Annotated in this window: 50 protein-coding genes and 1 tRNA gene (1 of these 51 only partly in view); 31 read left to right on the forward strand and 20 right to left on the reverse strand. The window is 70.1% G+C overall.

Annotated elements, in window-relative coordinates; all coding sequences use genetic code 11:
• Positions 1 to 13: 13 nt before the first annotated feature.
• The gene (locus tag WYO_RS04770) at positions 14 to 964 is read right to left on the reverse strand and encodes a CBASS oligonucleotide cyclase (RefSeq protein ID WP_007559727.1); all 951 of its coding nucleotides are present in this window, start codon (positions 962 to 964) and stop codon (positions 14 to 16) included.
• Between the two features lie 493 nt (positions 965 to 1457).
• Positions 1458 to 5189 (reverse strand): vitamin B12-dependent ribonucleotide reductase, encoded by a 3732-nt coding sequence (locus WYO_RS04775; protein WP_007559728.1) that lies wholly within the window; start codon positions 5187 to 5189, stop codon positions 1458 to 1460.
• A gap of 514 nt (positions 5190 to 5703) precedes the next feature.
• Between WYO_RS04775 and WYO_RS04780 the strand changes: the two genes are divergently transcribed.
• Together WYO_RS04780 and WYO_RS04785 are read left to right on the forward strand one after the other, a co-directional pair.
• Positions 5704 to 6120, forward strand: coding sequence for an NADH:ubiquinone oxidoreductase subunit NDUFA12 (locus tag WYO_RS04780; protein WP_007559729.1), 417 nt, complete (start codon positions 5704 to 5706; stop codon positions 6118 to 6120).
• 249 nt (positions 6121 to 6369) lie between these two features.
• Positions 6370 to 6996: a DUF2155 domain-containing protein gene (locus tag WYO_RS04785; RefSeq protein WP_193375337.1), complete on the forward strand. Its 627-nt coding sequence runs from the start codon at positions 6370 to 6372 to the stop codon at positions 6994 to 6996.
• On the opposite strand, the gene aat is transcribed toward WYO_RS04785, so the two are convergent.
• The 4 genes from aat to WYO_RS04805 form a co-directional block, all read right to left on the reverse strand.
• Complete coding sequence (gene aat / locus WYO_RS04790; protein ID WP_007559731.1) at positions 6993 to 7673, reverse strand: leucyl/phenylalanyl-tRNA--protein transferase; 681 nt, start codon at positions 7671 to 7673, stop codon at positions 6993 to 6995. The two genes, WYO_RS04785 and aat, sit on opposite strands and share 4 nt — an antisense overlap.
• A 249-nt stretch (positions 7674 to 7922) precedes the next feature.
• Complete coding sequence (gene accC, locus WYO_RS04795) at positions 7923 to 9275, reverse strand: acetyl-CoA carboxylase biotin carboxylase subunit (protein ID WP_007559733.1); 1353 nt, start codon at positions 9273 to 9275, stop codon at positions 7923 to 7925.
• A gap of 252 nt (positions 9276 to 9527) precedes the next feature.
• Positions 9528 to 9998, reverse strand: coding sequence for an acetyl-CoA carboxylase biotin carboxyl carrier protein (gene accB / locus WYO_RS04800; RefSeq protein WP_007559745.1), 471 nt, complete (start codon positions 9996 to 9998; stop codon positions 9528 to 9530).
• A gap of 260 nt (positions 9999 to 10258) precedes the next feature.
• Entirely contained in the window at positions 10259 to 11056 is a 798-nt protein-coding gene (locus WYO_RS04805) for a DsbA family protein (protein ID WP_007559748.1), read from the reverse strand.
• 135 nt (positions 11057 to 11191) lie between these two features.
• Here WYO_RS04805 and WYO_RS04810 point away from each other — a divergent pair, with 135 nt between their 5' ends.
• Both WYO_RS04810 and WYO_RS04815 read left to right on the forward strand, forming a co-directional pair.
• Positions 11192 to 11851: a DUF1345 domain-containing protein gene (locus WYO_RS04810; RefSeq protein ID WP_007559750.1), complete on the forward strand. Its 660-nt coding sequence runs from the start codon at positions 11192 to 11194 to the stop codon at positions 11849 to 11851.
• Positions 11852 to 11927: 76 nt separating this feature from the next.
• A complete protein-coding gene (locus tag WYO_RS04815; RefSeq protein ID WP_007559759.1) occupies positions 11928 to 13082 on the forward strand; it encodes an aminotransferase class I/II-fold pyridoxal phosphate-dependent enzyme in 1155 nt (384 codons plus the stop codon).
• Positions 13083 to 13086: 4 nt separating this feature from the next.
• Here WYO_RS04815 and gph read toward each other — a convergent pair whose 3' ends face one another.
• Positions 13087 to 13785: a phosphoglycolate phosphatase gene (gene gph, locus WYO_RS04820; protein WP_007559768.1), complete on the reverse strand. Its 699-nt coding sequence runs from the start codon at positions 13783 to 13785 to the stop codon at positions 13087 to 13089.
• Positions 13786 to 13913: 128 nt separating this feature from the next.
• Here gph and WYO_RS04825 point away from each other — a divergent pair, with 128 nt between their 5' ends.
• The 7 genes from WYO_RS04825 (at position 13914) to WYO_RS04855 (ending at position 20653) form a co-directional block, all read left to right on the forward strand.
• Positions 13914 to 14378, forward strand: coding sequence for a hypothetical protein (locus WYO_RS04825; RefSeq protein ID WP_007559769.1), 465 nt, complete (start codon positions 13914 to 13916; stop codon positions 14376 to 14378).
• Positions 14379 to 14508: 130 nt separating this feature from the next.
• A complete protein-coding gene (gene rpiA, locus WYO_RS04830) occupies positions 14509 to 15222 on the forward strand; it encodes a ribose-5-phosphate isomerase RpiA (protein ID WP_007559775.1) in 714 nt (237 codons plus the stop codon).
• A 30-nt stretch (positions 15223 to 15252) separates the two neighbouring features.
• A complete protein-coding gene (locus WYO_RS04835) occupies positions 15253 to 15816 on the forward strand; it encodes a DUF2059 domain-containing protein (protein ID WP_007559776.1) in 564 nt (187 codons plus the stop codon).
• Positions 15817 to 16150: 334 nt separating this feature from the next.
• Positions 16151 to 17308 (forward strand): O-antigen ligase family protein, encoded by a 1158-nt coding sequence (locus tag WYO_RS04840; protein WP_039902336.1) that lies wholly within the window; start codon positions 16151 to 16153, stop codon positions 17306 to 17308.
• On the forward strand, positions 17305 to 18687 hold the full coding sequence (gene gor / locus WYO_RS04845; protein ID WP_007559778.1) for a glutathione-disulfide reductase: 1383 nt from the start codon (positions 17305 to 17307) through the stop codon (positions 18685 to 18687). The genes WYO_RS04840 and gor overlap by 4 nt, the downstream gene beginning before the upstream one ends.
• A gap of 54 nt (positions 18688 to 18741) precedes the next feature.
• The gene (locus WYO_RS04850; protein WP_007559779.1) at positions 18742 to 19062 is read left to right on the forward strand and encodes an RNA polymerase sigma factor region1.1 domain-containing protein; all 321 of its coding nucleotides are present in this window, start codon (positions 18742 to 18744) and stop codon (positions 19060 to 19062) included.
• A 208-nt stretch (positions 19063 to 19270) separates the two neighbouring features.
• Positions 19271 to 20653 (forward strand): 3-deoxy-7-phosphoheptulonate synthase class II, encoded by a 1383-nt coding sequence (locus WYO_RS04855; RefSeq protein ID WP_007559780.1) that lies wholly within the window; start codon positions 19271 to 19273, stop codon positions 20651 to 20653.
• Positions 20654 to 20695: 42 nt separating this feature from the next.
• Here the strand turns inward: WYO_RS04855 and WYO_RS04860 are convergent, their stop codons facing one another.
• The gene (locus WYO_RS04860; protein ID WP_047170749.1) at positions 20696 to 23515 is read right to left on the reverse strand and encodes an EAL domain-containing protein; all 2820 of its coding nucleotides are present in this window, start codon (positions 23513 to 23515) and stop codon (positions 20696 to 20698) included.
• 343 nt (positions 23516 to 23858) lie between these two features.
• On the opposite strand from WYO_RS04860, the gene WYO_RS04865 reads away from it, so the two are divergent.
• Positions 23859 to 24155 (forward strand): plastocyanin/azurin family copper-binding protein, encoded by a 297-nt coding sequence (locus WYO_RS04865; RefSeq protein WP_244424064.1) that lies wholly within the window; start codon positions 23859 to 23861, stop codon positions 24153 to 24155.
• 319 nt (positions 24156 to 24474) lie between these two features.
• On the opposite strand, the gene WYO_RS04870 is transcribed toward WYO_RS04865, so the two are convergent.
• Complete coding sequence (locus tag WYO_RS04870; RefSeq protein ID WP_007559786.1) at positions 24475 to 25761, reverse strand: efflux RND transporter periplasmic adaptor subunit; 1287 nt, start codon at positions 25759 to 25761, stop codon at positions 24475 to 24477.
• Between the two features lie 93 nt (positions 25762 to 25854).
• Positions 25855 to 26559 (reverse strand): sulfate transporter family protein, encoded by a 705-nt coding sequence (locus tag WYO_RS04875; protein ID WP_007559788.1) that lies wholly within the window; start codon positions 26557 to 26559, stop codon positions 25855 to 25857.
• A gap of 178 nt (positions 26560 to 26737) precedes the next feature.
• Between WYO_RS04875 and WYO_RS04880 the strand changes: the two genes are divergently transcribed.
• Together WYO_RS04880 and WYO_RS04885 are read left to right on the forward strand one after the other, a co-directional pair.
• Positions 26738 to 28087, forward strand: a complete 1350-nt coding sequence (locus WYO_RS04880) for an NAD(P)/FAD-dependent oxidoreductase (RefSeq protein ID WP_007559790.1) — start codon at positions 26738 to 26740, stop codon at positions 28085 to 28087.
• A 91-nt stretch (positions 28088 to 28178) separates the two neighbouring features.
• Positions 28179 to 28805 (forward strand): cyclic nucleotide-binding domain-containing protein, encoded by a 627-nt coding sequence (locus tag WYO_RS04885; RefSeq protein WP_039902337.1) that lies wholly within the window; start codon positions 28179 to 28181, stop codon positions 28803 to 28805.
• Between the two features lie 15 nt (positions 28806 to 28820).
• Here WYO_RS04885 and WYO_RS04890 read toward each other — a convergent pair whose 3' ends face one another.
• The gene (locus tag WYO_RS04890; protein ID WP_007559794.1) at positions 28821 to 29819 is read right to left on the reverse strand and encodes a D-glycerate dehydrogenase; all 999 of its coding nucleotides are present in this window, start codon (positions 29817 to 29819) and stop codon (positions 28821 to 28823) included.
• 332 nt (positions 29820 to 30151) lie between these two features.
• Here WYO_RS04890 and WYO_RS04895 point away from each other — a divergent pair, with 332 nt between their 5' ends.
• On the forward strand, positions 30152 to 30715 hold the full coding sequence (locus WYO_RS04895; RefSeq protein WP_007559803.1) for an SH3 domain-containing protein: 564 nt from the start codon (positions 30152 to 30154) through the stop codon (positions 30713 to 30715).
• A 534-nt stretch (positions 30716 to 31249) separates the two neighbouring features.
• On the opposite strand, the gene irr is transcribed toward WYO_RS04895, so the two are convergent.
• Positions 31250 to 31765, reverse strand: coding sequence for a Fur family transcriptional regulator Irr (gene irr, locus WYO_RS04900; RefSeq protein WP_007559805.1), 516 nt, complete (start codon positions 31763 to 31765; stop codon positions 31250 to 31252).
• Positions 31766 to 31989: 224 nt separating this feature from the next.
• Here irr and fabA point away from each other — a divergent pair, with 224 nt between their 5' ends.
• The 6 genes from fabA to WYO_RS04930 all read left to right on the forward strand — a co-directional run bounded on the left by fabA (position 31990) and on the right by WYO_RS04930 (position 37257).
• A complete protein-coding gene (fabA, locus tag WYO_RS04905; RefSeq protein WP_007559807.1) occupies positions 31990 to 32526 on the forward strand; it encodes a 3-hydroxyacyl-[acyl-carrier-protein] dehydratase FabA in 537 nt (178 codons plus the stop codon).
• A gap of 140 nt (positions 32527 to 32666) precedes the next feature.
• Entirely contained in the window at positions 32667 to 33893 is a 1227-nt protein-coding gene (fabB, locus tag WYO_RS04910) for a beta-ketoacyl-ACP synthase I (RefSeq protein WP_007559809.1), read from the forward strand.
• Between the two features lie 59 nt (positions 33894 to 33952).
• Positions 33953 to 34075: a hypothetical protein gene (locus WYO_RS32350; protein ID WP_279596884.1), complete on the forward strand. Its 123-nt coding sequence runs from the start codon at positions 33953 to 33955 to the stop codon at positions 34073 to 34075.
• A 193-nt stretch (positions 34076 to 34268) separates the two neighbouring features.
• Positions 34269 to 35099, forward strand: a complete 831-nt coding sequence (gene fabI / locus WYO_RS04915; RefSeq protein WP_007559813.1) for an enoyl-ACP reductase FabI — start codon at positions 34269 to 34271, stop codon at positions 35097 to 35099.
• 375 nt (positions 35100 to 35474) lie between these two features.
• Positions 35475 to 35714 carry a DUF2188 domain-containing protein gene (locus WYO_RS04925; protein WP_007559814.1) on the forward strand — a complete coding sequence of 80 codons (240 nt, stop codon included), beginning with the start codon at positions 35475 to 35477 and terminating at the stop codon, positions 35712 to 35714.
• Between the two features lie 76 nt (positions 35715 to 35790).
• Entirely contained in the window at positions 35791 to 37257 is a 1467-nt protein-coding gene (locus tag WYO_RS04930; RefSeq protein ID WP_085985772.1) for a DUF6880 family protein, read from the forward strand.
• 120 nt (positions 37258 to 37377) lie between these two features.
• On the opposite strand, the gene WYO_RS04935 is transcribed toward WYO_RS04930, so the two are convergent.
• Both WYO_RS04935 and WYO_RS04940 read right to left on the reverse strand, forming a co-directional pair.
• Positions 37378 to 37746 carry a DUF427 domain-containing protein gene (locus tag WYO_RS04935; protein ID WP_007559818.1) on the reverse strand — a complete coding sequence of 123 codons (369 nt, stop codon included), beginning with the start codon at positions 37744 to 37746 and terminating at the stop codon, positions 37378 to 37380.
• A complete protein-coding gene (locus tag WYO_RS04940; RefSeq protein WP_007559820.1) occupies positions 37743 to 38633 on the reverse strand; it encodes a methyltransferase domain-containing protein in 891 nt (296 codons plus the stop codon). Before WYO_RS04940 ends, WYO_RS04935 begins: the two co-directional genes overlap by 4 nt.
• Positions 38634 to 38815: 182 nt before the next feature.
• Between WYO_RS04940 and WYO_RS04945 the strand changes: the two genes are divergently transcribed.
• Together WYO_RS04945 and WYO_RS04950 are read left to right on the forward strand one after the other, a co-directional pair.
• On the forward strand, positions 38816 to 39061 hold the full coding sequence (locus WYO_RS04945) for a hypothetical protein (protein WP_007559822.1): 246 nt from the start codon (positions 38816 to 38818) through the stop codon (positions 39059 to 39061).
• Between the two features lie 18 nt (positions 39062 to 39079).
• Positions 39080 to 39841, forward strand: coding sequence for a ComF family protein (locus WYO_RS04950; RefSeq protein WP_007559824.1), 762 nt, complete (start codon positions 39080 to 39082; stop codon positions 39839 to 39841).
• Positions 39842 to 39850: 9 nt separating this feature from the next.
• Here the strand turns inward: WYO_RS04950 and WYO_RS04955 are convergent, their stop codons facing one another.
• Positions 39851 to 40444, reverse strand: coding sequence for a GNAT family N-acetyltransferase (locus WYO_RS04955; protein WP_007559826.1), 594 nt, complete (start codon positions 40442 to 40444; stop codon positions 39851 to 39853).
• 296 nt (positions 40445 to 40740) lie between these two features.
• Between WYO_RS04955 and zapE the strand changes: the two genes are divergently transcribed.
• A complete protein-coding gene (zapE, locus tag WYO_RS04960) occupies positions 40741 to 41973 on the forward strand; it encodes a cell division protein ZapE (protein ID WP_039902338.1) in 1233 nt (410 codons plus the stop codon).
• On the forward strand, positions 41970 to 44927 hold the full coding sequence (locus WYO_RS04965; RefSeq protein ID WP_007559835.1) for a response regulator: 2958 nt from the start codon (positions 41970 to 41972) through the stop codon (positions 44925 to 44927). Before zapE ends, WYO_RS04965 begins: the two co-directional genes overlap by 4 nt.
• 28 nt (positions 44928 to 44955) lie before the next feature.
• On the opposite strand, the gene ubiB is transcribed toward WYO_RS04965, so the two are convergent.
• The 3 genes from ubiB to leuB form a co-directional block, all read right to left on the reverse strand.
• Positions 44956 to 46518, reverse strand: a complete 1563-nt coding sequence (gene ubiB / locus WYO_RS04970) for a 2-polyprenylphenol 6-hydroxylase (RefSeq protein ID WP_007559837.1) — start codon at positions 46516 to 46518, stop codon at positions 44956 to 44958.
• A 64-nt stretch (positions 46519 to 46582) separates the two neighbouring features.
• Complete coding sequence (gene ubiE, locus WYO_RS04975) at positions 46583 to 47365, reverse strand: bifunctional demethylmenaquinone methyltransferase/2-methoxy-6-polyprenyl-1,4-benzoquinol methylase UbiE (protein WP_007559838.1); 783 nt, start codon at positions 47363 to 47365, stop codon at positions 46583 to 46585.
• 188 nt (positions 47366 to 47553) lie between these two features.
• A complete protein-coding gene (gene leuB / locus WYO_RS04980; RefSeq protein ID WP_007559840.1) occupies positions 47554 to 48663 on the reverse strand; it encodes a 3-isopropylmalate dehydrogenase in 1110 nt (369 codons plus the stop codon).
• A 411-nt stretch (positions 48664 to 49074) separates the two neighbouring features.
• Here leuB and WYO_RS04985 point away from each other — a divergent pair, with 411 nt between their 5' ends.
• From WYO_RS04985 to WYO_RS05010, 6 genes are all read left to right on the forward strand, one after another.
• Positions 49075 to 50634, forward strand: coding sequence for a 2-isopropylmalate synthase (locus WYO_RS04985; protein WP_007559842.1), 1560 nt, complete (start codon positions 49075 to 49077; stop codon positions 50632 to 50634).
• A 103-nt stretch (positions 50635 to 50737) separates the two neighbouring features.
• Positions 50738 to 50813 (forward strand) — tRNA-Lys (locus WYO_RS04990).
• A gap of 273 nt (positions 50814 to 51086) precedes the next feature.
• A complete protein-coding gene (locus WYO_RS04995; RefSeq protein WP_007559844.1) occupies positions 51087 to 51749 on the forward strand; it encodes a hypothetical protein in 663 nt (220 codons plus the stop codon).
• Positions 51750 to 52091: 342 nt separating this feature from the next.
• The gene (locus tag WYO_RS05000; protein ID WP_039902303.1) at positions 52092 to 53060 is read left to right on the forward strand and encodes a helix-turn-helix domain-containing protein; all 969 of its coding nucleotides are present in this window, start codon (positions 52092 to 52094) and stop codon (positions 53058 to 53060) included.
• Between the two features lie 185 nt (positions 53061 to 53245).
• Positions 53246 to 54934, forward strand: a complete 1689-nt coding sequence (locus WYO_RS05005; RefSeq protein ID WP_007559848.1) for an MCP four helix bundle domain-containing protein — start codon at positions 53246 to 53248, stop codon at positions 54932 to 54934.
• Between the two features lie 359 nt (positions 54935 to 55293).
• Complete coding sequence (locus WYO_RS05010; protein ID WP_007559852.1) at positions 55294 to 55479, forward strand: hypothetical protein; 186 nt, start codon at positions 55294 to 55296, stop codon at positions 55477 to 55479.
• Between the two features lie 53 nt (positions 55480 to 55532).
• On the opposite strand, the gene WYO_RS05015 is transcribed toward WYO_RS05010, so the two are convergent.
• Positions 55533 to 55733 carry a hypothetical protein gene (locus tag WYO_RS05015; protein ID WP_007559854.1) on the reverse strand — a complete coding sequence of 67 codons (201 nt, stop codon included), beginning with the start codon at positions 55731 to 55733 and terminating at the stop codon, positions 55533 to 55535.
• A gap of 76 nt (positions 55734 to 55809) precedes the next feature.
• Positions 55810 to 56703, reverse strand: partial view of a sorbosone dehydrogenase family protein gene (locus WYO_RS05020; RefSeq protein ID WP_007559856.1) — the 3' portion only. The gene runs 447 nt beyond the window's last position; 894 of the gene's 1341 nt are visible here — the last part of the coding sequence; its start codon lies beyond the right edge, outside the window; its stop codon occupies positions 55810 to 55812.

Genomic DNA, 56703 nt, shown 5'->3' on the forward strand with positions numbered 1-56703 from the left:
TCCAAAATACCGGTCAGGTCAAGACCTTTTGCCAGTAGGCGACGGTCAGCTGCTTCGTGGGGGCGCCGAGCGCGGCATCGATCGCGTCGCCGGCGTCCAGCGCCGCCTCCACGATCATGTCGGCGTTGGCATCGGTGTAGAGGCGGGCGACATTGTTCCTGGCATTGACCGGGTCGAAGATCCGGACGACGTCGACGCACGCGCCGACGGATGAGGCGGGGTAGTAGTCGCCGAAGACGATCTGCTGCCGGAGATCGCTTCGGGCGATGTACGTAAAGACGTGCTGCAGCGCCTCGGGATAGTCGGAGAGATCGAGGCCGTCGTCACAGAGCTTGGCCAGGACCATCTCGATCATAAAGGACTTGAAGCGGAACCCGTCGCGCTCCTGCTTCATCCGCCGCGACCAGAACTTCACAAGACGCACGACCTGCGCGAAGTGTTTCTCCTGGCGGCGCTTGCGCGTCTTCGCGAATTCGAGATGCCTCGGGATGCTGGTCCTCAAGAACGATCCGTCGTCCTGGCCCACCAAGTTCCCGTACCAGTCAGGATCGCCGTCGTAGAGGATCGGCACGACGTCGACGTCCAGGCCGCTTCCCCGGAACGAGACGGTGACGGAGTAGGTCTGCGGCGTCACCTGCTCAGGACTGAAGTTGGGGAAGGCCTTGCGCAGGCGGGCCGCGAGGAACTCCAGCAGGGCCTGCACGTCGTGCGGCGCGTCGGCGCCGCTGATGTAGCAAGCGACGTCGATGTCGTTCAGCGACCGGAGGGCCGTGCCCTTCGCCAGGCTGCCGGACAGCATCATCTTCCTCAGCGTGAAGTCCGGATGCTCCGAGAGGTAACCTTCCAGGCGTTCGCGTAACCGGCGCGCTTGGGCCCGGTACTCGTTCGCCTTTTCCCTTGGCAGGTTCACCCTGTCCTCGGCGAAGGCTGCGATCTCGCCGTGGCCTACGTGCTGTCGCGTCATCGCCCTCACCTTTCAAGGAAACGCCCAAGACCTAAGCTTGACCATAAGTTCATGGTTTGTTCGGCGTTGGGATTGGGCGGCCCGACGGGGCCGCCCTTCATTACGTGTCATTCCCCCCGCCGCGACAGGACATGCTTCTGGTCAAACTTCAGCACGACGTAAGTGTATGATTTCACAGACATGATCGGAACGTCGGGTCCGGGATCAGAGGACCGTCGCCGTGCCCGAACCGATCCCCAACGCACACCACCTACCGCGTTAACGGCCGCAGGTAATGCGTCTTAATCGGCGGTCCCCGAAAAGGGGCCGCAACCAAACATCCCTATGGCGTGCTACCAAACATCCCCTTCGCACAACCAAACTCACCTGTTCGCCACAAGAGGAGCCAACCTCAGATCATCTTTAGCAAATTATGCCTCTCAATGACGACTAGCCTAGAAGCAAATCCGACCATCTTTTGCCTCACGCCACAACTGAGTTTGCGGCGCGACGATTACGAGCACCCCGTCGTGGATCCGCAGGTGTCGCATTTCAGGCAGGTGCCGTTGCGGACCAGCGTGAAGTTCGCGCATTCCGGGCAGGCCTCGCCGACATAGCCCTTCATCTTCGCCTCGGCGCGGCGGTCGGCGACAGTGCGCTCCGCCTTGGCGAAGGGGAGGGTGTCGGCGATGGTCTCCGCCTGAGCGGCGACCGCGGGTTCCGCCTTCAGCGCTGAGGTGCCGTGGATCGCGTGGACCGTCCCGCCGGCCGGGGCCGTCTGTCCGGTGCTCGGGGCTCCGACGCCGACCGCGCCGCCCGCCGGGCCGCCCTGGATCAGGGTGAGCCGGTCGGCCGAGCCGCGCAGCAGGCCGCGCGACACGATCGAGGAGGCCGGGGCGGGCTTGGGGCCCTCGCGGGTCGTGTCGGCCGTCTCGCCGCCGCCGATCACCGTGCCGCCAATCTCGGCGGGGCTGACATGGGCCAGGTCGGCGCGGCCGAGATACGACACCGCCAGTTCGCGGAACACGTAGTCGAGGAGCGAGGTCGCGTTCTTGATCGCGTCGTTGCCCTGCACGAAGCCGGCCGGCTCGAACCGGGTGAAGGTGAAGGCCTCGACATATTCCTCGAGCGGCACGCCGTACTGGAGGCCGAGCGAGATCGCGATGGCGAAGTTGTTCATCAGGCTCCGGAAGGTCGCGCCCTCCTTGTGCATGTCGATGAAGATCTCGCCGAGGCGGCCGTCGTCGTACTCGCCGGTGCGCAGGTAGACTTTGTGGCCGCCCACCACCGCCTTCTGGGTGTAGCCCTTGCGGCGGGCCGGCAGCTTCTCGCGGGAGCGGATATGCTCGACCCGCTCGATCACCCGCTCGACGATCTTCTCGGCCACCTGGGCGGCGCGGGCGGCGGCCGGCGCCTGCAGCACCGCCTCCAGGGCGTCCTCGGCCTCGTCGTCCTCATCGGCGATCAGGGCGGCGTTGAGCGGCTGCGACAGCTTCGAGCCGTCGCGGTAGAGGGCGTTGGCTTTCAGCGCCAGGGTCCAGGACAGGCGGTAGGCCGCCTTGCAATCCTCGACCGTGGCGTCGTTGGGCATGTTGATCGTCTTGGAGATCGCGCCTGAGATGAACGGCTGGGCCGCCGCCATCATGCGGATGTGGCTCTCCACCGAGAGGTAGCGCTTGCCGATCCGGCCGCACGGATTGGCGCAGTCGAAGACCGGGTAATGCTCGGGCTTGAGGCCCGGCGCGCCCTCCAGCGTCATCGCCCCGCAGATATGAGTATTGGCGACCTCGATGTCCTTCTTCGAGAAGCCGAGGAACGGCAGCAGCTCGAAGGTCGGGTCCGACAGCTTCTCCACCGGGACCTTGAGGGTCTGGGTCAGGAAGTCGTCGCCGAGCGTCCAGCGGTTGAAGACGAACTTGATGTCGAAGGCCGACTTCAGGCCCTTCTCCACCGCGGCGATCTTGTCGTCGGAAAACCCCTTGGCGCGCAGGGTGGTCGGATTGATCGCAGGCGCCTGGCCCATCGAGCCGTGGCCGACCGCGTAGGCCTCAATCTCGGCGATCTCGGATTCGCGGTAGCCCAGAGCCCGCAGCGCGTCCGGCGCGGCCTGGTTGATGATCTTGAAGTAGCCGCCGCCGGCGAGCTTCTTGAACTTCACCAGGGCGAAGTCGGGCTCGATGCCGGTCGTGTCGCAATCCATCACCAGGCCGATCGTGCCGGTGGGCGCGATGACGGTCGTCTGGGCGTTGCGGTAGCCGTGGGTCTCGCCGAGCTGGAGCGCCCGGTCCCAGGCCGCGCGGGCATGGGCGCCGAGATTGTCCTGCGGGATGTTGGCGTGGTCCAGCGGCACCGGGGCGATGCTCAGGAACTCGTAGCCTTCGGCCTCGCCATGGGCGGCGCGGCGGTGATTGCGGATCACCTTCAGCATCGCGTCGGCATTGTCGTCATAGGCCGGGAACGGCCCGAGCTCGGCCGCCATCTCGGCCGAGGTGGCATAGGCCACGCCGGTCATGATCGCGGTGAGGGCGCCGGCGAGGGCGCGGCCCTCATGCGAGTCATAGGGGAGGCCCATGGTCATCAGCAGGCCGCCGATATTGGCGTAGCCGAGGCCCAGCGTCCGGTAGCGGTAGGACAGCTCCGCGATCTCCTTCGACGGGAACTGCGCCATCATCACGGAGATCTCGAGCACCACCGTCCAGAGGCGGTTGAGGTGCTCGAACGCCTCGACGTCGAAGCGCTTGGTCTGCCGGTCGTACATCGTCAGCAGGTTGGCCGAGGCCAGGTTGCAGGCGGTGTCGTCCAGGAACATGTACTCGGAGCACGGGTTCGAGGCCCGGATCCGGCCGCCCGACGGGCAGGTGTGCCAGTCGTTCATCGTGGTGTTGAAGTGCAGGCCCGGATCGGCCGAGGCCCAGGCGGCCTCGCCGATCTTCTCCCACAGGTCCCGCGCCTTCAGGGTCTTGGCGGTCTTGCCGGTGGTGCGCTGGGTGAGGTGCCAGTCGGCGTCGGCGTCCACCGCACGCAGGAAGTCGTCGGTGAGCGAGACCGAGTTGTTCGAGTTCTGGCCGGCGACCGTGAGGTAGGCCTCGGAATCCCAGTCGGTGTCGTAGACGGGGAAGTCGATCTTGGTGAAGCCCTGGCGGGCGAACTGGACGACGCGCTTGATGTAGGCGTCCGGCACGGAGGCCTTGCGGGCGGCCTTGATCTCGCGCTTCAGCGCCGGGTTGCGCTCGGGATCGAAGCAGGCGTCGCCCTCGGCCTCGCACTGGGTGCAGGCCTTCATGACCAGGCCGAGATGCTTGGAGACGACCTTGGAGCCGGTCACCAGGGCGGCGACCTTCTGCTCCTCCTTGACCTTCCAGTCGATGAACGCCTCGATATCCGGGTGGTCGATATCGACGATCACCATCTTGGCCGCGCGGCGGGTGGTGCCGCCGGACTTGATCGCGCCGGCCGCCCGGTCGCCGATCTTCAGGAAGCTCATCAGGCCGGACGACTTGCCGCCGCCGCCAAGCTTCTCGTTCTCGCCGCGCAGCGCCGAGAAATTGGAACCGGTGCCGGAGCCGTACTTGAACAGGCGCGCCTCGCGGACCCACAGGTCCATGATGCCGCCCTCGTTGACGAGGTCGTCCTGGACGCCCTGGATGAAGCAGGCGTGGGGCTGCGGATGCTCATAGCTCGAGGCCGAGCGGGTCAGCTCACCGGTGCGGTAATCGCAGTAGAAATGGCCCTGGCTCGGGCCGTCGATCCCGTAGGCCCAGTGCAGGCCGGTGTTGAACCATTGCGGCGAGTTCGGCGCCACCATCTGCTTGGCAAGCATGTAGCGCAGCTCGTCGAAGAAGGCCGAGGCGTCCTCCTCGGAGGAGAAGTAGCGGCCCTTCCAGCCCCAGTAGGTCCAGCAGCCGGCGAGGCGGTCGAACACCTGCGTGGCCGAGGATTCCGAGCCGATCCGCTCCTCCTCGGGGAGTTCGGCCAGGGCGGCCTCGTCGGCGACCGAGCGCCAGAGGAAGGACGGGACGTCGTTCTCCTCGACCTTCTTCAGGCGGGCAGGCACGCCGGCCTTGCGGAAATACTTCTGGGCCAGCACGTCGCTGGCGACCTGGCTCCAGCTCTCGGGTACGTCGATGCCGTCGAGGCGGAACACCACCGAGCCGTCGGGATTGCGGATCTCGCTCAGGGCCTTGCGGAACGGAATGCCGGTGTAAGGCGACTGTCCGGCCGTGGTGTAGCGACGCTCGAACCGCATGAAACACACCTCTCCCGTCGGGACACGAGTGTCCCGGCCCCGCTGAACGCGGAGTCGATGCCCAATAAGGGGGTCGCGTTCACCCGCGCCCGGAAGCCGGGCGCGTGGCGAATCTGCGAAGATGATTCAGGGACGGTCGAACCTGCCGAAACGCACCACAGGGGCGGCGCGACCGATGCAGGGACATTACCGCCGCCATCGCTCTCACGTCAACAAGTGGTGTGCGGCCAGCCGGTTCCCCGCTAGATGTTGTGCTGGCAACCAAAAGTCTGTGGATATCCCGGCCACCCCGGATAAGTGCCCTTCCGGCATTCGGGATTCGGATCGGAAAAATTTTCAATCCACACCCTTAAGTAGAGGCACCTCCGGGCGGCCCGCGAATACGCCGCAGTTGGCCGAAGCGCGCGTTGCCGCGCAGCGACAGTTGGGCCGAAGCGCTGGACTCGCGGGCGCGCGCTCACCATAACGGCGCCACGAAGCGCCCGTGCGGCGCGGCTTGATACCGGGACCGGCGATGGCGCTGAAGGACACTTTGCTGCGCGTCTTCACGTGGTGGAACGGCCAGACCGTCTCGCTGGCGCTCCAGACCGCGCGCTCCGGCATCTACGTCGGCGAGGACGAGCTCGGGAACAAGTATTACAAGGCGGAAGGCGCGCTGATCGACCGCTCGGTCGGCTCGGAGCGCCGCTGGGTCATCTATAACGGCTACGCCGACGCCTCGAAGGTGCCGCCCGGCTGGCGCGCCTGGCTGTGCCACAACGTCGACCTCGCCCCGAGCGAGGAGGATTACACGCCGCGCCCCTGGCAGAAGCCGCATGTCGAGAACCAGACCGGGACGCCGAACGCGTACCGGCCGCAGGGTTCGCAGCTCTCCTGGGGCTCCCGCCCGGCCGCGACCGGCGATTACGTGTCCTGGACGCCGGGCGAGTAAGCCTCCTCGGCCGGCGGTGCCCGGACGCCCTTTTGCCGCCACCGTTCCGGTGTTCTGGTAGGCGATCCAATCCGACCGCCGCGCCCGTGACGGCGCGACCGGCCTCCCTCTAGCGTCGCGTTCCGGATCCGGGACGCGGTTCTGGGGTCCTTGTTTCGCATCGTCGTCCGAAGGCCGGCCGCCGCCGTTCGGGACGATGCTTTAGGGGTCCGAGCCTTGAGCCGCACCAAAGCCCTCGCACGCCCCGTCCTGACGGCCGCCGCCCTGGCGCTTGGCCTCTGTGCCGGCCCGGCCGCTGCCGACAAGATCAAGAACCCGACCGCGGTCTTCTCCGGCCTCGACAAGATCACCGGCCGCATCGTGTCCTTCGAGGTCGCGGTGGACGAGACCGTGCAGTTCGGCTCGCTGCAGATGACCCCGCGGGTCTGCTACACCCGGCCGCCGACCGAGAGCGCCAAGACCACGGCGTTCCTCGAGGTCGACGAGGTCACCCTCGACAATAAGTATCGCCGCATCTTCACCGGCTGGATGTTCGCGTCGAGCCCGGGCCTGCACGCGATCGAGCATCCGATCTACGATGTCTGGCTGGTCGACTGCAAAGGCGGCAGTGACGTGATCGCCGAGGCGAAGGAGCAGGAGGACGTGCCGGCGGTGGCCGCCAAGCCGGAGCGGACGAAGCGCGCCGGCCGGGATTCGACCAAGACCGCCCAGCAGCTCAATGCCGCCGGCCAGGTCGATGTCGAGGCGCCGCGCGGCGTGCCGGTGCAGCCGCGCCAAAAGCCCTCGCGCAAATTCTTCCCGTCGAACGAAGGCCCGGCTCCGGCCCCGCCGGCTCCGCCGCAGCCGCAGAACCTGTTCGACGCGATCTTCCGCTAGGTATCGACGGCGCCGAGAGCCGCCAGCACCTGCGCGCCCGGCACGGAGCCGTTGCAGGGCCAGACGTTCCAATCCGCGCCCTGATCGAGGGCCGCCGCCAGCCGCCGCTTGTAGATGTGCCGCGGCAGTTCCTCGGCGCCGAACTGCGTGAGATGGTCGGTGACGAACTGCGTGTCGGCGAGCCGGTAGCCGCCCGCGCGCAGGCGGCCCATCAGGTGGACGAGGGCGACCTTCGAGGCGTCGCGCACCTCGTGGAACATGCTCTCGCCGAAGAAGGCCGCGCCCAGCGAGACGCCGTAAAGGCCGCCGACCAGGCGCCGCTCCGTCCCCGCATAGACCTCCACCGTATGGACGTGGCCGAGGTCGAACAGCGCGCCGTAGAGCTCGCGGATGCGGCCGTTGATCCAGGTCTTCTCGCTGTCCCGGCGCGGGGCGGCGCAGCCGGTGATCACCCCGTGGAAATCGGTGTCGCAGCGGACCTCGAACTGGTCGGAGCGCACCGTCCGGGCGAGGCGCCGGGACACCCGGAACCCGTCGAGGGGGAGGACGCCGCGCGCCCGCGGCTCGACCCAGTACAGGGTCGGGTCGCTCGCATCCTCGGCCATCGGGAAGATGCCCGCCGCGTAGGCCTTGAGCAGGATCTCGGGGGTGATGTCCACGCGGGTCGGATCGTGCATGAGGCGAGTGTCGCGCGGGGCCGGTCCAAATGCCAGAGCCGGCACCGGCTGCGATCGCCGCAAGCCCAATTTCGAAGTTGGATTGAAGACACGATCGCGGTCGGAATGCGGATGTCCCGAACACACCCCGCATCCTGAGGTGCGCGCGCAGCGAGCCTCGAAGAAGGCCTCCGCTTCGCTTCGTCGCCGCAGGATGAGGGCCAGGGTCGGAAGGGCCGGTCGCGAACGGGTTCCCGTCTATCGCTGGCCTCAGACCTTCATCCCGCCATCGTCCAAAAAGTGCTCGAGCCAGTGGATGTCGTAGAGGCCGTTCTGGACGTCCGGGTTGCGGACGAGGGTCCGGAACAGCGGCAGGGTGGTGTCGATGCCGTCGATCACGAACTCGTCCAGCGCCCGGCGCAGGCGCATCAGGCACTCGTTGCGGGTGCGCCCGTGGACGATCAGCTTGCCGATCAGCGAGTCGTAATGCGGCGGGATGCGGTAGCCCTGGAAGGCCGCCGAATCGACCCGGACGCCGAGGCCGCCGGGCGTGTGGTAATGGGTGATCTGGCCGGGGGAGGGCCGGAAGGTCTCCGGGTGCTCGGCGTTGATCCGGCACTCAATGGCGTGACCCTCGACCTTGATGTCGGATTGCGAGACCGAGAGCGGGCCGCCCGAGGCGACTTGGATCTGCTCGATCACCAGATCGATCCCGGTGATCATCTCGGTCACCGGATGCTCGACCTGGATGCGGGTGTTCATCTCGATGAAGTAGAACCGCCCGTCCTCGTACAGGAACTCGACGGTGCCGGCGCCGAGATAGCCCAGCTCCTTCATGGCATTGGCGCAGATGCCGCCGATCTCGGCGCGCATCGACTCGTTGAGCGCCGGCGAGCCGCCTTCCTCCCAGACCTTCTGGTGGCGGCGCTGCAGGGAGCAGTCGCGCTCGGCCAGATGGACCGCGCCGCCGCGGCCGTCGCCGAGCACCTGCACCTCGATGTGCCGGGGCTTCTCGAGGTATTTCTCCAGATAGACCGCGTCGTCGCCGAAGGCGGCCTTGGCCTCGGAGCGGGCCATGCCGATCGCCTGCTCCAGCTCGGCCTCGCTGCGGGCGACCTTCATGCCGCGACCGCCGCCGCCCGCCGCCGCCTTGACCAGGACGGGGTAGCCGATCTCGGCGGCCACGCGCTTGGCCTCGTCGGCATCCTCGACGCCGCCCTCCGAGCCGGGCACGCAGGGGATGCCGAGCTTCACCGCGGTGCGCTTGGCCTCGATCTTGTCGCCCATGGTGCGGATATGCTGCGCTTTGGGGCCGATGAAGCCGATCTGGTGATGCGCCAGAACCTCGGCGAACCGGGCGTTCTCCGACAGGAAGCCGTAGCCCGGATGCACCGCATCCGCCCCGGTGATCTCGCAGGCCGCGATGATCGACGGGATGTTGAGGTAGCTGTCCCGGGCCGAGGGCGGCCCGATGCAGACGCTCTCGTCGGCGAGCCGGACATGCATGGCGTCCGCGTCGGCGGTGGAATGGACCGCCACGGTGGCGATCCCGAGTTCCTTCGCCGCCCGCAGGATGCGCAGGGCGATCTCGCCGCGGTTCGCGATCAGGATCTTGTCGAACATCGAACCCTTAGAGCGTCCAGGCGATCCGACGGGACCGCGCAGGATGATCTATCCTCTTGTTGCGCGGCGTTTTCCAGGCCCGAAGCGGCAGCCGGTCCGGCGGAAGACGCCCAAAACACCCTGCGCCGGGGCGATCACCGCCTCGGCGCGGGACGCGGACCGAAGCGCGCGGCGGATGCACCGCCCGGCACGTCGCGAAAAGCTCTGTCGCCGCATCCTCGTCGCCCGCGAGCCGGCCGCCGGGACGATGCGTCAGGAGATGACCAGCAGCGCCTCGCCGTACTCGACCGGCTGGCCGTCCTCGACGAAGATCGCCGTGACCGTGCCGGCGCGGGGCGCCACGATCTCGTTGAAGGTCTTCATCGCCTCGATGAGCAGCAGCTTGTCGCCGACCTCGACCTTCGAGCCGACCTCGATGAACGCCTTGGCCTCGGGGGAGGGGCGCAGATAGGCGGTCCCGACCATCGGCGACGGCACGGAGCCGGGATGCGCGCGGGCCGGCTCGGCCGGCGCCAGGGCGCCGGTGGGCGGCGCCACCGGGGGCGGCGCCAGGGCGGCGGCCGGGGCGGGGCCGGCGACCTGGACGTTCACGGGTTCGAGCCGCCGCACCACGCGGATGCGCAGGTCGCCCTTCTCGACCTCGATCTCGGACAAGCCGGTCTCGGTGACGAGGTTGGCGAGTTCGCGCACGAGCTCGGGGTCGATGGGATCGTTCTTGGGCATCCGGCCTTCTTCGTATCGCGCCGCGGCGGTCGGTTCATCCGGCATGCGCGCTGGCACTCGATCACAGCCTCATGGCTGGCGGCTCTTAGCGCATCGTTCCGGGGATCGGAACCGGCTCGATGCGCTAGAACTTTGGATTTGCATCGTCTTTTTCCGAAAGGCGGCACCCGCCTCTCGGGACGACGCTCTAGACGAAGGCGGCCCGGCGCGACAAGGCCGCGCCCTCCGCCATCCGCCGGTGCTTAGTCCGGCCCGGCGCCTCAGCAGGAGGCGTGGCCGCATTGGCGCACATCCGCGATGGTCTTGCGGATCGGGTCGACGCCGACGGCGCCGGGAATCACCTCGTCGCCGATGATGAAGGCCGGCGTGCCCGAGAGGCCGAGCCGGTCGCCGAGCCCGCGATTCTCGCTGAGCGCGGCCTTCACCTCGGGGGAGGCCATGTCCTTCTGCAGCTTGGTCGTGTCGGCGCCGAGATCCTTGGCGACCTGGATCGCCCGGGCGCCGTTCACCCGGCCCTTGGTCTCGAGCAGCTTCTGGTGGAATTCGAACAGCTTGTCGCCCTTGAGCTGCTGGCGCACCGCGATGGCGACCTGGCTGGCCTCGAGCGATTCCGGGCCGAGCACCGGGAAATCCTTGATCACCACCCGCAGCTTGGGGTCGGTCTTGATCAAGGTCTGCACGTCGACCAGCGCCTTGCGGCAATAGCCGCAATTGTAGTCGAAGAACTCGACCAGCGTGACGTCGCCCGTGGGGTTGCCGGCGACCACGTCGTGCGGGCCGTTGATCAGGGCCTCACGGGCCTCCTTGAGGGCCGCCGTCTGGGCGAGGCGCTGCGTCTCCGCCTGCTGCTTCTCGGCCTCGGCCAGCGCCTCCTGCAGCACCTCCGGGTGCTTGATCAGGTAGTCCTTGACGATCGCCTCGATGCCGGCGCGCTGCGCGTCCGTGAACGGGGCCGCAGCAGCCGGAGCGGCGGATTGTGTGGCGTCCTGCGCCGAAGCCGGGACGGCGGCGAGACCGAGCGCCAGGGCCAGCGCGGGCAGGGAGCGGTTGAAGAGCATGGATCCTCGCTTGCGCGGCAAGCCGGCCCGCGCGTGGCGCGAGCGGTAGACGGTGGGTTAGGCGTTTTCGCGGCGCCGGGTCAAATCACGAGACCGGCCCCTAGATCCCGCCCGCCGCGCGCAATCCGGTCCGCCATGCTCAAGCTGTTCCGCGCCTTCTGGCTGCGCCCGCACCTGCTCTGCGCGATCCTGGTGGCGATCGCCGCCGCCCTGCTGGTGCCGGGCCTCGATCCCGGGATGCGGCTGCTGACCGGCTGGTGCGCCGGCGTGATCGTCCATGCCGGGCTGGTCGTGCGCCGGGCGACCGGGCAGAGCCGGGACGCCATGCGCCGCGAGGCCGCACGGCTCGACGACAGCGCCGGGGTGATCACGGTCTTCGCCCTGCTGGCGGCGGCGGCAAGCCTCGGCTCGGTGGCGGTGCTGGTGGTCGGCGGCCGCATCGCCGGCCCCGGCGAGCGCTACGCCCTGGCGCTTGCCGGCGCGAGCCTGCTCTGCACCTGGGTGTTCGTGCAGATGATCTTCACCGTGCACTACGCCCACGTCTATTACGGCACCGAGGACGAGGCCGGCGCCGAGCGCGGTGGGTTGGACTTCCACGGCGAGACCGAGCCGGATTTCTGGGACTTCCTGTATTTCACCGTGACCATCGGGGCGGCGGCGGCCACCTCCGACACCAATCTCACCAGCAAGCGCATGCGCCGGATCGCCACCGCGCAGACGATCGGCGCCTACCTGTTCAACACCGGGATCCTGGCGCTGGTGGTCAACATGGCCGCGGGCCTCGCGCCGCACTGACGCCGGTTGAGGCCGGGGCCGCCAGGGGCTAACCCCGGCGCTCCGCTGACCCGCCCTCGCGCCCCGTCAGGACAACATGATTCCGATCTCCCGGCGGGCCGCCGCCGTCCAGCCGTTCCTCGCCATGGACGTCATGGCCGCGGCCGCCGCCAAGGCCCGGCGCGGCGACGACGTGGTGCGCATGGAGGTCGGCCAGCCCTCGGCCCCGGCCCCGCGGGCGGTGATCGCTGCGACGCAGGCGGCGCTCGCCACCGGCCGGGTGCCCTATACCGAGGCGCTGGGCCTGCCGGCCCTGCGCGAGCGCATCGCCCGGGATTATGCCGAGCGCCACGGCGTCGCGGTGAGCCCGGAGCGGGTGATCATCACCACCGGTTCCTCGGCGGGCTTCGTGCTCGCCTTCATGAGCCTGTTCGATGCCGGCGCCCGGGTGGCGGTGCCGCAGCCGGGCTATCCGGCCTATCGCAGCATCCTGGCGTCCCTCGACCTCGTGCCGGCCCCGATGGTGCTGCGCGACGAGGACCGCTTCGCCCCCACCGCCGCCCTGCTGCGCGAGACTCATGCCCGCGCCCCGATGGCCGGCGCCCTGGTGATGAGCCCGGCGAACCCTTCCGGCACGGTGATCACGGAAGCCGCGTTGCGCGACCTCTGCGCGGCCACCCGGGAGCTGGGCCTGCCGCTGATCTCGGACGAGATCTATCACAGCCTCAGCTACGGCCTGCCGACCGTCACCGCCCTGCGGTTCGATCCCGACGCCGTGGTGATCAACTCGTTCTCGAAATACCACTGCATGACCGGCTGGCGCGTCGGCTGGATGGTGGTGCCGGAGGTCCTGGTCCGCCCGATCGAGCGGCTGGCGCAGAACCTGTACATCTCGGCGCCCTACCTCTCGCAGGTCGGCGCGCTGGCGGCGCTCGACGCCACGGACGAACTCGACGCGGTGCGCGATGGCTATGCCCGCAACCGGGCGATCCTGCTCGACGCGCTGCCCGGCCTCGGGCTCGGGCGCGTGCACCCGGCCGACGGCGCCTTCTACCTCTACGCGGACGTGGCGAACCTCACCAACGACGCCACCGGCTTCTGCCGGCGCATGCTCGACGAGGCCAACGTCGCCGCGACCCCGGGGCTCGATTTCGACCCGGATCTCGGCCACCACCATGTCCGGTTCTCGTTCGCCGGCTCCGAGGCCGAGTGCCACGAGGCGGTGGCGCGGCTGCGGAACTGGCTACGCTGAATCTTCAAGCGGCTTCCACCGGCACCAGGGCGCGGACCGCCTCGGGCAGCTCCGAAAAATGCTCGATCACCCGGTCGGGCCCGAGCTCGGTCACCGGCTTGTCGGTATAGCCGAAGGTCACCGCCACCACCGGGATGCCGGCGGCCTTGGCGGTGTCGATGTCCGTGCGCGAATCGCCGACCATCACGGCCCGGGCCGGGTCGCCTCCGGCGCGCTCGATCGTGCCGGTGAGGTGGCTCGGGTCGGGCTTGTAGGCCGGGAAGGTGTCGCGCCCGCAGATCGCCGCGAAGCGGTGGCCGATCCCGAGCAGGCGCAGCAGTTCCACCGACTGGCCCTCGAACTTGTTGGTGCAGACCGCCAGCCGGAAGCCCGCCGCCTCCAGCGCATCCAGCGCCTCCACCACCCCGGGATAGAGGTGCGACGTGTCGGCGAGGTGCTTGCCGTAATGGGCGATGAAGGCCTCGAACAGCCGCTCGTGATCCTCCGGCGAGAGCGCGCGGCCCTCCGCCTCGAAGCCGCGGCGGATCAGCGCCTTGGCGCCCGCGCCGATCAGGCCGCGGGCCTGGGACAGGGGCAGCTCGGCCAGGCCCTCGCGCTTCATCAGCACGTTGAGGGTACCGATCAGGTCGCCCGCGGTCTCGGCCAGGGTTCCGTCCAGGTCGAACACGGCGATCGGCGGACGGGCGGTCGAGTCGGGCGGCATCTGGTCGGGCTCCTGCTGGGATACGGCCTCGCTAAAGCCGGCCGGACCCGGCGGCAAGGCGGCGCGGCGCCCCACACTCGCCCGAAAGCCCAGCGAAAGGCTGGGCGCGTCAGCTCCCGGATCCCGCGATGAAACCGTCCCTGCCCCTTCTTGCCCTATGCCTCGCGCTGGCGAGCGCGCCGGCCGCCGCGACCTCGTTCGAGTTCGTGCCCGCGCCGCAGACCGATCTCAACCGGATGTACCGGGTCGACAAGGTCACCGGCGAGGTGACCTCGTGCCAGTACGGGCTGCAGGAATCGGCCGGCGGCATCGGACAGACCGTGTGCTTCGGCCCCGGGGAGGGCGCCGGCCCGCAGGCACCGTCGGAATACGGGCTGGTCGCGAGCCGCCACACCCGCGAGGCCGGCGTGTTCCGGGTCAATTACCGCACCGGCGAGATGAGCATCTGCTTCGTGCTCGTGAAGAAGGAGCAGGTGGTCTGCACCCAGCAGGCCAAGCCCGGCGCCGAGGCGAGTTCCGACGCGCCGCTCACCGGGCCGGCCCCCGGCCGGGCCGGGGCCAGCGCCACGCCGGCACAGGGCGGACGCTTTTGAAGCCACCCGTCCTGCGGAGGCGTTCCGGTCCGCCCTGCGGCGTGCTAGGGGCCGCGCGACCGCCTCAGGAAGCCCGGCTGCCCCGCATGCGCGACATCTCGATCCACCCCGCCGACCGGGCAGCCCGGCCGTGAGCGGGCCGGACCTGCGCCGGGCGGCGGCGTCGCGCGCCCTCGACCTGGTCGAGCCCGGCATGCGGCTCGGCCTCGGCACCGGCTCGACCGCGGCTGCGTTCGTGGCCCTGCTCGGCGAGCGGGTCCGCGACGGGCTCGACATCGTCGGCGTGCCGACCTCGGAAGCGACGCGGCTCCAGGCCGAGGGCCTCGGCATCCGCCTCGCCACGCTCGACGAGCAGCCCGAGCTCGACCTGACCATCGACGGCGCCGACGAGGTCGACGACCAGCTGCGCCTGATCAAGGGCGGCGGCGCCGCGCTGCTGCGGGAGAAGATCGTCGCCTGCGCCAGCCGCCGCATGGTGGTGATCGCCGACGCGGCCAAGCACGTCGCCCGGCTCGGCGCCTTCCCGCTGCCGATCGAGGTGAACCTGTTCGGCCTGACCGCGACCCAGCGCGCCGTCGAGGCGGCCGTCGCCCGGGTCGGCTGCTCCGGCCCGGTTCGGCTGCGCCGCGACCCGGCCGGCAAGCCGCTGCTGACCGATGGCGGCCATCACATCCTCGACGCCCATCTCGGCGCCATCCCCGATCCGGACGCGCTCGGGGCCGCCCTCTGGGCGGTGCCGGGCGTGGTCGAGCACGGCCTGTTCCTCGGCATCGCCGACGCCGCGATCCTCGCGGCGAATCGGGACGGGCAGGCCGAGGTCACCGTTCTCGGCAGCTTGGTCTGAAGCGCCATACTCCTCGCAGGAACGTTCAGCATGTCCCGTCGCCTCACCGCCGCGCTCGGCCTGGCCCTCGCCGCGGTCACGATCCTCCCGCACCCGGCCTCGGCCCAGGCGAACAAGACGGCCCCCGCCAAGCCGGCGGCGCAGCCGAACACGCCGGCCGCCGCGACGCCGACCTACACGCCGAGCCATCTGGCTCTCGCGCGCGAGGTGATGCTCAGCTCCGGCATCGCCCGCTCGTTCGATTCGGTCCTGCCGGCCTTCGCCGACCAGATCCGCAAGCAGACCGTGACGCGGCCCGAGCTGACCAAGGATCTCGACGAGGTCCTGGCCTCCCTTCAGCCGGAGATGGAGCTGCAGAAGCAGCGCATGATCGACATCGCCGCCCGCACCTACGCGGCGAAGTTCCCGGAGCCCGAGCTGAAGGAGATCGCGACCTTCTTCCGCTCGCCGGCCGGCAAGCGCTATGTCGAGGCCCAGCCGCAGCTCCTCGACGAGATGGTGCAGGAGATGCAGGACTGGACGCAGGAAGTGTCCGAATACGTCATGGTCCGGGTCCGGGCCGAGATGGGCAAGCGCGGCCACCAGATGCAGTGAGGATTGCGCCGGCGGATCGACCGCCGCGCCGACGACCTCGGCCCGCGCAAACCGCGACGCGCCCCCTCTCCCGTGCGGGAGAGGGTTGGGGTGAGGGACCAGGTTTCTCCGGAACGGTCGCACCCCTCACCCTGTCCCTCTCCCGCACGGGAGAGGGGACCCGCGCCACGACCGAAGATGTGTGAACATCCTCGCTCGATGACGGGGGCGCCTTGGACATCCGATGCCGTTGAACTCCATGCCGGCGCGCGCGCGCGGTCAGACACGTTCCGCGCAGACGACCCACCGCCTCTACGCGGCCGGCGCGACCCTGCTCGCCGTCCTGCCGCTGGCGATGGTGCTCGCCAACCGGTCCAGCCCGGCCGTCATCGGCCTCGCCGCGCTCGCCTACCTCGCCGCACGCTGGGTCGAGGATCGGCGCAGCCTGGTCCCAAGCCTGCTGGCGCCGCTTCGGAGGCCGCTCGGCCTCGTGGCGCTCGCCTTCCTGGCCTGGTGCCTCGTCTCCTTCGCCTGGAGCCCGTTCCCGGCCGCGTCGCTGCGGGTGCTGGGCGAGTTCCTACCCACCCTGATCGCCGCCTATCTGCTGGCCTGCCTCGCCCCCGGCCGGATCCCGGATTTCGCGCCCCGTCTCGCAGCGGCGGCGATCGGGCTGGCGGGCCTGATCATCGCCATCGACCTCGCCTCGGACCTCGCCCTCGAACGCGCGCTCGGGCGCCGGGTCGCGGCCTTCGTCCACAATCGGCCGGCCCTGACCCTCGATCTCGTGGCTGGCCCCGTGGCCCTCGTGCTCTGGCGGACCCGGGCCCGAGGTCTCGCTGTCGCCACCCTGGTCTTCGGCGCCCTGGGCGTGCTGCGCTCGATCAGCGGCGCTGCGCAGCTCGGCCTGCTGGCCGGAGCCGGGCTGTTCGCCCTGGCCCGGCTGCTGCCCCGGCGGGCCGGCATCGGTCTGGCGGGCCTGGGCCTCGGCCTCGCCGTGGCCCTCGCGCCCGTGGAGGGCGACCTGCTCGCCAAGGTCATGCCCGAGGCGGCGCATGAGCGCCTGGTCCAGTCCTCCTCCCGGGCCCGGGTCGCCATCGCCCGCAGCTTCGGCGCGGCCGTCGCGGCCGATCCGTGGCGCGGAGCCGGATTCGGCACCAGCGCGCGCTTCGCCGAGACCCCGGTGGCCGGCACGGTCGCGCCGGAGATGCGGATCCTCCTCGGGGTCGGCCACCCACATAACAGCTTCCTGCAGGTCTGGGCCGAGCTGGGATTGCCCGGCGCGCTCCTGGGGACATTGGTCCTGCTGCTGATGCTCGGCCGGATCGCCGGGCTACCGCAGCCCGACCGGGCCGCGGCACTGGGTCTCGTCGCCTGCGCGGCCGCCATCGCGTTCGTCGAGCACAATGGTTGGGCAGCGTGGTGGACGGCCGGGCTCGGCGCTGCCATCACCTGGATGCGTGCAGCTGCGCCGCGCGCCGCCGCGACGGAACCCGAGATGGACGGCCCCGCATGAGCGCCTTCGACGTCGACCTCTTCGTCATCGGCGGCGGCTCGGGGGGCGTCCGCGCCGCCCGGATCGCGTCCGGCTACGGCGCCAAGGTCATGCTGGCCGAGGAATACCGGGTCGGCGGCACCTGCGTGATCCGCGGCTGCGTGCCCAAGAAGCTCATGGTCTATGCCGGCCGCTTCGCCGACGAGTTCGAGGACGCCGCGGGCTTCGGCTGGACGGTCGAGCGCCCGCGCTTCGACTGGCGCGTCCTCAAGCAGCGCCGCGACGCCGAGGTGACCCGGCTCGAAGGGATCTACGACACCAACCTGATGCGCGCCGGCGTCGAGATCGTGCCCGAGCGCGCCGTGATCGAGGATCCGCACACGATCCGCCTGCTCGGATCGGACCGGATCGTCCGGGCCGAACGGATCCTGGTGGCGGTCGGCGGGCATCCGGTGAAGGAGCCCGCGGTGCCCGGGATCGAGCTGGCGATCACCTCGAACGAGGTGTTCGAGCTGGAGAGCCTGCCCGAGCGCATCCTGGTGATCGGCGGCGGCTATATCGCGGTCGAGTTCGCGGGCGTCTTCGCGGCTTTGGGCAGCCGCACGACCCTGCTCCACCGGGGCGACCGTCTGCTGCGCGGCTTCGACGACGAGGTCCGCGACGCCCTCGCCGAGGCCTATGGCCGGCGCATGGACCTGCGGCTCGGCCGCACGCTGACCCGGATCGACCGGCGCGCCGACGGGCTGCGCGCGCGCCTCGACGACGGCTCCGAGATCCTGGCCGATCAGGTCCTGGTGGCCACTGGCCGGCGCCCGAACGTCGCCGGGCTCGGGCTGGAAAAGGCCGGGATCGAGACCGACGCCGCCGGGGCGATCCCGGTCGACGCCTATTCCCAGACCTCGGTCCCCTCGATCTACGCGGTCGGCGACGTCACCAACCGCGCCAACCTGACCCCCGTGGCGATCCGCGAGGGTCACGCCTTCGCCGACACGGTCTATGGCGGCAAGCCGTCCTGCGTCGACCACCGGCTGATCCCGACCGCGGTGTTCTCGACCCCCGAGATCGGGATCGTCGGCCATACCGAGGCCGCCGCCCGGGAGATCTACGGCAAGATCGACGTCTACAAGGCGCGCTTCCGGCCGATGAAGGCGACGCTCTCGGGCCGCGAGGAGCGGATCCTCATGAAGGTGCTGGTCGATTGCGCCAGCGACCGGGTGGTGGGCGTCCACCTCTTCGGCCACGATGCCGGCGAGCTGATCCAGGCGGTCGGCATCGCGGTCACGATGGGCGCCACCAAGGCGGATTTCGACCGCACCATCGCGGTCCATCCGACCGCCGCCGAGGAGCTCGTGACCATGCGGGTGCCGGAGGTGACCAAGCATCCCGTAGGGGTCGGTTAAGTTCGCCGCGTCGCGGGGTCTCGACGCGGTGCGCGGCCGAGCCATATCAGGGTCATGGGTAAGCAGGGCGCAGGCAAGGGCAATCGCGAGGACGACGCGCACGCGCGGCGTCAGGCGATCATCGACGGCCTGCTGGCCGATGCGCTGCGGCCGGCCTTCAGCTACCGGGTCCCCAGCCACGACGCGCTGCCCGCCGACATCCGCCGGGCGATCGACCGGCTGCTCGCCAAGGCCGAGACCCTGCGCAGCCGCTGCCTCACCTACGACGACCTCGAGGAAGCGCTGCCGCCCCGCGACGTCTCGGCGGAGGATCTTGAGGCGATCTTCTGGATCCTGGCCGAGCACGGGATCGAGGTCGAGGACGGCGAGGCGTGAGGCCAGACCAATCTCAAGACTTCGCCTGCCGGATCGGCGAAGAAACGTCCGCCGAGCGCTGAGCTCAGCCGCGCCAGACAAACAACTCTGCTTCAGGCTCCTGCCTGCCCTCAGGAATCCGGCACTCGCAAGGGCCCGGGAACCTCTCTATAAGCCGCGCTTCGCGCGTCACGCGCGATCGCACGAAGGATGTGCGCGGAGAGAGGTCATGGCCGAGCGTTGGACACCGAAGAACTGGCGGAACCTGCCGATCCAGCAGGTCCCCGCCTATCCGGATTCGGCGGCGCTGCAGGCGGTCGAGACCCAGATCGCGAGCTTTCCGCCGCTGGTCTTTGCCGGTGAGGCCCGCAAGCTGAAGACGGCGCTCGGGCGCGTCGCGGCGGGCGAGGCCTTCCTGCTCCAGGGCGGGGACTGCGCCGAGAGCTTCGACGAGCATTCGGCCGACAACATCCGCGACTTCTTCCGGGTGTTCCTGCAGATGGCGATGGTGCTCACCTTCGCGGGCGGCTCGCCCGTGGTGAAGGTCGGGCGCATCGCCGGGCAGTTCGCCAAGCCGCGCTCCTCGCCGACCGAGACCCTCGATGGCGTGAGCCTGCCGAGCTACCGGGGCGACATCGTCAACGGCATCGGCTTCAGCGAGGAGGCCCGCACGCCGGACCCGCGCCGCCAGCTCGAGGCCTACCGGCAATCGGCCGCGACCCTGAACCTGCTGCGCGCCTTCGCCACCGGCGGCTACGCCAACCTGGAGAACGCGCATCGCTGGATGCTGGGTTTCGTGAAGGATTCGCCGCAATCCTCGCGCTACCAGGATGTCGCCGGCCGCATGACCGACGCGCTCGACTTCATGCGGGCGATCGGCATCAACCCGGAGACGCATCCGGAGGTACGGACCACCGACTTCTACACGAGCCACGAGGCCCTGCTGCTCGGCTACGAGGAGGCGCTGACCCGCGTCGACTCGACCACGGGCGATTGGTACGCGACCTCCGGGCACATGCTCTGGATCGGCGACCGGACCCGGCAGCCGGACCATGCCCATGTCGAGTACGCCCGCGGGATCAAGAACCCGATCGGCCTGAAATGCGGCCCGTCCATGCAGGCGGACGGCCTGATCCGGCTGGTCGACCTGCTCAACCCGGAGAACGAGCCCGGCCGTCTGAGCCTGATCTGCCGGTTCGGCGCCGACAAGGTCGGCGACCACCTGCCGGGCCTGATCCGGGCGGTCGAGCGGGAAGGGCGGTCGGTGGTCTGGATCTGCGACCCGATGCACGGCAACACCGTCGCGGCCGGCCGCTACAAGACCCGGCCGTTCGACCGGGTGATGCAGGAGATCGAGGGCTTCTTCGGCGTCCACCGGGCCGAGGGCACCTTCGCGGGCGGCATCCATCTCGAGATGACCGGCAAGGACGTGACCGAGTGCACCGGCGGCGCCCGGGCGCTCACCGCCGACGACCTGCAGGACCGCTACCACACCTACTGCGATCCGCGCCTCAACGCCGAGCAGGCGCTGGAGGTGGCGTTCCGCACGGCCGAGCTGGTCAAGGCCGAGCGCAGCCATGTGGAGCGTCCGCGCCTCGACGCGGCCGAGTGATGCGCCGCGCCAATCCCTCCCCCGCCACGGGGGAGGGGCCCGTCAGGCGATCGCCCGGGCTGCGCCGTTCCAGCGCTGGATGACCTCGCCCACCTGGCAGACCGGGACCGGGCGGCTGATCAGGTAGCCCTGGACCTCGTCGCAGCCCTCGGCGCGCAGATGCGCGAGCTGGGCCTCGGTCTCCACGCCCTCGGCGGTGGTGGTCATCCCGAGGCTGGTGCCGAGCCCGATCACCGCGCGGACGATAAAGTCGGTCCCGTCCTTCAGGCACAGGTCGCGCACGAAGGACTGGTCGATCTTGATCTTGTCGAACGGGAAGCTGCGCAGGTAGCTCAGGGACGAGTAGCCGGTGCCGAAATCGTCCATCGAGACCCGCACGCCCAGCGCCTTGAGGCTGTGCAGGATCGCGGTGGTGGCGCCGGGATTGGCGACCAGCACGGATTCGGTGATCTCGAGCTCCAGCCGGCGGCCGGGCAGGCCGGTCCGGCGCAGGGCCTCGCGCACCGCGGTCACCAGGCTCGCGGATGTGAACTGCACCGCCGAGACGTTCACCGCGACCTTGAGCCCGTCCGGCCAGCGGGCGGCCTCCTCGCAGGCCCGGCGCAGCACCCATTCGCCGAGCGGGACGATCAGGCCGAGCTCCTCGGCGATCGGGATGAACTCGGCGGGCGAGACGAAGCCGCGGCTCGGGTGGTTCCAGCGCAGCAGGGCCTCGAAGCCGCAGATCCGGTCCGTGGCGAGGCTGTAGATCGGCTGGTAGTAGACCTCGAACGCCTCGCGGGCCAGCGCGTCGCGCAGGTCGCGCTCCAGCATGCGCCGAGCCTGGAGACGGGCATCCATCTCGGGCTCGAAGAACCGGAACGAGCCCCGGGCCTCGGTCTTGCCGCGGTCGAGGGCAACCTCCGCGTTCTTCAGGAGCTTCTCGCAGCTCGCGCCGTCGCCCGGCGCCAGAGTGATGCCGATGGTCAGCCCGACGCTGATCTCGTGGTTGCTCAGGCTGTAGGGCGCGCTCAGCACCTCGAGGATCCGCCGGGCCAGGATCGCGGCCTCCTCCGGACGGTCGACGCCCCGCTGGACGACGATGAACTCGTCGGCCCCGAGCCGGGCGACGCAGTCGACCTCGCGCACGCAGGCGGTCAGCCGGGCGCCGACCGCGGCCAGCAGCTCGTCCCCGACCCCGTGCCCCAGAGTCTCGTTCACCGGCCGGAAATCGTCGAGGTCGATGGCGAAGACCGCGAAGCCCGCATCGCGCCCAGCCTGGGCCACCGCCAGGTCGATCTGCTGGCCCAGGGCCTCCCGGTTCGGAAGCCCAGTCACCGTGTCGTGATGCGCCAGGAAGGCGATGCGCGCCTCGGCCCGGCGGCGCTCGGTGACGTCCTCGTAGGTCGCCACGAAGCCGCCATCGGCGGTCTCGCGCCGGTCGATCGAGACCGTGCGGCCGTTGGCGAGCTCCTGGAACTGCGTGTGCCAGGTGCCGCCGCGATGCGCCTCGTGCTCCTGGCGGAGGAGGGCGGCGAGGTCGCTGCCCGGATGGTTGCCGGCCGCGAGGCTGACCCGCAGCACGTCCTGCGCGGACATCCCGGGGACGATCGCGCCGGCGGGCAGGCCGTAGATCTCGCTGTAGCGGCGGTTCACCACCATCAGGCGGTGCTGGGCATCGTAGAGGCACAGCCCCTGGGACATGTTGTCCAGAGCCGCGTCGAGCCGCAGGTTGGTTGCGGTGAGCCGGTCCTCCTGCTCCTTGAGCAGGCTGATGTCGCTGCACACCGCCACGAAGCCGCCCTGCTGGGTGGCGCTGCGGCTCACCCGCAACCAGCGCCCGTCGGCCAGCCGGATCTCGCCGTCGCGGGCGAGCGCCCGGAAGCACTCGTCGAGATTCGGCGAGCCGGGGGCGGGGCGTGACAGGGACAGGCCGGCCGCGATCGCGGCCTCCAGCCCGTCGAAGAAGTGCAGCGCCTGGGTGTTGGCGAGCGCGATGACGCCCTCGGCATCGACCACGATCACGCCCTCGCGGGAGGTCTGGAGCGCGTCGGTCACCAGGGCCTCGGCGACGCGGCGCTGGCTGACCTCGCGCTGCATCATCGCCCGGATGTTGTCGCGCATCACCGCCATCGAGCGCAGCAGGCTGCCGAGCTCGTCGCGACCGCCGGCCGGGATCCGGTCGTCGAGCCGGCCGCTGGCAATCCGCTCCGCCGCCGCCGAGGCATCCGCCAGGGGTCCGGTGATGCGGCGGTTGAGCAGCCAGGCGATCATCGCGCAGGCGAACACCGCCAGCCCCGCCACGATGGCGTTGACCTGCATCTCTCGGGCGACGAGCATCCGGGCGGCCTGCCGGAAGGTGAAGCCGTCGCCCGCGGTGTAGTTGACCAGCAGGTCGATCTGGCCGTCCACCACGTTGGCCTGATGGTCCAGGGCGTCCCAGCGCTCGGGCCGGGCGGTGGCCGGATCGAGGCTGCGGCGCATCTCCTCCCACGTGGCCACCGCGGCCTGGACAGCCCCGGCGGTGCGCACCGACCGGTCCGATTGCGAGCGCTCGACCGCGATGGTCAGGTCTTCGGAGAGGGTGGTCGAGAGCTCGGCGATCTCGGCGTCGAGCTTGGTCGCCGCGGCGGCGTCGCGGGTATGGGTCCGGCGCGCGAAGGCGCTGCGCATCTTGGCGAAATCCGCCGCGGTCGCCCGGGCGTAGTTGATCGACATCAGCGACTCGTCATAGGTGCGATTGACGAGCGCCCCGACATGCGAGATCGCCACGACGGCGTAGAGGCCGAGCGCGCCGGACAGCAGGCTCATGCCCAGGAAGGCGACGAAGATCCGGCCGCGGATCGTGGCGGGCAGGCCCGCGATGCCGCGCACGGCGCGCATCGAACCCGAGGGTTCGCGTTCGTCCGTCGCTCTCTCGGGGTCTCGCATCGCACCGGGCCGCCGTGTGACAGGTGCAGCGGACCGTAATTGCTACATGTTAAGACGCGATTAGCCGGGTGGATTGCCGAATCGACCCGTGAACAACCGTTTTGGTATCGCGATCACTGCCCAAACAGCCGAAATGGCCGGAACACGAGGCATCGCGAAAATGATTTCTCAATAAAATCTCGGGTAGATTGCCGCGACGAGCCCGAGGAACAGCATGCCCCCCGCAGCGTCGAGTTTGTTCGCACAGCCCCGCGGGCGATCGGCCCTTCCGGCTTTCGCCGCTCTGGCGCTGGGGATGATCTGCGGATTGATCCTGATCGGCGATCTCGAAGCCTCCGGGCTGATGGTGTCGCAGAAGGGCCGGGCGTTCCAGCCGGGCAACCTCGCGTTGAGCCGGGGCGAGACGGTGATGTTCGTCAACGACGACAGCGACCTGCTGCATCACGTCTTCGTCGAATCCGATACGTTCAGCTTCGATTCCGGCGACCAGGAGCCGGGCAGCCGCACGCCGGTCACCTTCACCGAGCGCGGCACCTTCCAAGTGCTGTGCGGCATTCATCCGAAGATGAAGCTGGTGGTGAAGGTGAATTGACCCCCTTCGATGGGGGACGGCGCTCGCGGTTCGATCGCTCGCCGTCCTTGCGCGCAGCGGAGCAATTTAGGGCGATGCGCGCGGCCCGAATATCGTGTTTCCCTGGGTTGCTTCGCTGCGCTCACAATGACGGTTGATGCGTAGACCAGCATCGATCCCCTCATCTCGAAAACCCGCGGCAGCGGGCCTCGACGGAGCCCTCCGGAAGCCGCGCGATTTCGGGAGGCCGTGTTCGAGGCCCCCTCTGCTCCGTCGCCTCAGGATGGCGGGTTGGGTGGGAGGGGCGGCAGAGGCCCGCTTCAAGACCGACCGGAAGCCCTTACCGCTCCGCCGCCCGGATCGGCCTGGCCTGGGGCGTGGGCTTCACGCGCTCGATCGTCTGGCCGTCGCGCAGCTCCGGGGGCGGGCTGAAGACGATGTGGCTGTCGGCCGCCAAGCCCGATTCGAGTTCGAGCACCCGCCCGAGATCGCGCCGCACCTTGATCGTCCGCCAAGTCACCCGGTCGTCCTCGCCGACCTCGGCGACCTGGAGGCCGTTGCTCTTGAACACCGTCGCCTCGGCCGGGACCGCGACGCTCTCCTCGGTGCGCGGGATCTTCAGGGTCACGGCCGCGTAGAGCCCCGCCCGCAGGGCCCGGTCGGGGTTGGGCACGTCGACCTGCGTGGTCAGGGTGCGCGAGGCGGCGTTGAGCGCCACCGAGCTGCGCTCGACGAAGCCGCCGAAGCGCCGCCCCGGGATCTGAGGCACGCTGATCTCGGCCTGGACGCCCGGCTTGACGCCGACCGCATCGTTCTGCGGCACGTTCACGGTGATGCGGAGCGTGCTGTCCTGGTCCATGCTGAGCAGCGGCGTGCCGCCGTTGTCGGCTTTGACCAGATCGCCGACATCGACGTTGCGGGTCGTGACCACGCCGTCGAACGGCGCGACCACCCGCTCGAACGCGGTAAGCGCCTTCAGCCGCTCGACCACCGCCTCCTGCGACTTGATGTTGGCGGTGGCGACCTTCACCCCCGCCTCGGCGGCCGCCAGGGTCGCGGCCTGCGACAGGACGCCGGCCTGCGACGTGTCGGCATTCTGGCGCGAGGCCCAGCCCTGGACCGCCAGGGTCGAGGTGCGGTTGTTGGTCAGGTTCGCGAGATTGACGTTGGCGCGGGCCTGCTCGACCTGCGCCTGGGCCTGGAGCAATTGCGCCCGCAGCTGGCCGACCTGCGCCTCGGCCTGGACGAGCTGCTGGTCGAGATCCGGGGCGGCGATGCGCAGGAGCAGGTCGCCGGCCTTGACGCGGGAGCCGATATCGACCCGCCGCTCGGCGATGTAGCCGGTGGCGCGGGCGGCGATCGACGCGGTGGCGAAGGCCTGGGTCTCGCCTGGCAGGGTGAGATCGAGCGGCCCGTCCGCCCGTTCCGCCACAATGGTGCGCAGCTGGGGCACCAGGGTCTTGATCCCCTCCAGCGTTGCGGTGGCCTCGACGTCCCGCTGCCAGTGATTGTAGGCGCCGTAGCCGAGCAGGCCGGCGGCCACCAGCCCGACCAGGAGGAACGGGGCGAATCCGGGGGCCGGGGGAATCTCTCGGGTGTCGCCCTGCGCCGCGTCGTGCGCCTTCATCGATCGGCTCTCCACCCCGAGCAGCGCCCGGCTCGCACCAGGGTAGCGGGCAAAGTCCGTGCCGACCAGCGCGAGGCTTCGACGCAGCGGGCGCTAGCGCGCCGCCGGACCTTGCAGGCGCAGGCGCCCGGTGAGGCGCTTGTGCAGGTGGACCATCAGGGCGATCCCGAACAGCGGGGTCAGCAGGTTGAGGATCGGCACGACCATCATCGCCGACATCAGGCAGCCCGCGCTCAACGTGCGGATCGCGAAGGTCCGGCGCATCGCGGCGGCCTCGGGCAACGACCGGAACCGGGCCGCCGCCATCTCGAAATATTCCCGGGCCAGCAGGTAGGCGTTGGCGCCGAAGAACGCCGCGATCCCGATCACCGGCACGAAGAAGATCACCAGGGCCGCCAGGTTGACCAGCAGGGTCACACCCGCGAAGCGGACCGCGTAGAACATCGCGGTGCCGAGCGGCATCGGCCGGCCCGGGGGATCGTTCGGGAAATCCGTGCGCTCGACGATCGCGGCGGCGTCGTCGAGGAAGAAGCCCGCCACCAGGATCGAGATCGCCGGCATGAGATAGGCCAGCACCACGAACAGGCCGAACCCGGCCAGGTAGTAGGCGAGGCTGTCGAGGATCGGGTACTGGGCGGAGATGTGGTGGCTCGCCTGGAAGGCCTGGACCAGACGGGTCAGGCCGAGCCACAGCAGGACCAGGAGCCCGAGCGTCAGGCCCAGGGACTTCCACAGGATCGCCCGCAGGGGCGGGGAGAAGGTCTGGCGCAAAGCCGCCGCGGCGGACTCGACGATCATCGGGCGGGGTTTCCGGCTTGCGAGCGCGCCGCCGGGGGAACCCGCAGGGGCGCATGAGGTCGGGATTCGGGCGCCGGACCCGGCGCGGCAGCGTTGTGAAGGGGTGCGGCCACCGGCGCAAGGCCGGGCGCCGCCGCACCGGAGCGAGCGGACAGGAGCGCGCGTGCAGGACGCCAGGATGACGGCCTCGACCTCGACGACTTCTCCCCGGGCAGCCGAGCGGCACTCGGCGGACCCGCCGCACACGCCCGATTACCGGCCGCGCCTCGCGCCGCTGCCCCAGGATCCGGAGGTGCTGGTGATCGGCGCGGGCGCCGCCGGCATCGGGGCGGCCCGGACCCTGGTGGAGCGGGGCGTAAGCGTCGCGGTGCTTGAGGCGCGCGACCGGATCGGCGGCCGGGCCTTCACGGTCTCGCTGCGCGGCCACGCCCTCGATCTGGGGGCGCATTGGCTCCATGCCGGGCCGATCAACCCGCTGGTGGCCCTCGGCCGGGCGCGCGGGGAGCGCCTGAAGCTGGCGCCCCAGGAAAGCCATGTCTGGGTCGACCGCCGCCGTGGCCGCCCCGACGAGGTCCGGGCCAATGCCCGAGCCTTCGACCGGGCCGACCGGGCGATGACCCGCGGCGCCGCGCAGCCGGGGCCGGACCGGCCGGCGGGAAGCGCCCTGCCGCCGGGCCTCGGCCCCTGGGGATCCCGGGTGGCGCAGGTCCACGGCCTGGTCTCGGGCCGGCCGCTCGGCGAGGTGTCGCTGCACGACTTCCCGAGCCTAGAATACAGCGAGAACTTCTTCCTGGCCGGGGGCTACGGCAATTACCTCGCCCGGCTCGCCAACGACCTGCCGGTGGCGCTCTCGAGCCCCGTGACCCGCATCGACTGGTCGGACGGGCGCGTGCGCGTGGAGACCGCCGGCGGCGCGGAATACCGGGCCCGGGCGGTGATCGTGACGGTGCCGGTCATGGTGCTGCGCGACGGGCCTTCCTTCTCGCCGCCGCTGCCGAACGCGGTCCGGGCGGCGATCGACGGCTTCTCCACCGGCCTCTACGAGCACGCCGTGCTGCACTGGCCGTCGAGCCCGTTCCAGGGCCGCGACCGGCTGGCGGCGATCCACGGCACGCGGCGCTCGCCCCCCGGCCTGCTCACCCGCATCGACGGCACGCCGTTCCACTATTACGAGCTCGACGTGCACGAGGCCGAGGCGCTCGACGCGGCCGGGTCCGGGCCCGATGGGGTGCGCCGCCACGTCCGCTCGGTCCTGGCCGAGCAGTTCGGCCGGGCGCGGCTGCGCGACCTGACCATCCCGGCGGTGAGCGCCTGGCGGCACGATCCGTGGGCGCGCGGCTCCTGGGCGGTGGTGCCCCCCGGCCACGCGCCGGCCCGCGCGTTCCTGCAGGCGCCGCTCGCCGACACGATCTGGTTCGCCGGCGAGGCGCTGTCGCGGCTGCAATGGGGCACGGTCGGGGGCGCCTACGAGGAGGGCACCCGCGCCGCCGCGGACGCGGCCGAGCGTATCCGCGCGGGCACAGGCTGAGGCGCATGCGCGCCGCCCGCCGCCGCGCGTCTTGCCGGAGCCCGGCGGGACGGGCATCCCGCTCAAGGCTCGGGAGCTGGCGGAGGCGCGCGTGGATTGGATTGAGGCGATCGGCTACCTCGGTACCGCGCTGACCATCTCGGCCTCGGCGATGAGCACAATGATCCCGCTGCGGATCATCTCGCTCTGCGCCAGCTGCGCGGTGATCACCTACGGGATCCTGATCGGCAGCATGCCGGTGGTGCTCACCGAGGCGATCCAGATCCCGTTCAACGCCTACCGGCTCTGGCAGATGATGCGCCTGGTGCGCGACGTCGAGACCGCCGCCGACGGCAACCTCTCCCTCGAATGGCTGCGCCCGTTCGGGTCGCAGCGCCGATTCGGGATCGGCGAGGTGGTGTTCCGCAAGGGCGATGCCGCGGGCGAGATGTACTACGTCGAGAGCGGCGCGTTCCGGATCCCCGAGGTCGGGATCGAGGTGCGCAAGGGCGGGATCGTCGGCGAGCTCGGCCTGCTCGCGCCCGGCAACACCCGGACCGCCTCGCTGATCTGCATCGAGGCCGGTAACACGCTGTGCGTGTCCTATTCCGACGTGAAGCAGCTCTACTACCAGAACCCGGAATTCGGGTTCTACTTCCTCAAGCTGACCAGCGAGCGGCTGTTCCAGAGCGTCCAGACCGCCCCGCAGCCCGTGGCCGCCCGCGGCGACGCGCTGTAGCGCCGCCGCTCGGGATCAGAGCATGCTCGGCAGGATCCGGTCCGGCGGGCGGTGGCCGTCCATGAAGGTCTTGATGTTGATGATGACCTTCTCGCCCATGTCGGTGCGGCTCTCGTAGGTGGCCGAGCCCATATGGGGCAGCAGCACGACCTTGCCCTGGCGGGCGAGCTTCACCAGGCGCGGGCTCACAGCCGGCTCCTGCTCGAACACGTCGAGGCCGGCCGCCGAGACGTCGCCCGCCTCGATCAGCCGGGCGAGGGCGTTCTCGTCGATCACCTCGCCGCGCGCGGTGTTGACCACGATCGCCTCGGGCTTGAGCAGCTTGAGCCGCCGGGCCGAGAGCAGGTGGTAGGTCGCGGGCGTGTGCGGGCAGTTCACCGACACGATGTCGACCCGGGCCAGCATCTGGTCGAGGGATTCCCAGTAGGTCGCGTCGAGCGCGCTCTCGATCGCGGCCGGGACCCGGCGGCGGTTGTGATAATGGACCTGGAGGCCGAAGGCGCGGGCGCGCTTGGCGAGTGCCTGGCCGATCCGGCCCATGCCGACGATGCCGAGCCGCTTGCCGGTGATCCGCCGGCCGAGCATCCAGGTCGGCGACCAGCCCGTGGTCCAGTCGTCGTCCGGGATGATCCGGGCGCCCTCGGTGACCCGCCGGGCCACAGCCAGGATGAGCGCCATGGTCATGTCGGCGGTGTCCTCGGTCAGGACGCCGGGGGTGTTGGTGACCGTGATGCCGCGCTCGAGGGCGGCGGCCACGTCGATATGGTCGACGCCGTTGCCGAAATTCGCGATCAGCCGCAGGTTCGGGCCGGCCTGGGCGAGGAGCCCGGCATCGATCTCGTCGGTGACGGTCGGGACCAGCACGTCGGCCTCGCGCAGGGCCGCCGCGAGGGCGTCCGGCGGCATCGCGGAATCGTCGGGACTGAGCCGCACGTCGAACAGCTCGCGCATCCGCGTCTCGACGGCATCCGGCAGGCGCCGCGTCACGACCACCAGCGGCTTGCGCTTCGACACGTCTCTCTCCCCGTCAGCCTCGCGGCCGTGTTGGCGATCCCCGCCCGGCGGCCCAGATCCGGACCATCCGCGGCAAGCGTCCGTTAACCGAACTCGGCCAGACAGGTCGGGTGCGAGGCACCTGTCCCGGAGCCTGTTCCGACCCGTCGGCCTCTCTACCAGAGGTGGGCCGGAACACAATCGGAAGCCGCCTGCCACGGGGCCGCGCCGTCGCGATCCGGGCGACCGCGCAGCGTCTCGCTGGGCGGTGCCGGATGCGGGATCGAGAACCCGAGCGGATCGGCCCCAGACGAGTCCGCGCGGCAACGTTCCATGGGGGTAGGGAGAGGACCATGCGCGCGTCACGCCTCAGCTTCGCCGTCGCGGCTTTGCTCCTGAGCGGTTTGTCCTTCGCGAACGCGGCCCCGCCGCCCTCCACGCCGGAGACCGGCATCGGCCCCGTCACCAAGCTGCCGCTGCCCCGCTACGCCAGCCTCAAGACCGACCGCGTCAACCTGCGCGAAGGGCCCTCCAAGGATCACCGCACCCTCTGGGTGTTCCAGCGCGCCGGCCTGCCGGTGGAGATCGTCGGCGAGTTCGAGACCTGGCGGCGGATCCGCGACTCGGAGGGCACCGAGGGTTGGGTGCTGCATTCCCTTCTGTCGGGACGGCGCACCGCGATCGTGAATGCCGGCCCCGACAAGGGCGCCGAGAAGGCCGCGATCTCGCTGCGCGCCAAGGCCGACGAGGGCGCCGAGGACGAGGCCCGGCTCCAGACCGGCGTCATCGGCAACGTGAAGAGCTGCACCGGCACCTGGTGCCGCCTGATCGTCGCCCTGCCCAACCGCCGGGACGTGGACGGCTATATCCGCCAGAACCGCCTCTGGGGCGTCTATCCGAACGAGGTGGTGGAGTAAGGTTTTTCGTTTCCGGGGGAGGGGCGCCGGGCAACGCCGTTTGGCTCAATTCGACGACCAGATCTGCGCCGCGCCTTCCACCCCCCATCCTGACGTGGCGGCGGAGCGTCGCCAGGGAAGGGGCCCTCAAGACCCGCGCAAGCTCTGGAGCCCTCCTTCAAGGCCTCCGCTGCGCTCCGTCGCCTCGGGATGAGGGGGAGGGGTGGGATAGGCGCTTTTCGGAACGGTCTGCCGCGGTTCGGTTGAGGACCGGCAGGCGCTCGCCTCCGCGAGGCGCAGGCTTTTCACCCGCACGCGCCGCAATGCTGACACCCTCGCTCGTGCAGACCGCGACACGCCCCCCCTCTCCCGAGCGGGAGAGGGTTGGGGTGAGGGGACAGGTCTATACGGAGAGGTCGCATCCCTCGCCCTGTCCCTCTCCCGTACGGGAGAGTGGACCCGCGATGCATCCGGAAACGACCGATGCGCAACAAAAAAGCCGCCCGAAACCGGGCGGCTTGATCTCGACGCGAGCGGCCGAAGCCGTCTGAAAAATCAGCTCTGGCGGCGGCCTGCGGGGCGGGCGCGGCGCAGGCGGACGATCACCTCAACGCCGGCGATCTCCATGCCCTCGGGGGCCTCGGGCAGCGAATCGACCGTGATGCCGCAATCCGGCATGTCGATCACCTGGTTCTCGTCCTCGAGGTAGAAGTGGTGGTGCTCGCTCGGGTTCGTGTCGAAATAGGCCTTCGACCCGTCGAGCGCGAGCTGGCGCAGCAGGCCGGCTTCCGTGAACTGATGGAGCGTGTTGTAGACGGTGGCCAGGGAGACCGGCACCTTCGCGCGCATCGCCTCGTCGTACAGCATCTCGGCGGTCAGGTGGCGGTCGCCGCGGCCGAACAGGAGCCAGCCGAGGGACAGGCGCTGACGGGTCGGACGCAGGCCGGCCCGGCGCAGACGGTCGCGCAGGTCCGACAGCGGACAGCCGCGGCGCGGCATCCCGTTGGCTTCCAGCTGGGGGGCGGGCACCCGGCCGTTGAGGATCGCCTGGAGTGGCAGCAGTTCGGACATTTTGGGATTGAACGCTCGACGAGGACCCTGAAGGAATGGGATTGCTTGCATTATATGGAAGTGGTCATCCGGTCGCAACCCGAGCCGCCTCGGACCCGGTGCGAAGTCGTTGATGGCTTTGAAGGCGCTGCGCCCCGTGCTAACCCGCGCGCCGAAGAACCGGGCGACTGGCGCATGGCGCGCACCCGCCCCGTCAAGAGAGTCCAGAGGAAACAGCCACCTTCATGCCGACAGACGCCGAGACGCCAGAACAGGCCGCGAGCCGCAAGTCGCACTATTCCTACGAGGATCTACTGGCCTGCGGGCGCGGCGAACTCTTCGGCGCGGGTAATGCACAGCTTCCGCTGCCGCCGATGCTGATGTTCGACCGCATCACCAGCATCGGCCAGGAGGGCGGTGCCCACGGCAAGGGCCATGTCACGGCCGAGCTCGACATCCGTCCCGACCTCTGGTTCTTCCCCTGCCACTTCCAGGGCGACCCGGTGATGCCGGGCTGCCTCGGGCTCGACGCCCTGTGGCAGATGCTGGGCTTCCATCTGGGCTGGCTCGGTTCGCCGGGCCGCGGCCGGGCGCTCGGCGTCGGCGAGGTGAAGCTCGCCGGCCAGGTCCTGCCGACCATGAAGAAGGTCGTCTACAACGTCGACGTGAAGCGCGTCCGCCAGGGCAAGCTGGTGCTGGGTATCGGCGACGGCTGGCTGGAGGCCGACGGCGAGCGGGTCTATCAGGTCCAGGATATGCGGGTCGGCCTGTTCCAGAGCTGATCGAGCCCGGTTCGGGGGCGTCTTTCGCATCCGGCGGCAACGCCGGACGCCCTCGGCAGTTGAGATTATGTCCGCGTCACCTTAGCTGACCGGGACGCGGCGCGGGCGACCGACGCCGCGACGGAGGAATCGTCACGACCATGCGCCGCGTCGTCATCACCGGGATGGGCATCGTCTCGTCCATCGGCAACAATCCGCAGGAGGTCCTGACCTCCCTCCGTGAGGCGCGCTCGGGCATCGCGCGCGACGCGAGCTATGCCGAGCACCATTTCCGCAGCCAGGTGTCGGGCCGGCCCAGCCTCGATCCCGAGGGGGTCGTGGACCGGCGCGCCATGCGCTTCCACGGCGGCGGATCCGCCTGGAACCACGTCGCCATGGATCAGGCGATCCAGGATTCCGGCCTCGAACAGGCCGACATCTCGCATGAGCGCACCGGCATCATCATGGGCTCGGGCGGCCCCTCGACCCGGGTGATCGTCGATGCCGCCGCCATCACCCGCGACAAGGGCCCGAAGCGGATCGGCCCCTTCGCGGTCCCGAAGGCGATGTCCTCGACCGCCTCGGCAACGCTGGCGACCTGGTTCAAGATCCGCGGCGTGAACTACTCGATCTCGTCGGCCTGCGCGACGTCCAACCATTGCATCGGCAATGCCGCGGAGATCATCCAGGGCGGCCGGCAGGACGTCATCTTCGCCGGCGGCTGCGAGGATCTCGACTGGACGCTCTCGGCCCTGTTCGACGCCATGGGCGCCATGTCGTCGAAGTACAACGACACCCCGGCCCGGGCCTCGCGCGCCTACGACGCCAACCGTGACGGCTTCGTCATCGCCGGCGGCGCCGGCGTGCTGGTCCTCGAGGAGCTGGAACACGCCAAGGCCCGCGGCGCGAAGATCTACGGCGAGGTCGCCGGCTACGGCGCCACCTCGGACGGCCATGACATGGTCGCCCCGTCCGGTGAGGGCGCGGTGCGCTGCATGCGCCAGGCGATGGAAGGCCTGAAGGGCGCACGGATCGACTACATCAACCCGCACGCGACCTCGACCCCGGTCGGCGACGACAAGGAGATCGAGGCGATTCGCGAGGTGTTCGGCCGCGGCGAGGATTGCCCGCCGATCTCGGCGACCAAGTCGCTGACCGGCCATTCGCTGGGCGCCACCGGCGTGCAGGAGGCGATCTACAGCCTCCTGATGATGCAGAACGACTTCATCTGCGAGAGCGCGCATATCGACACGATCGATCCCGCCTTCGCCGACATGCCGATCCTGCGCCAGCGCCGAGACGAGGCCAAGCTCGGCCACGTCCTGACCAACTCCTTCGGCTTCGGCGGCACCAACGCCACCCTGGTCCTGAAGCACGTAGACGCTTGACAGTCTCATTTCGGAACCACCCCGTGTGAGGCTGCGTTTACCGTCCGTTGAATGGGGTGGTGACCATGGGTACGTTCCTGATCGGTGCACTGAGCGGCCTGATGATCGCAGGTTGCGCCGCGATCTACGCCAAGCAAGCGCTGATCGAGGAGGCCCGTTCGCATACGGACGGGTATTTCTAGGCGGCCCTTTCACCCTGCGATGAACGCCCCGCCCGCCGGCGGGGCTTTTTTTTTGGCCCGATCCCGGGGCCGTGCGGTTTGGAACGCGCGCCAAGCCGCGCTAAGGCACCTGCGTCGCGGTGTCGTCGTTCACCGCATCGCGGCCCGTTCCGGTTTCCCCGGCGCGGCGTGCTCGTACGGAATGTGAGTCGGCATGACAGGTTTGATGGCGGGCAAGCGCGGCCTGATCATGGGCGTCGCCAACGATCACTCGATCGCCTGGGGCATTGCCCGGACCCTCCACGCCCACGGCGCCAAGCTCGCCTTCACCTATCAGGGCGAGGCCCTGGGCCGGCGGGTCGCGCCCCTGGCGGCGCGGGTCGATTCGGACATCGTGCTGCCCTGCGACGTGGAGGATATCGCCTCGGTCGATACCACCTTCGCGGCCCTCGACGAACGCTTCGACGGCGGGCTCGATTTCGTGGTCCACGCCATCGGCTTCTCCGACAAGGCGCAGCTCAAGGGCCGCTACGTCGACGTCACCACCCGCGAGAACTTCGCGCGCACCCTGACGATCTCGTGCTTCTCCTTCACCGAGATCGCTCAGCGGGCCGCCAAGCGGATGACGAAGGGCGGCTCCCTGCTGACCCTCACCTACGGTGGCTCGACCCGGGTCATGCCGAACTACAACGTGATGGGTGTGGCCAAGGCGGCGCTGGAAGCCTCGGTCCGCTACCTGGCGAGCGATCTCGGCCCGGACGGGATCCGGGTCAACGCCCTCTCGGCCGGCCCGATGCGGACGCTGGCCGGCGCCGGCATCGCCGACGCCCGCCTAATGTTCAACCACCAGGCCGCCCACGCTCCGCTGCGCCGCACCGTCAGCCTCGACGATGTCGGCGGCTCGGCCCTCTACCTGCTGTCGCCGCTCTCCGGCGGCGTCACCGGCGAGATCCATTTCGTCGATGCCGGCTACAACATCATCTCGATGCCGCGCCCCGACGTGCTCCAGGCCCAGGACGCGGCCGGCGTCGTCGGCGATGCCTGAGCCCTGCGCCGGCTATTCCTCGGGGATCCGGCCGGGTGGGAGCGGGCCCCGGCCGCGCTCGCGCTCGGTCCGGACCGGGCGCCGCTGACGCTCGGCCCGCACCTCGTCGGGGGTCGGCGGGGCCGAGGGATAATTCGAAGCGAACGGGTTGGGCGGCGCAGACCGCGAAGAACCGCCGAAGAGGGTGTCGAAAAAGCCCTCCGCGGCGTGTGCATGCGTCGAAGCGACGAGGAGGCTGAGAGCCAGGATCGGGCGAAGGAGCGTCGTCATGCGGCGCCCGTAGCCCGACTTTCCGGCGGATCGGAGGCCGCGCGGGAACCCCGCGGCGCGCGACGGGTTCGGGCTCAACACAACCGCGTGCGTACAGGAGTCGCAATGTCCGAGGTTACCTATCGCATCGTCGAGCACGATGGCGGCTTCGCCTACAAGGTCGGCGACGTGTTCTCCGAGACCTTCCCGAGCCGCGAGGAGGCGCTGCAGGCCGCCCAGGCGGCGGCCGCGGAGCAGCAGGTCCCCGGCTCCACCGAGGGCATCCGCTACCAGGATCAGGCCGGCAGCTGGCACGACGAGACCGCGCAGGGCAGCGATCGCCCCCGCGCCAAGGTTGTGGACTGACCGGAGCGGCGCTGCCGTGGCCTCGACCAAAGCCACAACCCAGGCGCGCACCACGACGAGCCCCAAGCCGGACGCCATCGCCAAGCCCGCGCGTCCCAAGGGCGCGCGGCGCACCACCCCGTCGCCGGAGACCCTGGCGGCTCTGGAGCCGGACCGGCTGATCGGCCTGATCCTCGGCGAAACCGCCCGCAATCCCACGTTCAAGAAGCTCGTCACCGCCGCGCTCGCCTCCCTACAAGGGCCGGACGCCGTGGCGGCGATGATCGACCGCCGCCTGGCCGCACTCGAATCCGCCCAGGGCTACATCGACTGGCAGAAGCGCAGGGCGTTTGCGGCCGATCTGAACGCCACCGTGACCGTCATCCTCGACGAGCTGCGCCCGCTGGATGCCGGCGCCGCCCTGGAGCGTCTCAAGCGATTTCTCGACGGCGCCGATTCGGTGCTGAACCGGGTCGACGACAGCACCGGCGCGGTGCAGGGCGTCTACGAGCGCGCCACAGAGGCCTTCGTGGCGATCGCGGCCGCCCTGTCGCCCGCGGAGGCGGCGCGGGTCGCCGCCGGCCTCGTCGGCCCCTTCACGGCCGACCCGTTCGGCCCGCTCGGCACGCTTCTGACGGAGATGGTTCCGACGCTCGATCCGGATACGTTGTCGGAGATCGACACCGCGCTCGCGCAGGCAGCGTCCGGGCTAGCAAAGGCCGGCAAGGCGCGCAGCCAGGCCGATCATCGCCACATCGCAGCGAGAGGCCAGATCCTGCGCCAGCGCCAGGTGATCGCCGACCGGCGAAACGATGCCGACGCCTTCATCGCCCTGGAGCGGGAGATCGCCCCCGGCCAGGAGGACCGTCTCTCGATCGCGCAACGGCTGCTCGCCGCCGGTCGAGCCCAGGAGGCGCTCGACTGGATCCGCCGCGAGCAGGGGGCCGGCCTGCGCATCGTCACGCGGGCCGACCTGATTGCAGGGTTCGACCCGCGCGGGCCCGACCGTGCGCGCAAGGCGCTGGAAATCGAGATCCTCGACGCGCTGGGCCGGCGCGAGGAGGCGCAGGCGCTGCGCTGGGCGCTGTTCGAGCGCGATCTCGACGCGCCGATGCTGCGCGCCTACCTCGCCAAGCTGCCGGATTTCGAGGACGAGGAGGCGCTGCTTCGCGCGCTCGATCACGCCGAGGCTTACGGGAATCCGCACCGGGCGCTCGCCTTCCTGGTGGGCTGGCCGGATCTGCCCCGGGCCGCCGGGCTGGTCGAAGAGAAGCGCAAGGTCTGGCTGGGCGAGCACTATTCCGTCCTAGCGCCGGCCGCGGAGGCCTTGGTCCAGGATCACCCGCTCGCCGCGACGATCCTGTATCGCCGCCTGCTCGACGGCATCCTCGAATCCGGCCGCAGCGCCGCATATGCGCATGGTGCCCGATACCTGCTGGAACTCGACGGTCTCGCCGACCGCCTGGGCGCAGGTGCCATCGATCCGTCGCCGGGCGCCTACCGGGAGAGGCTGCGGCGGGACCACGGCCGCAAGCACGCCTTCTGGGGGCTGCTGCGGGACTGAGATTCTTCAAGCCATGCCGTCGGGGCGACGCGAGATCGAGCCCGGGGCCTTCCGTCACTTCGCAATGACGGCGCGGCGATCATACGCCCGCGCCTCGCGTGACGTGCGGGCGGGCAATCCCTATGCCACGTCCAGAACCTCGATGGCATCGACCCGATCGGGATAGAACGCGACGTGGCCCGCGATCGGCGCAACCGCGGGAAACGGTGCCTCGTAGCTCCACACCGCATCGGCGCGCCGGGTCCCGTGGACCACAAGGTCGAAGTAACTGGCATCGCCCTTGTAGGGGCAATGGCTGGTCCGCGCCGACGGCACGAAATGCTCGGCCCGGATGTCGGCCCTGGGAATGTAGAACACCGCCGGGTAGCGACCTTCGTCCAGGCGAAGCGCATCGCGCGTGTCCGCCACCGCCACGCCGGCCACCAGCACGCGCACCCGGCGCGGTTCCAGCGTCACGGTGATCGGATGGTCGGGTCCAGGTTCAATCATGATGTCCTCCCGGGTTCGGGCTTCAGCTCGACGGTTCCGAGGGCGTCGGCGAGGCGCGATTTCGCGGTCCCGGGACGCAGCGGCTTCTGCTGGCTCTCGTGCGGGACCCAGCCGGACAGCCACAAAACCTCGAAGGTCGCGCGGATGCGCCCATCGGCGTCCGAGAAGCGCTCGGCATAGACTTCCGCGGTGCGCACCAGGGTCGCCCGGCGCAGGGGCGTCCGCCGTCGCTCGGTGAGCACGTTGGTCATGCCCATGGCGCGCAGGTCGCGCATCAAGCCGAACGGGTCGGCGTAGCGCACCGTCAGCGTGTCGGTATCGGCCACCGGCAGCGCGAAGCCGGCCCGCTGCAGCAGCGCCCCGGCCTCGCGCACGGCGGCGAAGGGCGCCACCCGCGGGCTGACCCCGCCCTCGATCTCGCTCTCGGCCTGGGCGAAGCTCTGACGCAGCTCGGTCAGGGTGGCACCGCCCAGCAGGCAGCCGAGGAACAGGCCGTCCGGCCGCAGCGCCCGGCGCAGCTGGATCAGCGTTCCGGGCAGGTCGTTGACCGCGTGGAGCGCGAGCAGCGACACGGCGAGGTCGAGGCTTCCGGCGGCCAAGGGCAGGAATTCCGGGTCTCCGACGATCCGGTTGCCGCCCGGTCGGCGCACGGCCGAGAGGCGGAGGTGAATCGCCTCCGGATATCGGTCCGCGAGGACCTGTGCAGCGCCGGCGCCGGGGGTGGCCAGGTCGAGCACCGTGCCGAAGGTACGCAGCACCGCGCCGAGGCGGTCGTCCAGATCCTCGACGACGCGGTCGAGGAGGAAACGGGCGTAGCCGTTGCGCTCGGCCCGGGCGAGGCGTTGGCGGGCGAGGGCGGTGTCGAACAGGGTGGCCGGTGCATCCATGGGCCTGCACATGGCGCTTGCGGCACCGTCCCGCCAGCATTCCCTCCGCATGGCTGTGAATGGCAGCGATCGCGGCTGCACACAGACCCGCGAGGTGCCCTAACCTCGCGGAACGAGTCGGCACCGTCGCCGTTCCTGCTGCGACTGGCCGCAAGGCCGAGATGGATCAGGGAGTTCAGGTCATGAAGCGCATGCTCGTCGGGGCCGCCATGGCTCTCGCCGCCCTTACCGCCGCGAGCGGCGCCGAGGCCAAGGGCTGCATCAAGGGCGCGATCGTCGGCGGCATCGCCGGCCACTATGCCGGCCATCACGGCCTGGTCGGCGCCGCCGCAGGCTGCGCGATCGGCCGGCATCGGGCGAATTCGCAGGCCCGGCAGCGGGATCAGGACTTCGACCAGCGGGGCGCGCGCCCGGTCTCGGCCCGCTAAGCTTCGTCCTTCGCCCGCATGACGGCGATCGCGGCCGTCGCATCGGCCCTGCGCGGCTTGCCGCGCGGGGCCTTGTCGTTGATCTACCCGCCGACCTGCTCCGGGTGCGGCAGTGCCACGGCGGATCCCGGCGCCCTGTGCCCGTCTTGCTGGACCGGCCTGCGCCTCATCGAAGAGCCCCTGTGCCAGCGCTTCGGCACGCCCTTCGCCGTCGATCTCGGCGTGGGGCCGCTGCTCTCGCCCCGGGCGATCGCCGAGCCGCCGGTTTTCGGGCGTGCCCGGGCCGTCGCGCTCTACGACGATGTCGCCCGCCGTCTCGTCCACCGGCTGAAATACGAGGATCGGCTCGACCTGTCCGGCGTGATGGGCCGGATGATGGCAGCGAGCGGCCGGACGCTGATCGCCGAAGCCGAATGCGTCGTCCCGGTCCCGCTTCACCGCTGGCGTCTGTGGCGGCGGCGGTTCAATCAGGCGGCGTTGCTCGGCCGGGTGATCGCCCAAGGCGCGGAGCTGCCGTTCGAGCCGTCGGCTCTGGTCCGGGTCCGGGCGACCCGCTCGCAGGTCGGCCTCAGCCGGCCGGCGCGGGCCGAGAACCTGAGCGGAGCGTTCCGGGTGGCGACGGCGCAGGCGCACCGGATCCGCGGCCGGCGGATCCTGCTCATCGACGACGTGATGACGACCGGCGCGACCGGGAACGCGGCTGCCCGGGCGCTCCTGCGCGGTGGGGCGGCATCGGTCGACCTGCTCACCTTCGCGCTGGTCGGCGACGCCGCCGGGTAAGGCTCCCGGTCAGGCCGTGACCCGCTCGCGGCTCGGAAAGCTCACCGCCAGGGTGAAGTCGAACGCCTCGGCAATGCTCTCGTACCAGAGCGAGAACGGCGTGGGCCGGGCCAGATGGAGCGCGCCCTCGGTCTCGGTCCCGGCGCGCTGCAGCGCAGCCCCGTGCTTGGCCGCCAGCCTCAGCATCGGGCCGTTGCCGGAGAGACAGCGCACGTGCAGGTCGACCACGCCGCGATGGCGCGCGGCGCGCGCGATCCGGGCGAACAGGGCCGCCCCGATCCCCTGGCGGCGGAAAGCCCGCTCGACCGCGAAGGCGGCCTCGGCGCGCGGACCCAGGATATAGGGCGACGAACCGGTTTCCATGGGGCGCAACTCCGCCAGCCCGCGCAGGACACCATCCACGAAGGCGCCGTACATCACGCCTTCGGCGGTCAGCGCCTGCGCGGCATAGGCCCGCACGCCGGCTTCGCTGACATTGCCCATGAAGCGATTCGCACGCGCCTCCGGATCGAGGCGCAGGAAGTAGTCGAGCACCGCATTGCGGTCGGCCGGCCATAGGCGCCGGACCGTGTGGGCCGACACGGCGAGGTGTCGAACGGCCATGATGGGTCTCCGGTCTGGGCGCGTTGTCGCGCCGATTGGTCCGGACGTTCCTCCCCAAAGACCCGGATGATCTCGCATCCCCATGGCCGTTGTGCAATGCAGCAATATGACTGAGCCCAGGCCTGGGCATGCTGCCATGCGCGGGCCTGATGGAACGGTTTGGCGTCGCGTGTTCTGTCCCGGGCTTGATTCGAGCCGAGCTTGCACGGCACAGGGAGGCGGCCCGGGTCGGGAACGGTCGACCGGGTACGGGGGTGCCGGTCCGGCGCCGTGGCGAGTTGCAGGGGACCGGCGGCGTGAGCGAGCAATCCGGGAAGCGACACGCGCCCTCCGCGGAGGCTCGGGCCGGCGCCGTCTCGCCCGGCCCGGTTCACGAACGCTACGAAGCCCTGGTAGCCACGGGCGCCATCGAGCGCGACCCCGCCCAGGCGCAGCTGGTGCGTGCCCTCGATCGGCTGCTTCAGGATCTCGGACGCCGCAAGCGCGCCAGCAAGACCAGCGCGCTCGGCTGGTTGTTCCGGCGCAAGGACGAGGCCGAGTCCCCCAAGGGACTCTACATCTGGGGCTCGGTCGGGCGCGGGAAGACCATGTTGATGGACCTGTTCCATGAGGCTGCGCCGGCCCCGAAGCGGCGGGTCCATTTCCACGGGTTTCTGGCTGATGCGCACGAGCGCATCCACGCCTATCGGCAGGCGCTGAAAGCCGGCACCGTGAAGGGTGACGACCCGATCGGCCCGGTGGCCGACCAGCTCGCCGACGAGGCGACCTTGCTGTGCTTCGACGAGTTCACGGTGACCGACATCGCCGACGCGATGATCCTCGGGCGCCTGTTCGGGCACCTGTTCCGGCGCGGCGTCACCGTGGTGGCGACCTCGAATGTCGAGCCGGATCGGCTCTACGAGGGCGGCCTCAACCGCGCCCTGTTCCTGCCGTTCATCGCGACGCTCAAGGATCAGGTCGAGGTCGTTCGCCTCGATTCGCGGACTGATTTCCGCCTGGAGAAGCTCGGCGGCGCGGCCGTCTATCACGTTCCCGCGGACGAGGCCGCCCGCGCGGCCCTGGACGCCGCGTTCAAGGCGTTGACCGGCAAGGCCAAGGGTCGCCCGGCGACGATCCAGGTCCACGGCCGGGACGTGGCGGTCCCCGAGGAGGCGAACGGTGTCGCGCGCTTCAGCTTCGACGACCTCTGCCGGCAGCCGCTCGGCGCATCGGATTACATGGCCCTGGCGCGTTCCTTCCACACGGTGATCCTCGACGGGATCCCGGTGCTGAGCGAGGCCGAGCGCAACGAGGCCAAGCGCTTCATCACCCTGGTGGACACGCTCTACGACCGGCACGTGAAGCTCGTCGCGTCCGCGGCCGCCGAGGCGCAGGACCTCTACACCGCCGAGACCGGCCGCGAGGCGTTCGAGTTCGACCGGACCGTCTCCCGGCTGATCGAGATGCGCTCGCACGAATACCTCGCCTTGCCGCATGGACGGGCCGATTCCGAGGCCTCGGGTGCGAGCACCGGGCTGGTGGAGACGTGAGCGGCCGTCAAGGAGTCGGATCGATCTTTCGTCTGCGGCGGCCGAACTGGCGCGGCGCCGGTCCCCTGGGACCGCTGCTCGGCTCACCCGCCGCCTTCATCCTGCTGGTCGTGGCGCTGGTCGCGGGCACCGCCAATTATCTGGGCGGGGAAGCCGACCACGCCGCCACCGCGCAGGCCAACGCCACCATCGCGGGGGTCGAGCGCCTGCTGTCCGAGGTCAAGGACCTGGAGACCGGCGAGCGCGGCTTCGTCCTGGTCGGCAGCGAGGATTACCTGGCGCCCTATACCCAGGCGCTCGGCAAGATCGAGACCGAGCTCAGCGCGCTCGGCTCGACCGCCCAGGAGCCGGTCCGGGCCGGCGCCCCGTCGCTCGCCGGGCTGGTGGCGCAGAAGCGCGACTTCGCCACCCGGGTGGTCGCGGCACGCCGGGACAAGGGCTTCGACGCGGCCACCGACCTCGTCCGCACCGGCGAGGGCAAGCGCGTCATGGACGCGATCCGCCTGGAGGCCGCATCCCGCCAGGCGATCACCGCACAGCACCTCGCCGACCTGCAGACCCGGGAGCGCTGGCGCGGGCTGGTCCTGTTCCTGCTCTCCGGCGCGGCGGCACTCGGGGCGATCGTGCTGCTCGCCCGCCTCGCCCTGGTGCGACGGCAGGAATCGCTGCGGATGTCGCGGCTGCTCGACGGCGTGCTGGCCAACGCCCCCGTGGGCCTCGGCTTCCTCGATCGCGACCTGAAGATCCGCCACATGAACCGGGCGCTCGCCACGATGAGCGAGCGCGGCTTCGGGGCCGATCTCGGCGCCCCGATCTGGGCGATGCTCCCGACCCTGCGCGAGGAATTGGCGCCCAAGCTCGCCGCAGCGCTGGAGGAAGGGTTGGTCTCGCCGAACGTGCCGGTGGCGGTCCCGACGCCGTCCGCCCCCGGCGGGGTGCGCCAGTTCTCGATGAGCTTCTACCCCCTGCGCGGCGACGGGACCGGAGGCGACAGCGGCCGGGATGTCGAGGGCGTCGGCCTGGTCGTGGTCGACGACACGATCCGCCACCTCGCGGAGATGCGGACCCGGCGCAGCGAGGAGCGCTTCCGCTCGCTGATCGAGGCCAGCGCGGCCATCGTCTGGACCGCCAACCCGGAGGGGAGCCTGCACCGGCGCCAGACCGCCTGGAGCCGCTTCACCGGCCAGGACGAGGCCACCTATTCCGGCCTCGGCTTCCTCGACGTCATCCACCCGGACGACCGCGCCCACACCCAGGCCGACTGGACGCGGGCGGTGACGACGCTGCAGCCCTACGCCACCGAGCACCGGATCCGGGCGCGCTCCGGCGCCTATCGACACATGAGCGTGCGGGCGGTCCCGATCCTCGAAGCGGACGGGACGCTGCGCGAATGGGTCGGCACCCACACCGACATCACCGAGCGCAAGGAGGCGGAAGCCGCAATCGAGGCGGCCCGCGCGGCGGCCGAGGCCGCCAACGAGGCCAAGAGCCAGTTCCTGGCCAATATGAGCCACGAACTGCGCACGCCGCTCTCGGCGGTGATCGGCTATTCCGAGATGGTCCAGGAAGAGCTGGAGGATCTCGGCGAGGCCGACCTCATCGCCGACATGAAGAAGATCGAGTCGAACGCCCGCCACCTGCTCGGCCTGATCAACGACGTGCTCGACATCTCCAAGATCGAGGCCGACCGGGTCGAGATCTACGCGGAGGATTTCGATGTCGCCGAGGTGGTCCGCGACGTGGCCGCCACGGTCGAGGGCCTGATCGCCAAGAAGGGCAACACCCTGGCCCTCGACCTGGCGGAGGATGTCGGCACGGCCCATACCGACGTGACCAAGCTGCGCCAGTGCCTCATCAATCTCCTGAGCAACGCGGCGAAGTTCACCGAGAACGGCCGGATCACCCTGGGCGTCAGCCGCACCGTGGAGGCTCTGCGCTTCACCGTCACGGATACCGGCATCGGCATGAGCGCCGAGCAGGTCGGGCGGCTGTTCGAGCGCTTCACCCAGGCCGACGCCTCGACGACGCGGCGCTTCGGCGGGACCGGGCTCGGCCTGTCGATCACCCGCGCCTTCTCGGAGATGCTGGGCGGCGCCATCGCGGTGGACAGCCGGGAAGGGGAGGGCACGACCTTCACGCTGACGCTCCCGGTGCAGTTCGAGGGCCCTGAGGCCGAGCATGCGGGCGTGGCCGGCGAGAGCCCGGGCGACCGCCGGACGATCCTGGTGGTCGACGACGATGCCGCCACCCGGGATCTCCTCGCCCGCTTCCTGGAGCGCGAAGGGTTCTCCGTGGCGGTGGCCGAGGATGGACGGCGCGGGCTCGAACTCGCCCGGACCCTGCGCCCGAGGGCGGTGCTCCTCGACGTGACCATGCCGCAGATGGACGGCTGGGCGGTGCTGCGCGCCCTGCGGGCGGACCCGGAGATCGGCGCGACGCCGATCGTGATGGTCACGGTGCTGGACGAGCAGAACCTCGCCTTCTCGCTGGGCGCCACCGACTATCTGCAGAAGCCGATCGACTGGGGCAGCCTGCGCCACGTCATCGACCGCTTCCGGCCGGTCGCCGCCGAGGGTCCGATCCTGGTGGTCGAGGACGAGGCGGATGCGCGCGCCCATGTCTGCGCCTATCTCGGCCGGGAGGGCTTTCCTGTGGTCGCGGCCGAGAACGGCGTGCGCGCGCTTGAGACCCTGGAGGCGGAGCGGCCCTGCCTGGTGCTGCTCGACCTGATGATGCCGGAAATGGACGGGTTCGGCTTCCTGCGAGCCCTGCGCGCCCGGCCCGACTGGCGGGACATCCCGGTGGTGGTGCTCACCGCCAAGGACATCACCGCCGAGGACCGCCGGCGCCTCGCCGGCCAGGCCGACCGGGTGCTCGCCAAGGGCACGACGGGCCTGAGCGAGCTGGCCCGGGAGCTTCGAGCGTTGATGCCCGGGCACGCCGAGGCGGAGTGAGCCGGCCAGGGCTCACCCCGCCCGGTGATCAGAGGCCGCGGAACGCCATCACCAGCGCCCCGACGGCGATGCCCCAGAGCGCCAGGGTCGACCAGATCGCGCGCCGGCCCTCGCTGCGGGCGAAGTGCTCCAGACGCCGCGCATCGCCGGTGCCGGCCTCGTCGAGCCGGATAAGCACGCGCTTGAGCCGGGTCGCGAGGTCGGGAATATCGCCGACCAGGTCGGAGACCACCCGCAGCGCCTCGAAGCCGCTCTGGGCGCGCCCGAGCGGGCCGGCATTCTTGGTGATCCAGCTGCGCACCACCGGTTCGGCGGTGGTCCACATGTCGAGGCGCGGATCGAGCGAGCGGGCCACGCCCTCGACCACCACCATGGTCTTCTGGAGCATCACGAGTTCGGTCCGCGTGCTCATGTCGAACAAGGCGGTGATGTCGAACAGCAGCGTCAGCACCTTGGACATCGAGATCTCGTCGGCCCGGCGCTGGTGGATCGGCTCGCCGATCGCCCGGATCGCCTGCGCGAAATCCTCCACCGAGTGGTGCGCCGGCACGTAGCCCGCCTCGAAATGCACCTTCGCCACCCGGCGATAGTCGCGCAGGATGAAGCCGAGCAGGATCTCGGCCAGGAACCGGCGCTCGTTCAGGCCGAGCCGGCCCATGATGCCGAAATCGACCGCCACCAGGCGGCCCTCGGCATCGACCAGCAGGTTCCCCTGGTGCATGTCGGCGTGGAAGAAGCCGTCGCGGATCGCCTGCCGCAGGAAGCTCTGGATCACCGTGCGGCCGATCGCCTGCGGATCGTGGCCGGCCGCGGCGAGCTCGGCCGCGCTGTGCAGGCGCACGCCCTCGATCCACTCGGCCGACAGCACCTCCCGGGCGGTCAGCTCCCATTCGGGCTTCGGCACCCGGAAATCGAGGTCGTCCTTGGTGTTCTCGGCGATTTCCGAGGCGGCGGCGGCCTCGAGGCGGAAGTCCATCTCCATCAGCACGGAGCGGGCGAGGATCTCGACGACCTCGCGCGGGCGCAGCCGCTCGGCCTGCGGCGAGAGCGCGTGCACCACCCGGGCCATGAACCGCATGACTTCGAGGTCGCGCATGAAGCGCTCGCGCACGCCCGGGCGCATCACCTTGACGGCGAGCGCCCGCTGGGTGCCGTCGGCATCCTGCACCACGGCCTTGTGGACCTGCGCGATCGAGGCGGCGGCGATCGGCTCGCTGAACGACACGAACAGCGCGTCCACCGGCTTGCCGAGCGCCATCTCGACGACCTTGAGGGCGGTCTCCTGCGGGAACGGCGGCACCCGGTCCTGCAACCGCTCCAGGTCGGAGGCCGCCCGCATGCCGACGATGTCGGGCCGGGTCGCCAGGAACTGGCCGAACTTCACGTAGGACGGGCCGAGCCGCGTCAGGGCGGCCGACAATCCGGCGGCGCCATGCCCCAGGCCGCGCCGCTCCAGGGTCCGCCCAAGCTTCAGGGCGAAGCGCAGATGGGCCGGCAGCTCGGACGGGTCGACCAGGGCGAGGGCACCCTCGCGCGCCAGGACGAAGCCGACCCGGGCACCGCGGAACAGGTTGATCGCGGCGCCGATCATGAACGCACCGGGGCTTTCCCCCCCACCGCGACGGCGGGCGGGCGGTGGCATGCGTTGGCCAAGATCAGGAGACCTTCCAGCCGGAATGGATCGCCACGATCCCGCCGGACAGCGGCCGGTCCGTGACGTGGCGGAAGCCGGCGCGCTCGATCATGCCCGCGAAGGCGCCGCGCGTCGGGAACTTGCGGATCGACTCGACCAGGTAGCGGTACGATTCGGCATCGCCGGCGACACGGGCGCCGATCCGCGGGATCACGTGGAAGGAATAGGCGTCGTAGATCTTGTCGAGCAGCGGGATGTCGACCGCGGAGAATTCCAGGCACAGGAACCGGCCGCCGGGCTTGAGCACCCGGCGCGCCTCGGCCAGCGCGGTCTCGATCCGCGGCACGTTCCGGATGCCGAAGGCGATCGTGTAGGCGTCGAAGGCGGCGTCCGGCAGCGGCAGGCTCTCGGCGTTGCCGGTCACGAAGGCGATCCGGTCGCCCGCATCCTCGACCTTCTCCCGGGCCCGCTCGGCGCCGACGCGCAGCATCGATTCGTTGATGTCGAGCACCGTGACCCGCGTCTTCGGGCCACCCGCGGCGAGCACCCGGAACGCCACGTCGCCGGTGCCGCCGGCCACGTCGAGATGCGCGAAGGGCCGGCCCTGCGGCGGCCGCAGCATCGAGACGAGCTGCGCCTTCCAGGCCCGGTGCAGGCCCGCCGACATCAAGTCGTTCATGACGTCATAGCGGCGGGCGACCGAGTGGAAGACGCTGTCGACGCGCCCCTGCTTCTCGTCGAGCGACACGCGCTCGAAGCCGAAATCCGCGCTCTCGCGCTCCGTCGCCCCGTCCCCGGCCTTCATGACGCTCCCGTTCTCAGAGCCGTTCCCGATCGCGCTGCGCCCGGGAACGGCTCCAAGTTCTCGATGTGACGCGCTCGCTGGCGCCGAACCGGCATCCGCTTCGGCGGCGAGCGCTTTTAAGCCCGTGCGTCATAGCGAAGGCCGCGCCCATCCGCCATGCGTCCTATCACGCGGGCGGTGACGGATCCTCAGCCGACGCGGGCGCGCAGGGCGTCGGCGACAGCGTTCGCCATGGCGCGGGTGCCCATCGGGTTGGTGCCCTCGCCGGCGATGTCGGCGGTGCGGGCGCCGCTCGCGAGCGCATCCATCACGGCGCCGTCGAGCGCGTCCGCCGCCTCGCCGAGCCCGAACGAGTAGCGCAGGCACATGGTGAGCGAGCCGATCATCGCGATCGGGTTCGCCTTGTCCTGCCCGGCGATGTCCGGGGCCGAGCCGTGGCACGGCTCGTACAGCGCCCGGCGCACGCCGCTGTCGTCCACGGCGCCCAGCGAGGCCGAGGGCAGCATGCCGAGCGAGCCGGTGAGCATCGCGGCGAGGTCGGACAGCACGTCGCCGAACAGGTTGTCGGTCACCAGCACGTCGAACTGCTTCGGCCGGCGCACCAGCTGCATGGCGCAATTGTCGGCGAGCACGTGCTCCAGTTCGATCTGGGCGTAGTGCTCGGCATGGACCTTGGTCACGACCTCCTTCCACAGCACGCCGGACTTCATCACGTTGTGCTTCTCGGCCGAGGCCACGCGACCGGAGCGCTTGGCCGCCAGATCGAAGGCGACATGGGCGATCCGCTCGATCTCGCCGGTGGTGTAGACCTGCGTGTCCACGGCCCGCTTCGAGCCGTCCGGGAGGGTCGTGATCTCCTTGGGCTCGCCGAAATAGACGCCGCCAGTCAACTCGCGGACGATCATGATGTCGAGGCCCTCGACCAGCTCGCGCTTGAGCGCGGAGGCGTCGGCCAGCGCCGGGTAGCAGATCGCCGGCCGCAAATTGGCGAACAGCTCGAGATCCTTGCGCAGGCGCAGCAGGCCGGCCTCCGGGCGGTTCTCATAGGCGACGCCGGCCCATTTCGGGCCGCCCACCGCACCGAGCAGGATCGCGTCCGCGGCGCGGGCACGCGCCAGGGTCTCGTCCGAGAGCGGGCGGCCATGCGCATCGAGGGCGCAGCCGCCGACGAGATCGGTCTCAGTCTCGAAGGTCGCGAGCCCGGTCTCCTTCAGGGCGTCGAGCACGACCTGCATGCCGCCCGCGACCTCCGGGCCGATCCCGTCGCCGGGCAGGAGCAGGAGCTTGTAGCTGGCCATGACGGTCTCGCGGGTTCTCTCTCGACGTGCCGGCGGGCTTTATCGAGGGCGGGGCGCGCTTGGCAAGGCGCCGAGCCGGGGCGGACCTTGTGTTTCCGTGGCGACGGCGCTACCTCTGCCGGCCACCGCGCGGGTGCTGCGTCACGCCGTCCGCGCCCCACCCGGGAGAGACGAGCCTTGGCCAGAGCCGGCTCAGCGATCGAGACCGCCCGCGCCGCCTCTACGGTGCTTCGGTCCCGTGCGCGCCGCTCCGGGCTTCTTCTTCCGCTTCTGCTTACCCGCCCCTGAGGGCCGTCTGGGCGCGCGCGCCTGGGCCTTCAGGGGAGTTTCTGCACTCGCGACATCCAGCCCCGCCCGGGGCACCACGCCGGCCCGAGCCTTCCGCCGGGCGGCCCGCGATAGGGTAACGCCATGACCACCAGCACCACCGCCCGCGAACGCATCGTCATCTTCGACACGACCTTGCGCGACGGCGAGCAATGCCCCGGCGCCACCATGACCCACGACGAGAAGCTGGCGGTCGCCGAGCTCCTCGACACGATGGGCGTCGACATCATCGAGGCCGGCTTCCCGATCGCGTCGATCGGTGACTTCGAGGCCGTGTCGGAGATCGCCCGGCGCACCAAGCGCGCCACCATCGCGGGTCTCGCCCGCGCGATCCCCGCCGACATCGCCCGGGCCGGCGAGGCGGTGCGGCACGCCAAGCGCGGGCGGATCCACACCTTCGTGTCGACCTCGCCGATCCACCTCGCCCACCAGATGCGCAAGACCCAGGACGAGGTGCTCGAGATCATCCTGAAGACCGTGGCCCAGGCCCGCGACCTCGTCGAGGACGTGGAATGGTCGGCCATGGACGCGACCCGCACGCCGATCGACTACCTGTGCCGCTGCGTCGAGGCCGCAATCAAGGCCGGTGCCACCACGATCAACCTGCCCGACACGGTGGGCTACGCCACGCCCTCCGAGTACCGCGACATGTTCGCGTCCGTGCGTGAGCGGGTGCCGAACGCCGATCAGGCCGTCTTCTCGGTCCATTGCCACAACGATCTCGGCCTCGCGATCGCCAATTCGCTCGCCGGCATCGAGGGCGGCGCAAGGCAGGTCGAGTGCACGATCAACGGCATCGGCGAGCGGGCCGGCAACGCCGCGCTCGAGGAGATCGTCATGGCCCTGCGCACCCGCGCGGACGTCCTGCCCTACGAGACCGGCATCGAATCGACCATGCTGACCCGCGCCTCGAAGCTGGTGAGCCACGCTACGAACTTCCCGGTGCAGTTCAACAAGGCGATCGTCGGCCGCAACGCCTTCGCGCACGAGAGCGGCATCCACCAGGACGGCATGCTCAAGAACGCCGAGACCTACGAGATCATGACCCCGGCCTCGGTGGGTCTGACCAAGACCTCCCTGGTGATGGGCAAGCATTCCGGCCGGGCGGCCTTCCGCTCCAAGCTCGACGATCTCGGCCTGCACCTGTCCGACAACCAGTTCCAGGACGCATTCGAGCGGTTCAAGGCCTTGGCCGACCGGAAGAAGCACGTCTACGACGAGGATATCGAGGCGCTCGTCGACGAGAACCTCGCCACCGCCCATGACCGGATCCGGCTGGTCTCGCTGTCGGTCATCGCCGGCACGCGGGGGCCGCAGCGCGCCACCCTGCGCATCGCCGACGAGACCGGGACGCGGATCGAGGAGGCGGACGGCAACGGGCCGGTGGACGCCGTGTTCAACGCGATCACCGCCCTGGTGCCGCACAAGGCCGAGCTGGAGCTGTATCAGGTCCAGGCCGTCTCCGGCGGCACCGACGCCCAGGCCGAGGTCTCGGTGCGCCTGCGCGACGGCGAGCGCAGCGTCACCGCCCGCGGCGCCGATCCCGACACGCTGGTGGCCTCCGCCAAGGCGTATCTCTCGGCGTTGAACAAGCTCGCGGCCCACGCCGTGCGGGTTCATGCACAGCACGCGGCGGCGGAATAGCAAAAAACCTGCATCCGGGGGTGGACAGCCCCCGGATGCGTTGGTATCAGCCCGCCACCCCGGACGGACTTGGTGGCCACCGGGGCGGGTCGCAGACGCGATCGGGCGCATAGCTCAGTTGGTAGAGCAGCTGACTCTTAATCAGCGGGTCCTAGGTTCGAACCCTAGTGCGCCCACCAAGATTTTCCGAACATTCTTTCGAGAAGACAACCCTGAGGCCGCGGCTGAGCCGCTGCGCTTGGGGTTTCTGCGTTCTGGCTTGAGCGGCGGACGGGAAGGGGCCGGCCGCGAAGCGCCGTGCGGCCTGCTGGTCCGTACACAACGAAATCCAAACCTCTCCGATAGCGTGCAGGACAATTTCTCCCGCCTGTGCGATCTAGATTTCGGAACTATCTCCGCCTGAAGATGGTCTAGCCGTCGCTTGTCGATGGTTGAACTCGGAGATTTGTCGGTTGGTTCGTTTCGCCTCGATCGTTGCCGCCGCAGGCGCCCTGGCGACGTGCGGGCCCGCCTGGGCGGCGCCGGAGATCACCCTGGCGGCGATCGCGACGGGCCGGCTCTACGTCGTCGGGACCACCGATCGCCCACACCTGCCCGTGGTGCTGGAGGACAAGTTCCGCACCGAATCGGATGACAAGGGCAAGTTCCAGTACGAATTGGTCTACCACCCGGCCCGCTGCATCGTCGCGGCCACGATCGACGGCAAGGCCGTCGAAGCGGTCGTGAGCAATTGCGGGCAGCAATGCACGCTCGCTCCGCCGAACGCCGCGGCGGGTGCCGCGTCTGCCGCGGCGCCGCTCCCGGCGATGCCGGGGCGGGCAGGGTTGCCCGCGGCCGCCGGCCCGCCGACGCGTGCGCCGCAGAACCGGGCGAATGCTGCGTCGCCTCCGGAGCGCCCGGGCGCCACATCGGAGCCCGCCGCACCGGCTCCGGCCGGGCCGGCGGCTGGCGCAGCCAGGAAGGTCCAGATCGAGCGGCCGCCGCGGCCGCCTCAGCGCCCCGTCACGCAGGTGCCTCCGCAGGCCCGTGCCGTCCAGCCCGCGAAGCCGGCCCGCAAGCCCCGGCCGTCGCCGCGTGAGGCCCCTGACGATGCCGGTCCGCCGATCGCCGACTGATCGGCGGACCACGTGGCCGCGGATGCAGCCGGATCGCGGGGTCCATCGCGGATCGTAGGGCAACCGGCCGCATCGGCGACGGGCCCGGCCGACCGCCTCCACGCCACTCCACGTGACATTTTAACTCAGACAAATATCGGACACGTTTCATCGCCGGGTTTGTCGTCTATGCTATATTAGCAACGTTTAGACTGCATATAAATCTGTTTTTGCACTATTCGTGCGGAAGCACCAATGCAATTTATGATTTCTGAACCCTTGCTAAAAAGCTACCCTTTTTGTGCGAGACGCGAGATAATCCCACGATCCAAGATTGAAAATGATGGGTCGATCGCCGACGCGATGAAGACGATTTTTTCGGCCCTCGGCGAGCATTCCGACACCAATTTTCGGATCTGGAAAGATTTCGCGAATGCTCGCCTGATGCCGGCGGAGCTGTATCGGGTTGGCGACGGCACGTTCCACGGCTTGTTCGAGGGAACCGATCTCGGATCGCTGCTGATCACGCGTTCGACCTTCAGCGCCGTGCGCGTCGAGTCGACACCGACGACGCTCCGCAGAAACGCCAAGCGGGACACCCTCGCGGTCACGGTCAAGCTGTCCGGAACCTCCATGTGCGAGCAGTTCGGTCGCCAAGCGATCGTACAGCCCGGCGAGATCATGGTCCTGGATCGGGCGAGCCCGTCCATCCGGCAAACGACCGGGCCTTCTCGCTCGCTCCTTCTGGAGATCCCGCGCGACCGCCTGGAGAACCTCCTGGGTGACGCGCGCCATTTCTCGGTCCTGAGCGTCGGGGCCGATCTCGGAAGCGCCCGGCTGGTGACGACGTTCCTCGACACGCTGCTGCGGGTCGAGAACACCTTCACGCCGGACGCCGCCCAGCGGATGTCGGCGATCGCCGTGGACCTCGTGGCGGCCAGCATCGCCGAGCGCCTGGCGCGCGAGGTGCCACGACCGCTGCACGGCACCGTCGTGGTCCAACGCGCCAAAGCCTATGTCGAGGCTCATCTCGGCGACCCGGCCCTCGACCCGTCTCAGCTCGCCGCAGCGGTGGGCGTGTCGCTGCGCAGGCTGCAGGAGCTGTTCCACGAGCATGACCAGCACATCTCCGACTGGATCTGGCAGCGGCGGCTGGAGACGGCGGCCAAGCGGTTGACCGATCAGGGATGCCGCCATCTCTCCATCGGCACTCTGGCCTATGGCTGCGGCTTCGCGAGCCAGGCCCACTTCTCCCGCCGGTTCAAGGACCGGTACGGCATGGCGCCGAGTGAATTCCGCCATCTCTCGGATCAACCCGCCCCGAAAGCCTGATCGGGCGGAGCCGCGCGTCGCTGACGTCGAAACAGGGCCGGGACGCCGGGCGACGCCCTTACTCCACCAGTCAACATCCGTTGCGCGAGAGACATCCGTAATCAGCGGTTGTTAATCTATTTTCGGCAAGCATTCGCGGCTGCAGCTTGGAGCGATTTTGTATTCCGCTGCATTGCGAGGGTGTCGTGACGCTGCAATCTGTATCCATTCGTACGAAGCTGATCGTGGCGTTCACCATCCTGACCGTCTTCGTGGTCGGCCTGGGCATGCTCGGGCTCGCGGCCACGCAGAAGCTGCGCGATCAGACCGTCGCGATCGAGACGAACTGGTTGCCGAGCGTCAAGACGCTGAGCGAGATCAACACGCTCACGGCCCGCAGCAGCGGGCTCCTCCTGCGCCACACGCAGGCGACCGACCCGGCGCTGCTCGCGAGCATCGATAAGGATATCGCCAACTTCGATAAGACCCTGAACGAGAAGACCAAGCTCTACGAGACGCTGATCAGCTCGCCGGAGGAAAAGGCGCTCTACGAGACCCTGAGCCGCGCATCCGAGAGCTTCCGGGGAGTTCGGGACGAGGTGCTGAGCATCTCCCGCCGGGGTGACAAGGCACAGGCCTACAGCCTCTACGAGACGAGCGGACTCGCGCCGCGTCGCGCCGTGTCCGGCACCCTCGAGAAACTCGTCGCCCTCAACAACGACGGCGCCGGCGCTGCCGAGGCGCAAGGCAAGGCGGTCTTCGAGGAGACCCGGATGCTGATCCTCATCGCGATCGGGATCGCCGTGGCCCTGTCCGTGCTGTCGGGTGTTGTGATCGTCCTGGGTGTCACACGCGGCATCCGCTCGGTGGTGGAGCCGATGCAGTCCCTGATCGCCGGCGACCTCGCGGTGACGATTCCCCATCAGGGCGCGAAGACCGAGATCGGCAAGATCGCTGACGCCGTGCAGGTGTTCAAGGATGGGCTGATCCAGATGAAGGCGCTGGAATCCGAGACCGCCCAGGCCCGGCTCGCCGCCGAGGAGCAGCGCAAGCTCGGCATGCGCCAGATGGCCCAGGATTTCGAGCAGGCGGTGGGTGGGATCATCGGCCTGGTCTCAGCCTCGGCGACCGAGTTGCAGGCCACCGCGGGGGCGATGTCGGCGATGGCGGGCCAGACCTCCGCCCAATCCGGCGCGGTCGCGGCGGCTGCGGAAGAGGCCGCGTCCAACGTCAACACCGTGGCGGCTGCCGCGGAGGAGCTCGGCTCCTCGGTCCAGGAGATCGGCCGGCAGGTCGACGGCTCGGCCAGCCTGGCGCAGCGCGCCGTCAACGAGGCGGATCAGACAGCCGTGCTGGTGCAGGAACTCAGCGCCGCCGCGGCCCGGGTGGGCGACGTGGTCGGGCTGATCTCGTCGATCGCCGGCCAGACCAACCTGCTGGCGCTCAACGCCACCATCGAGGCGGCCCGCGCCGGGGCCGCCGGCCGCGGCTTCGCGGTGGTCGCCTCCGAGGTGAAGGCCCTCGCCGAGCAGACCGCCAAAGCCACCGACGAGATCTCGGGCCAGATCGCCCGGATCCAGGCCTCGACCGGTCAGGCCGTGTCGGCGATCGGCTCGATCGCGACCCGAATCCAGGAGATCAGCGGCGTGACGACCTCGATCGCCGCGGCCGTCGAGGAGCAGGGTGCGGCAACTCAGGAGATCGTCCGCAACGTCAGCCAGGCCGCCATGGGGACGGGCGCGGTGACCAGCAACATCGCCGGCGTCGCGGGCGCCGCCGAGGAGACCGGGACGGCGGCGAGCCGAGTGCTCGGAGCGGCGTCGGAACTCTCGCGGCAGTCGGAGCACCTTGCGGCGCAGGTCAATCGCTTCCTCGCCACCGTCCGCGCCGCCTAGATCAGGACTCGGCCGCGCGCTCATTGGAGGGGGCGCGCGGCCCACCGATCAAGCAGGTTATGACCCGGGTGCGCCGGAGCACGCCCGCCGGGAAAGCTTGGGCATACATCAGGGTCACACCGCGAACACAGTCGCGGACCTGATGGAGACCGCCAATGACCCTCGCAACCCGCCTCACGATTGCCACCGCCGTGACGATCGCCACCGTCGCGGTCCTGGCCGGATCCTATGTCCAGGCCCTCAGCCTCGCCCTGCCGGCGCATTTCGTCTGATGCGGTCAGGTCCCGGCGACGGAACGCCCGGCAATCCGGCGCTCCGCCGCCTTCGAGAACGAATGCCCCGCTCCGGGGAGGCAGGCGATGCACGCCATCCTGATGTCCATGGTCGACGGCGCGAGCTGGGTCGCCGACACGCTCGATAGGCTTCTCGACGACACCCTCGAGGGCTTCGGATCCGCCGCCCCGCTCATCGCACGGGACGATTTCGACGATACCGCCGAAGGTCCGCGGCTTCTGTCAACGAGAGCCCTCGCTCGGACGCCGTAGCAAACCGGCCGGTCGCGGCCCGGCACGACACCGCCGGCCCCGCGATACGCCGACTACGATGACGGCGCCTGACCCGAGTCCGGGCTCGCCGCCGCATCCTGCGCCTCGCGATCCGGGATCCGATAGCCGCGCTCCCAGATGCGGTGCTCGTCCGAATCGGCCGGATACGGGTTGGCCGTGATCGGATCCCCGCGATCCCGGGCATGGCGCCCTTCGTCACTGATCGCCGTCGGTGAACGGGTCGACATCGTCATCGTGCAGGCCTCCCGGTGTTCGATCCGCGCTGAGTGCAGGGCCCACGGTCGACGTGACGGGGCACCCCGAGCCGGATCATCGCAGGATGGTCGCGGGTGCCGCATCGGAACGCGCGCTCGATCCGGTTACGCGCCACACCGTGCCGCCGGCATCGTCGGCGATCAGCAGGCCGCCCTGGCTGTCGATCGCGACGCCCACCGGCCGGCCCCGCGCCTGCTTGTCGGCGTTGACGAAGCCGGTGACCACGTCCTGCGCCTTACCGGCGGGCTTGCCGTTCTCGAACGGGATGTAGACGACCTTGTAGCCGTTCAGCGGGTCACGGTTCCAGCTGCCGTGCTCGCCCACGAAGGCGCCGCTGCGGTAGGCTTGCGGCAGGCCGGTGCCGGTCGCGAACGCCATCCCGAGCGGCGCGACGTGCGAGCTCAGCGAGTAGTCCGGCATGAGCGCCTGGGCGACCAGCTCGGGGCGCTGCGGCATGACCCGCGGATCGAGGTTCTTGCCCCAGTAGCTGTACGGCCAGCCGTAGAAGCCGCCATCCTTCACGGAGGTCATGTAATCCGGCACCAGGTCGGGGCCGAGTTCGTCGCGCTCGTTGACCACGCACCAGAGGGTCTTGGTCTGCGGCTCGAAGGTGAGGCCGTTTGGGTTGCGCAGGCCCGTGGCGTAGAGCCGGTGGGCGCCGGTCGCCCGGTCGATCTCCCAGATCGACGCGCGGTCGGTCTCCTCGTCCAGGCCGTTCTCGGTGACGTTGCTGTTCGAGCCGACGCCCGCATACAGCTTGGTCCCGTCCGGGCTCGCGGTCAGGCTCTTGGTCCAATGGTGGTTGATCCGCCCCGCCGGCAGCTCGGTGAGCTTGGTCCCGGGCGCGGTGATCTGGGTAGCGCCGGCCCTGTAGGGGTAGCGCATCACCGCATCCGTGTTGGCGACGTAGAGGTCGTCGCCGACCAGCGCCATGCCGAAAGGCGCGTT

Origin of the sequence: Methylobacterium sp. GXF4 (genome assembly GCF_000272495.1) — a bacterium.
Taxonomy (GTDB): domain Bacteria; phylum Pseudomonadota; class Alphaproteobacteria; order Rhizobiales; family Beijerinckiaceae; genus Methylobacterium; species Methylobacterium brachiatum.

Bases quoted from the DNA above. Each gene is read 5' to 3' on its own strand.
- WYO_RS05010 (WP_007559852.1), top strand. From the start codon at position 55,294: ATGCACGCCATCCTGATGTCCATGGTCGACGGCGCGAGCTGGGTCGCC.
- WYO_RS04855 (WP_007559780.1), top strand. From the start codon at position 19,271: ATGGCCGAGCGTTGGACACCGAAGAACTGGCGGAACCTGCCGATCCAG.
- WYO_RS04805 (WP_007559748.1), bottom strand. From the start codon at position 11,056: ATGCTCTTCAACCGCTCCCTGCCCGCGCTGGCCCTGGCGCTCGGTCTC.
- WYO_RS04880 (WP_007559790.1), top strand. From the start codon at position 26,738: ATGACGGCCTCGACCTCGACGACTTCTCCCCGGGCAGCCGAGCGGCAC.
- accC (WP_007559733.1), bottom strand. From the start codon at position 9,275: ATGTTCGACAAGATCCTGATCGCGAACCGCGGCGAGATCGCCCTGCGC.
- WYO_RS04850 (WP_007559779.1), top strand. From the start codon at position 18,742: ATGGGTAAGCAGGGCGCAGGCAAGGGCAATCGCGAGGACGACGCGCAC.
- WYO_RS05000 (WP_039902303.1), top strand. From the start codon at position 52,092: ATGAAGACGATTTTTTCGGCCCTCGGCGAGCATTCCGACACCAATTTT.
- WYO_RS04780 (WP_007559729.1), top strand. From the start codon at position 5,704: ATGGCGCTGAAGGACACTTTGCTGCGCGTCTTCACGTGGTGGAACGGC.
- WYO_RS04945 (WP_007559822.1), top strand. From the start codon at position 38,816: ATGAAGCGCATGCTCGTCGGGGCCGCCATGGCTCTCGCCGCCCTTACC.
- WYO_RS04875 (WP_007559788.1), bottom strand. From the start codon at position 26,559: ATGATCGTCGAGTCCGCCGCGGCGGCTTTGCGCCAGACCTTCTCCCCG.
- WYO_RS05015 (WP_007559854.1), bottom strand. From the start codon at position 55,733: ATGACGATGTCGACCCGTTCACCGACGGCGATCAGTGACGAAGGGCGC.
- gph (WP_007559768.1), bottom strand. From the start codon at position 13,785: ATGCCGCCCGACTCGACCGCCCGTCCGCCGATCGCCGTGTTCGACCTG.
- WYO_RS04940 (WP_007559820.1), bottom strand. From the start codon at position 38,633: ATGGATGCACCGGCCACCCTGTTCGACACCGCCCTCGCCCGCCAACGC.
- WYO_RS04935 (WP_007559818.1), bottom strand. From the start codon at position 37,746: ATGATTGAACCTGGACCCGACCATCCGATCACCGTGACGCTGGAACCG.
- WYO_RS04775 (WP_007559728.1), bottom strand. From the start codon at position 5,189: ATGCGGTTCGAGCGTCGCTACACCACGGCCGGACAGTCGCCTTACACC.
- WYO_RS04815 (WP_007559759.1), top strand. From the start codon at position 11,928: ATGATTCCGATCTCCCGGCGGGCCGCCGCCGTCCAGCCGTTCCTCGCC.
- fabB (WP_007559809.1), top strand. From the start codon at position 32,667: ATGCGCCGCGTCGTCATCACCGGGATGGGCATCGTCTCGTCCATCGGC.
- WYO_RS04860 (WP_047170749.1), bottom strand. From the start codon at position 23,515: ATGCGCGCCGTGCGCGGCATCGCGGGCCTGCCCGCCACGATCCGCGGC.
- WYO_RS04840 (WP_039902336.1), top strand. From the start codon at position 16,151: ATGGTGCTCGCCAACCGGTCCAGCCCGGCCGTCATCGGCCTCGCCGCG.
- irr (WP_007559805.1), bottom strand. From the start codon at position 31,765: ATGTCCGAACTGCTGCCACTCCAGGCGATCCTCAACGGCCGGGTGCCC.
- accB (WP_007559745.1), bottom strand. From the start codon at position 9,998: ATGCCCAAGAACGATCCCATCGACCCCGAGCTCGTGCGCGAACTCGCC.
- WYO_RS04825 (WP_007559769.1), top strand. From the start codon at position 13,914: ATGAAACCGTCCCTGCCCCTTCTTGCCCTATGCCTCGCGCTGGCGAGC.
- leuB (WP_007559840.1), bottom strand. From the start codon at position 48,663: ATGGCCAGCTACAAGCTCCTGCTCCTGCCCGGCGACGGGATCGGCCCG.
- WYO_RS04950 (WP_007559824.1), top strand. From the start codon at position 39,080: ATGACGGCGATCGCGGCCGTCGCATCGGCCCTGCGCGGCTTGCCGCGC.
- WYO_RS04810 (WP_007559750.1), top strand. From the start codon at position 11,192: ATGCTCAAGCTGTTCCGCGCCTTCTGGCTGCGCCCGCACCTGCTCTGC.
- WYO_RS04895 (WP_007559803.1), top strand. From the start codon at position 30,152: ATGCGCGCGTCACGCCTCAGCTTCGCCGTCGCGGCTTTGCTCCTGAGC.
- WYO_RS04955 (WP_007559826.1), bottom strand. From the start codon at position 40,444: ATGGCCGTTCGACACCTCGCCGTGTCGGCCCACACGGTCCGGCGCCTA.
- aat (WP_007559731.1), bottom strand. From the start codon at position 7,673: ATGCACGATCCGACCCGCGTGGACATCACCCCCGAGATCCTGCTCAAG.
- ubiE (WP_007559838.1), bottom strand. From the start codon at position 47,365: ATGAAGGCCGGGGACGGGGCGACGGAGCGCGAGAGCGCGGATTTCGGC.
- WYO_RS04865 (WP_244424064.1), top strand. From the start codon at position 23,859: ATGATCTGCGGATTGATCCTGATCGGCGATCTCGAAGCCTCCGGGCTG.
- WYO_RS04870 (WP_007559786.1), bottom strand. From the start codon at position 25,761: ATGAAGGCGCACGACGCGGCGCAGGGCGACACCCGAGAGATTCCCCCG.
- ubiB (WP_007559837.1), bottom strand. From the start codon at position 46,518: ATGATCGGCGCCGCGATCAACCTGTTCCGCGGTGCCCGGGTCGGCTTC.
- fabI (WP_007559813.1), top strand. From the start codon at position 34,269: ATGACAGGTTTGATGGCGGGCAAGCGCGGCCTGATCATGGGCGTCGCC.
- gor (WP_007559778.1), top strand. From the start codon at position 17,305: ATGAGCGCCTTCGACGTCGACCTCTTCGTCATCGGCGGCGGCTCGGGG.
- WYO_RS04835 (WP_007559776.1), top strand. From the start codon at position 15,253: ATGTCCCGTCGCCTCACCGCCGCGCTCGGCCTGGCCCTCGCCGCGGTC.
- fabA (WP_007559807.1), top strand. From the start codon at position 31,990: ATGCCGACAGACGCCGAGACGCCAGAACAGGCCGCGAGCCGCAAGTCG.
- WYO_RS04985 (WP_007559842.1), top strand. From the start codon at position 49,075: ATGACCACCAGCACCACCGCCCGCGAACGCATCGTCATCTTCGACACG.
- WYO_RS04770 (WP_007559727.1), bottom strand. From the start codon at position 964: ATGACGCGACAGCACGTAGGCCACGGCGAGATCGCAGCCTTCGCCGAG.
- WYO_RS04925 (WP_007559814.1), top strand. From the start codon at position 35,475: ATGTCCGAGGTTACCTATCGCATCGTCGAGCACGATGGCGGCTTCGCC.